The 57,671-nt window shown below is 71.8% G+C and carries 42 protein-coding genes, 1 tRNA gene and 1 pseudogene (2 of these 44 only partly in view); 31 read left to right on the forward strand and 13 right to left on the reverse strand.

What is annotated here, in order from left to right; all coding sequences use genetic code 11:
• On the forward strand, nt 1–181 hold the end of the coding sequence (locus tag V9U70_RS27990; protein ID WP_336679734.1) for a MalY/PatB family protein. 980 nt of this gene lie to the left of the window's left edge; the window shows 181 of its 1,161 coding nt (coding positions 981–1,161); the start codon falls outside the window, past its left edge; its stop codon occupies nt 179–181.
• 112 nt (nt 182–293) lie between these two features.
• Here V9U70_RS27990 and V9U70_RS27995 read toward each other — a convergent pair whose 3' ends face one another.
• From V9U70_RS27995 to V9U70_RS28015, 5 genes are all read right to left on the reverse strand, one after another.
• Nucleotides 294–1,514 (reverse strand): C40 family peptidase, encoded by a 1,221-nt coding sequence (locus tag V9U70_RS27995; RefSeq protein ID WP_336679736.1) that lies wholly within the window; start codon nt 1,512–1,514, stop codon nt 294–296.
• A gap of 161 nt (nt 1,515–1,675) precedes the next feature.
• Nucleotides 1,676–4,306, reverse strand: coding sequence for an outer membrane protein assembly factor BamB family protein (locus V9U70_RS28000; RefSeq protein WP_336679738.1), 2,631 nt, complete (start codon nt 4,304–4,306; stop codon nt 1,676–1,678).
• A 78-nt stretch (nt 4,307–4,384) separates the two neighbouring features.
• Entirely contained in the window at nt 4,385–4,660 is a 276-nt protein-coding gene (locus V9U70_RS28005; RefSeq protein ID WP_336679739.1) for a hypothetical protein, read from the reverse strand.
• Nucleotides 4,661–4,664: 4 nt separating this feature from the next.
• Nucleotides 4,665–5,441, reverse strand: coding sequence for a TetR/AcrR family transcriptional regulator (locus V9U70_RS28010; RefSeq protein WP_336679741.1), 777 nt, complete (start codon nt 5,439–5,441; stop codon nt 4,665–4,667).
• A gap of 59 nt (nt 5,442–5,500) precedes the next feature.
• The gene (locus V9U70_RS28015; protein WP_336679742.1) at nt 5,501–6,436 is read right to left on the reverse strand and encodes an AurF N-oxygenase family protein; all 936 of its coding nucleotides are present in this window, start codon (nt 6,434–6,436) and stop codon (nt 5,501–5,503) included.
• 218 nt (nt 6,437–6,654) lie between these two features.
• Here V9U70_RS28015 and V9U70_RS28020 point away from each other — a divergent pair, with 218 nt between their 5' ends.
• A complete protein-coding gene (locus tag V9U70_RS28020) occupies nt 6,655–7,773 on the forward strand; it encodes a ferritin-like domain-containing protein (RefSeq protein ID WP_336679744.1) in 1,119 nt (372 codons plus the stop codon).
• On the opposite strand, the gene V9U70_RS28025 is transcribed toward V9U70_RS28020, so the two are convergent.
• The 7 genes from V9U70_RS28025 to ligD all read right to left on the reverse strand — a co-directional run bounded on the left by V9U70_RS28025 (nt 7,686) and on the right by ligD (nt 16,576).
• Nucleotides 7,686–8,810 carry an amidase family protein gene (locus V9U70_RS28025; protein ID WP_336679746.1) on the reverse strand — a complete coding sequence of 375 codons (1,125 nt, stop codon included), beginning with the start codon at nt 8,808–8,810 and terminating at the stop codon, nt 7,686–7,688. The two genes, V9U70_RS28020 and V9U70_RS28025, sit on opposite strands and share 88 nt — an antisense overlap.
• A gap of 79 nt (nt 8,811–8,889) precedes the next feature.
• Nucleotides 8,890–10,347, reverse strand: a complete 1,458-nt coding sequence (locus tag V9U70_RS28030) for a peptidoglycan D,D-transpeptidase FtsI family protein (protein ID WP_336679748.1) — start codon at nt 10,345–10,347, stop codon at nt 8,890–8,892.
• Complete coding sequence (locus tag V9U70_RS28035) at nt 10,344–11,726, reverse strand: FtsW/RodA/SpoVE family cell cycle protein (RefSeq protein ID WP_336679750.1); 1,383 nt, start codon at nt 11,724–11,726, stop codon at nt 10,344–10,346. Before V9U70_RS28035 ends, V9U70_RS28030 begins: the two co-directional genes overlap by 4 nt.
• 158 nt (nt 11,727–11,884) lie before the next feature.
• The gene (locus V9U70_RS28040) at nt 11,885–12,361 is read right to left on the reverse strand and encodes an SH3 domain-containing protein (protein WP_336679751.1); all 477 of its coding nucleotides are present in this window, start codon (nt 12,359–12,361) and stop codon (nt 11,885–11,887) included.
• 537 nt (nt 12,362–12,898) lie between these two features.
• Complete coding sequence (locus V9U70_RS28045; RefSeq protein ID WP_336679752.1) at nt 12,899–13,207, reverse strand: zinc ribbon domain-containing protein; 309 nt, start codon at nt 13,205–13,207, stop codon at nt 12,899–12,901.
• The gene (locus tag V9U70_RS28050) at nt 13,204–15,456 is read right to left on the reverse strand and encodes a HEAT repeat domain-containing protein (protein WP_336679754.1); all 2,253 of its coding nucleotides are present in this window, start codon (nt 15,454–15,456) and stop codon (nt 13,204–13,206) included. Before V9U70_RS28050 ends, V9U70_RS28045 begins: the two co-directional genes overlap by 4 nt.
• Nucleotides 15,457–15,685: 229 nt before the next feature.
• The gene (gene ligD, locus V9U70_RS28055) at nt 15,686–16,576 is read right to left on the reverse strand and encodes a non-homologous end-joining DNA ligase (RefSeq protein WP_336679756.1); all 891 of its coding nucleotides are present in this window, start codon (nt 16,574–16,576) and stop codon (nt 15,686–15,688) included.
• Between the two features lie 59 nt (nt 16,577–16,635).
• Between ligD and ku the strand changes: the two genes are divergently transcribed.
• From ku to V9U70_RS28085, 6 genes are all read left to right on the forward strand, one after another.
• Nucleotides 16,636–17,856: a non-homologous end joining protein Ku gene (gene ku / locus V9U70_RS28060; RefSeq protein ID WP_336679758.1), complete on the forward strand. Its 1,221-nt coding sequence runs from the start codon at nt 16,636–16,638 to the stop codon at nt 17,854–17,856.
• A gap of 78 nt (nt 17,857–17,934) precedes the next feature.
• On the forward strand, nt 17,935–19,779 hold the full coding sequence (locus V9U70_RS28065; protein ID WP_336679760.1) for a serine/threonine-protein kinase: 1,845 nt from the start codon (nt 17,935–17,937) through the stop codon (nt 19,777–19,779).
• Nucleotides 19,780–20,023: 244 nt separating this feature from the next.
• On the forward strand, nt 20,024–20,614 hold the full coding sequence (locus V9U70_RS28070; RefSeq protein ID WP_336679761.1) for a type 1 periplasmic-binding domain-containing protein: 591 nt from the start codon (nt 20,024–20,026) through the stop codon (nt 20,612–20,614).
• A 208-nt stretch (nt 20,615–20,822) separates the two neighbouring features.
• On the forward strand, nt 20,823–31,520 hold the full coding sequence (locus tag V9U70_RS28075; RefSeq protein ID WP_336679764.1) for a LamG-like jellyroll fold domain-containing protein: 10,698 nt from the start codon (nt 20,823–20,825) through the stop codon (nt 31,518–31,520).
• A 24-nt stretch (nt 31,521–31,544) separates the two neighbouring features.
• Nucleotides 31,545–32,276, forward strand: a complete 732-nt coding sequence (locus V9U70_RS28080; RefSeq protein ID WP_336679766.1) for a hypothetical protein — start codon at nt 31,545–31,547, stop codon at nt 32,274–32,276.
• Nucleotides 32,277–32,643: 367 nt separating this feature from the next.
• Nucleotides 32,644–32,937 carry a hypothetical protein gene (locus tag V9U70_RS28085; protein WP_336679768.1) on the forward strand — a complete coding sequence of 98 codons (294 nt, stop codon included), beginning with the start codon at nt 32,644–32,646 and terminating at the stop codon, nt 32,935–32,937.
• Nucleotides 32,938–33,332: 395 nt separating this feature from the next.
• On the opposite strand, the gene V9U70_RS28090 is transcribed toward V9U70_RS28085, so the two are convergent.
• Nucleotides 33,333–33,404: transfer RNA gene (locus tag V9U70_RS28090), tRNA-Arg, on the reverse strand.
• A gap of 245 nt (nt 33,405–33,649) precedes the next feature.
• On the opposite strand from V9U70_RS28090, the gene V9U70_RS28095 reads away from it, so the two are divergent.
• The 23 genes and pseudogenes from V9U70_RS28095 to atpD form a co-directional block, all read left to right on the forward strand.
• Nucleotides 33,650–34,063: a response regulator gene (locus tag V9U70_RS28095; protein WP_336679770.1), complete on the forward strand. Its 414-nt coding sequence runs from the start codon at nt 33,650–33,652 to the stop codon at nt 34,061–34,063.
• 55 nt (nt 34,064–34,118) lie between these two features.
• A complete protein-coding gene (nrtL, locus tag V9U70_RS28100) occupies nt 34,119–35,258 on the forward strand; it encodes an ArgS-related anticodon-binding protein NrtL (protein WP_336679771.1) in 1,140 nt (379 codons plus the stop codon).
• A gap of 31 nt (nt 35,259–35,289) precedes the next feature.
• Nucleotides 35,290–36,681, forward strand: a complete 1,392-nt coding sequence (lysA, locus tag V9U70_RS28105; RefSeq protein ID WP_336679772.1) for a diaminopimelate decarboxylase — start codon at nt 35,290–35,292, stop codon at nt 36,679–36,681.
• 99 nt (nt 36,682–36,780) lie between these two features.
• On the forward strand, nt 36,781–38,070 hold the full coding sequence (locus V9U70_RS28110) for a homoserine dehydrogenase (RefSeq protein ID WP_336680123.1): 1,290 nt from the start codon (nt 36,781–36,783) through the stop codon (nt 38,068–38,070).
• Between the two features lie 6 nt (nt 38,071–38,076).
• The gene (gene thrC / locus V9U70_RS28115; protein WP_336679774.1) at nt 38,077–39,147 is read left to right on the forward strand and encodes a threonine synthase; all 1,071 of its coding nucleotides are present in this window, start codon (nt 38,077–38,079) and stop codon (nt 39,145–39,147) included.
• A gap of 375 nt (nt 39,148–39,522) precedes the next feature.
• Nucleotides 39,523–40,440, forward strand: coding sequence for a homoserine kinase (gene thrB / locus V9U70_RS28120; RefSeq protein WP_336679776.1), 918 nt, complete (start codon nt 39,523–39,525; stop codon nt 40,438–40,440).
• A gap of 389 nt (nt 40,441–40,829) precedes the next feature.
• Entirely contained in the window at nt 40,830–42,848 is a 2,019-nt protein-coding gene (gene rho / locus V9U70_RS28125) for a transcription termination factor Rho (protein ID WP_336679778.1), read from the forward strand.
• Between the two features lie 304 nt (nt 42,849–43,152).
• Nucleotides 43,153–43,470 (forward strand): annotated as a pseudogene (locus V9U70_RS28130) (LCP family protein); the annotation flags it as partial.
• Nucleotides 43,471–43,665: 195 nt separating this feature from the next.
• Nucleotides 43,666–43,890, forward strand: a complete 225-nt coding sequence (gene rpmE, locus V9U70_RS28135) for a 50S ribosomal protein L31 (RefSeq protein WP_336680124.1) — start codon at nt 43,666–43,668, stop codon at nt 43,888–43,890.
• Between the two features lie 155 nt (nt 43,891–44,045).
• Nucleotides 44,046–45,122, forward strand: coding sequence for a peptide chain release factor 1 (prfA, locus tag V9U70_RS28140; protein WP_336679780.1), 1,077 nt, complete (start codon nt 44,046–44,048; stop codon nt 45,120–45,122).
• Between the two features lie 46 nt (nt 45,123–45,168).
• Nucleotides 45,169–46,014 carry a peptide chain release factor N(5)-glutamine methyltransferase gene (gene prmC, locus V9U70_RS28145; protein WP_336679781.1) on the forward strand — a complete coding sequence of 282 codons (846 nt, stop codon included), beginning with the start codon at nt 45,169–45,171 and terminating at the stop codon, nt 46,012–46,014.
• A gap of 52 nt (nt 46,015–46,066) precedes the next feature.
• Complete coding sequence (locus V9U70_RS28150; RefSeq protein ID WP_336679782.1) at nt 46,067–46,714, forward strand: L-threonylcarbamoyladenylate synthase; 648 nt, start codon at nt 46,067–46,069, stop codon at nt 46,712–46,714.
• Nucleotides 46,711–47,349 (forward strand): arsenate reductase/protein-tyrosine-phosphatase family protein, encoded by a 639-nt coding sequence (locus tag V9U70_RS28155; RefSeq protein WP_336679784.1) that lies wholly within the window; start codon nt 46,711–46,713, stop codon nt 47,347–47,349. The genes V9U70_RS28150 and V9U70_RS28155 overlap by 4 nt, the downstream gene beginning before the upstream one ends.
• 196 nt (nt 47,350–47,545) lie before the next feature.
• The gene (locus tag V9U70_RS28160) at nt 47,546–48,832 is read left to right on the forward strand and encodes a serine hydroxymethyltransferase (RefSeq protein WP_336679785.1); all 1,287 of its coding nucleotides are present in this window, start codon (nt 47,546–47,548) and stop codon (nt 48,830–48,832) included.
• 83 nt (nt 48,833–48,915) lie between these two features.
• The gene (locus tag V9U70_RS28165; protein WP_336679786.1) at nt 48,916–50,310 is read left to right on the forward strand and encodes an MraY family glycosyltransferase; all 1,395 of its coding nucleotides are present in this window, start codon (nt 48,916–48,918) and stop codon (nt 50,308–50,310) included.
• A gap of 265 nt (nt 50,311–50,575) precedes the next feature.
• Nucleotides 50,576–51,016 (forward strand): Cg1360 family ATP-synthase-associated protein, encoded by a 441-nt coding sequence (locus V9U70_RS28170; protein WP_336679787.1) that lies wholly within the window; start codon nt 50,576–50,578, stop codon nt 51,014–51,016.
• Between the two features lie 200 nt (nt 51,017–51,216).
• Complete coding sequence (gene atpB / locus V9U70_RS28175) at nt 51,217–52,050, forward strand: F0F1 ATP synthase subunit A (RefSeq protein WP_336679788.1); 834 nt, start codon at nt 51,217–51,219, stop codon at nt 52,048–52,050.
• An 86-nt stretch (nt 52,051–52,136) separates the two neighbouring features.
• Nucleotides 52,137–52,367: an ATP synthase F0 subunit C gene (gene atpE / locus V9U70_RS28180; RefSeq protein WP_007447723.1), complete on the forward strand. Its 231-nt coding sequence runs from the start codon at nt 52,137–52,139 to the stop codon at nt 52,365–52,367.
• A 41-nt stretch (nt 52,368–52,408) separates the two neighbouring features.
• Nucleotides 52,409–52,945: a F0F1 ATP synthase subunit B gene (locus tag V9U70_RS28185; protein ID WP_336679790.1), complete on the forward strand. Its 537-nt coding sequence runs from the start codon at nt 52,409–52,411 to the stop codon at nt 52,943–52,945.
• Entirely contained in the window at nt 52,942–53,757 is an 816-nt protein-coding gene (locus V9U70_RS28190; protein WP_336679791.1) for a F0F1 ATP synthase subunit delta, read from the forward strand. Before V9U70_RS28185 ends, V9U70_RS28190 begins: the two co-directional genes overlap by 4 nt.
• A 152-nt stretch (nt 53,758–53,909) precedes the next feature.
• Nucleotides 53,910–55,481 (forward strand): F0F1 ATP synthase subunit alpha, encoded by a 1,572-nt coding sequence (gene atpA, locus V9U70_RS28195; protein ID WP_336679793.1) that lies wholly within the window; start codon nt 53,910–53,912, stop codon nt 55,479–55,481.
• 3 nt (nt 55,482–55,484) lie between these two features.
• A complete protein-coding gene (locus tag V9U70_RS28200; protein ID WP_336679795.1) occupies nt 55,485–56,402 on the forward strand; it encodes a F0F1 ATP synthase subunit gamma in 918 nt (305 codons plus the stop codon).
• Nucleotides 56,403–57,671: the 5' portion of a F0F1 ATP synthase subunit beta gene (gene atpD / locus V9U70_RS28205; RefSeq protein ID WP_336679797.1), read on the forward strand. 183 nt of this gene lie beyond the right edge of the window; only the first 1,269 of its 1,452 coding nucleotides appear in the window; it begins with the start codon at nt 56,403–56,405; its stop codon lies off the right edge, out of view.

The raw sequence follows: 57,671 nt of genomic DNA on the forward strand, positions 1-57,671 counted from the left end.
GTGGATCGACTTCCGGGCCCTCGGCTGGGGCGACGACCCCGCCGCCCACATCCTCGGCGCGGCCAAGGTCGCCCTGAACTCCGGTCACCGTTACGGCTTTCCCGGCTTCGCACGGCTCAACTTCGGCTGCGCGCCGGAGACCCTCACGGAGGCGGTCGTCCGTATCGCCGAGTCCTGCTGACACCCGCTCGCGCGTGACGGGTTCCCTCGCCGGCGCGGGGCCGGGCCCATCTCCCCATGCGGGCGTGCCGGTGACCGGCGGTTCCTACGATGTGCGATCGGGCGGCCAGAAGCTAGGAGGCGCCGGGAGCGGCGTCGAAGCCGTAGCCGGTGTCGGACCCGGCTCTCGCGCCCGCCGGCAGCTCCGGGGGCGTGTACCTCTTCAGCGGTACGCCCTCGGGATCGGGGCGCACGGCCCCCAGCAGCGGGTTCGACGCCACGGGTGACACCTTTACCTTCGTCCCGGGGCGGGGCGCCTGCACGACCAGGCCGTCGCCGATGTACAGCGCCACGTGGGTAGCCTTGGGGAAGTAGATCACCAGGTCGCCGGGGCGCAGCGAGGAGACCGGCACCTTCGGGAGCCGGCGCCACTGCTCCTGCGAGGTGCGCGGGATCGCCCGCCCCGCCGCCGCCCAGGCCTGTGACGTCAGCCCGGAGCAGTCGAAGGACCCCGGGCCCTCGGCCCCCCAGACGTAGGGTTTGCCGATCTGCCGGATCGCGTAGGCGACGGCGTCGCCGCCCTGCCGCGTCGGCGGCCGGGTCGAGCTGAGCGCCCCGGAGGCGAGCAGTTCGCGCTGGGCCTCGTCCACGCCCCGCTGCTCCAGAGCCGCCAGCTCGGCCAGTTGCTCCTCGGAGAGCGTGCTCAGCAGGCCCTCGACCTCCCTCAGCTTGCCGCGCACGGTGTCGCGCTGCTTCTTCTGTCGGGCGGCCAGCTTCTTCTGCCGTTCCAGCGCCTCACGGGACGCGACGGCCAGCGCGTCGGCGCGCCGGGCGGCGTCCGTCAGCCGGTCCACCGTCGCCGCCCGTCCCGCGGCCGCGCGTTCGATGACATGGGCCTGGTCCAGGGCGCGCAGGGGGTCGCGGGCGAGCATCAGCCGGACGTACGCGGAGAACTCGGTGCGCCCCTGGTACTGGTCCCGGGCCAGCCGGCCGGCGTCCCCGCGGCTGCGCTCCAGCGCGGCCCGCGCCTTCACCAGGTCGGCGCCGACCTTCTTCGTCCGCGCGGTCTGCTCCTTCAGTTTCTCCGCGGTGGCGTTGTAGGTCTCGCTCGCCTCTTCGGCTTCCTGGTAGAGCCGCTGCAACTCGCGCAGCAGGGCGGCGACGCTCCTGGGCGCCTCGGGCGCGCCGAAAGCGGTGTCGGCGTCGACCTCCGCCGCGTCCGGCCGGTCGCCGGGCGAAGGGGAGTCCCCGGACGGTACGGGGACCGGATCGGCCGGCACGGCGACGGCGGGGGAGATTGTGAGCGTCGCCGCGAGGGCGGTGGCGCAGACCGCGCGCAGGAGTACGCCTGACACGACATCACCTCCATGACGGAGACGGAGCCCGGCAACAGGCTCGTCCATAAGTGGGCGAATCTGATTAATCCGGCCACTTGGTGTCAGGTGATGCAAGCACCGTGAGGCGTGCCGCCCGAGTGCCCCCCGGACGGCGGTGCGCGCAGGGAGGCCCCGGAGGCTCAGTCCACCGGGAAGGCGTAGAAGGACCTGCCCCGCCGGACGACGAGGGTCCCGCCGACGGCGAGCGTCCGGTACGGCGTGGCCGCGGTGCCGCCCTGCGGGTCGGCCGAGCCGATGTCCTGGAACTTCCACAGCCGCCGCCCGTCGGCCGCCGCGAACGCGGTGACCTGGAAGGCGTCGGCGGCGACGAGGGTCTTCCCGCTGCCGCTCAGCGTGATGGAGGGGGCGTTGCCGATGCCGGGCACGTCCGTGGAGCGCCGCCACACGAGACGGCCGCTCTCCCGCTCCACCGCGCCGACCTGCCGGGTGCGTTCGGTGGTGTGGATCAGCGACCCGGCGATGACCGGGGTGCCGAAGACCGAACCCTTGTGGCCCGCGACCCGCCAGAGGGGCTTCGCCGTGTCCGTCTCGAAGGCCTGGAGATCCGTGCCGACCGCCGCGAACAGCGACCCGTCCTCGTCGCCCGCGATCCCCGCGACGGGGGAGGCCGTGCCGTACTGCTCGGTCCAGAGCAGCTTGCCGGTCCTGCGGTCGAACGAACGGACGGAGCCCTTGCCCTTCGCCGCCTTGACCTCGGCCGCGGTCAGGGTGCCCGACTCCTGCCGTACGAGGATGTCGGCGGCACGCTCCCCGATCACCCGGTAGGCGGGCGTGCCGGGGGAGCGGCCCGCGGGCACGGAGGTGCGCCACAGCTCCGTGCGCCGCAGGATGTCGTACGCGAAGAAGTAGGCCTGGACGGTCTTCTCGTCCGCGGCCGGCTTCTCCCCCTTCTCCGGCTTCGGCGCCTTCACGGTGACCGTGTGCGAGCCGGTGAACCAGATGACGGGCCCGGACTGCCCGGCCAGCCGCCCGACCTTCAGGCCGGGCAGGCCGGAGAACCCGTCCGTGCAGCGCAGCCGGTGCACGACCGTGCCGTCCTTCGGCGACAGCCACAGGAACTCCGTGGGGCTCGCCACGAAGCACAGGTCGTCGCCCGCCTCCAACGCGGCCTGGCCTTTCGCGGCGTCGGCGCGCTGCCACCGCCGCTTGCCGGTCCGTAGGTCCACGGCGTCGGCCCGGCTCCCGCTGGTCACCACGAGCAGCTCGTCCCGCCACAGCGCGGTGGTGATCGGGGCCGAATCGGAGGCCGGGTGGGTGTAGCTCCAGAGCGGCTCGGGGGCCTGCCCGGGGAGAGTGCGCCGGGGCTTCGCCGCGGGCTCGGCGTCGGTGGCCACCGCGGGGTCCCCGGAGCCGAGGGCGGCGACCGCGCCGCCGCCCACGACGAGGCCGCCGACCGCGGCGGCGGCGATGGTCAGCAGCGTCCGGCGGCTCGCGGCGGGGTCGGGCGCGGAGGCGGGCGGCAGCGGCAGCGCCACCATCGGGCCCCCGCCGGGGCCGCCCGGACCCGCGAGCCCGGGCAGCGCCCCGGCCGGGTACGGCGCGGGAGCGCCGTGGGCCCGGTCCGGCCGCGGCGGGGCGGTTGGCGCGGGGCCGGTCGCGGCCGGCGGTGCGGGAGACGCGGGCGGCGTGGCCGCGAGGGGGATGCGGGGGTCGCTCGGGCGCGCGGTCGGTTCGTGCGGAGCGCCGAGCCGGGCCGTCGGGTGGTCGGTCCCGGAGGCGCGCGGCCCGGCGCCGAGGAGGCGCGTGGCCCCCCGGTCCTCCCGGACGCCGCCGCCGGCCGTGTCGGACCCGGTCTCCCCGCCGTCCGGGGCCGTCCCGGCGGCCTCCACCGGCGGCTCCAGCGCCCGGACCCGCGCCTCCTGGTCCGCGACCGCCGCCCTGAGCCGCTCGGGGAGCCAGCCGCCCCGGGCGAGGACCGCCGCGCCCTCGGCGGCCAGTGCGGTGGCGACCTCGGCTGCGTCGGGCCGCTCGGCCGGGTCCTTCGCCAGGCAGCCCGCGATCAGCGCGCGCAAGGCGTCCGGCACGGCGTCGAGATCGGGTTCGTCCTGGGCGATCCGGCGGGCGGCTTCCTCGGCGGGGCCCTCGGTGAACGGAGTCGTCCCGGTCGCCGCATAGGCCAGCAGCAGCCCGAGGACGAACAGGTCGGAGGCGGCGGAGACCTCCCTGCCCTCGATCTGCTCGGGCGTCAGATAGGCCAGCCGCACCGAGAGCCGGCCGCCCGGCCCCGCCTCCGCGGAGGCCGCCGCGCCCAGCGGGCCGAACGCGGTGAGCCGGGGGCCGTCCTCGGCGAGCAGCACCGTGCCCGGGGCGAGGCCCTGGAGCACGGCCGGGCCCGCGTGGACCCGGGAGAGCACCTCGGCGATGCCCGCGCCCAGGACCCGCAGGGACCTCTCGGGCAGCGGACCGGCGAGCCGGACGGCGTCGGCCAGCGCGAGCGCCGGGACGTAACCCGCGGCGGTCCACAGGGGGGCCGGCTCACCCGCCGGAGTGGCGGTCCCGCCCTCGACGGCGTCCAGGAGAGGGGCCACCCAGTCGCCCGCGAGGCGTTCGGCGGTGCGCGCCTCCGCCTGGAAGCGGTGCCGGAAGGCCGGTACGGCGGCGAGCGCGGGGTGCGCGGCGGTGACCACGGCGACCTCGCCGGAGGCGGTGTCCCGGGCTGCGTACCGCACGACGCCGGCCCCCTCGTGGAGGCGGGCCAGCACGGTGAAGCGGCCGAAGCGGCGTGGATCGTCCTGATGCGGCGCCTCCATGGCGCACCCCCCCTTGTGACCGTCCCTCGGCTTGACCGTCGATCTTAGGGCCTCGGCCGTCCCGTCCCGCCCGGCCGCTCAGCGGCCGCGCGCGGCCTTCGACCAGGGCCACGTGGGCGAGCGGCGCTCGCGCCCCCCGGGGGCGAACTCGTAGATCCAGCCACGCTGCAGGCCGAGCCGCTTGGTGTAGCCGGCCGGCACGCGCCGGTAGGCGTACACGGTGGCGGGGCCGCCGTCGGGGGAGGGCACCGGCACCTCGTACCACTTCGGTGGATGGCCGGTCGGGCCCACCAGGACCGGCAGGACCCGGCCGTCCAGGGGGCCGCCCCTGAAGGGGGTGTTCTCGCTCTTCATCCGCTCAGTGTGACCCAGGGGCCGGGGGCAGCAGGTGCGCCGCATCGGCGACGACCGGGATCACCCGCTCCGCGAGCCGGCCCGCGGGCCCCTCCGCGGCCTCCAGCGCCAGCAGGTCCCGCACCACCGTCGCCGTCTCCGGGTCGGTGGCGGCGGTCGCCGTGAGGAGGGCGATGAGGTGGTCGACCAGCCAGCCGCGCAGTTCGGCCGCGGAGGGCTGCTTCCGCTCGTCCAGCCAGATCAGCGACGCCGCTTCGACGGAGGCGATCCAACTGCGCACCATCATCCGCAGCCGGGGCCCGGGGGGCGGGGCGCCGTCGCCCCCGACCCGCCCGAGGTGGTGCAGGATCTCCTCCGCGGCCGCCCGCCGCACGCCGTCCACGATCGTCGTCGTCCGGGAGGTCTCCGCGACGCTGCCGCCGCGCAGCAGGGCGCTGAACCCGGCGTCGTGCTCATCCACGAAGCGCAGATAGCGGTCCAGGACCCGGGCGACCCGTTCGGTGGGCGGGCCCACCTGCGGCTCCGTGAAGCACAGCTTCAGCTCGTCGGCCGCCGAGCCGAGCGCGGCCTCGTACAACTGCTGCCGTCCGCCCGGGAAGTAGCGGTAGACCAGCGGCCGGGACACTCCGGCCGCCGCCGCCACCTCGTCCAGCGAGACCTCGTCGGGGGCCCGGTGGGCGAAGAGCCCGAGTGCGGCGAGGAGGAGCTGGGCGCGCCGCTTCTCGACACTGAGCCTGCGGTACGTCGCACGGGGCGGCGGGGCTGCGGCGGTGGAGGTCATGGTCCCGAGCCTAAGGGCTGTCCGCGGCCCCGCGGGGGCGGGCGACGTCCCGCACGGCCTCAGGCCAGCAGGCCGGAGCGGCGCCACAGTCTGCGGCCGACGCCGTTCAGCAGGCCGATGTCGTCGAAGAAGTCGGTCAGCCGCCTCGCGCCGGACTGCATGACCTCGGCGCGGTGGCCGCTCGCCCGCACCTGGGCGACGGCCTCCCGGCGGTCCAGGCCGACGTTCTCGTACACCTGCGGGCTGACGAAGCAGGTGGAGAAGACACGGGCCGCCTCTCCGCAGCTCACGCGGGTCAGCTCCCGCTCCCAGCGCGGGGCGGTCACCATCTGGCGGCGCAACTCCTCCCGGGCGTACCGCACGTGCCGGGCCTCCTCGATGACGTGGATGCGGGTGACCCCGCGCACCAGGGGCTGGACCCGGTCGTCGGGGAAGGTCAGGCGCTGCATCCAGTCGAGGATCTCCTCGCCGAGCAGGGTCGCGGCGAACGAACCGGGCGTGGTGGAGACGGACTTCAGAATCCGCGCCAGGTTGTGGTAGACGCGGGGCACCGGATACGTCGGGGCGCCGCTCCAGTCGATCATGCGGCCGAACATCAGGGAGTGCCGGCACTCGTCGGCTATCTCGGTGAGCGCGTAGCGGACGTGGTTGCTGGTCAGCGGCTTGTCGTAGACGTGGCGGACCAGCAGCTGCATCAGGATGATCTCGAACCAGATGCCCAGCGACGCCAGTGCGGCCGCCTCGTGCCGGGACAGGTCCAGGCGCTGCTCCTGGGACATGCGGTGCCACAGGGGCGTGTCGTAGAGCGAGAGCAGCTCGGGCGGCCAGAACCACCGGCCCTCCTCGACCGCCGCTTCCCAGTCGAGTTCGGTGTCGGGGTCGAAGGAGTGCTTGGCCGAGGCTTCGAGCAGCCGTACGGCGATCTGCTCGCGGTCGCGGAGCGGCCCGAGTGCGTCACGGAGCACGGTCACATCGCGATCGGTCACGGTGGTCATGGCGGGAGCACCTCACACAGGGGGACCGGAGAACAGGGGTTACCGGCGGTTGCCTCTTATGAGACTGCCTGTCAGCAAGACCGTCAATCCCTTGCGCACGACTTGTTGACCCGCTGTCTACCAACGTGTGAACCTGCCGGTGGGGGCGATGGGTCCATCGCCCAACTGCACCCGGTGTCACGGAACTTATCGAGCCAGTCGAGGCGAAGGAGACGTCCGTGTCCACACACGACCTCTACACCACCCCACCGCCCGAACCGCTCTGGGAGGTCCCCGCGACCGGAGCGGCCCGGTTCAGCTGGGACTACGACGACGGCCGCGCCCGTCTGCTCGCCCTCTACCGGAAGGGCAAGGACAAGCAGTGGGACGGCGACAAGCGCATCGACTGGTCGCTGGAGGTCGACCCCACCGACCCGCTCGGCACGCCCGACGAGGCCCTGCCGCTGCACGGCACCGCGCACTGGGCGAAGATGACGGAGAAGGACCGGGGCGAGCTGCGCAAGCACTACACGTCCTGGCAGTTCAGCCAGTTCCTCCACGGCGAGCAGGGGGCGATGGTCTGCGCGGCGAGGATCGTGGAGTCCGTCCCCGACCTGGACGCCAAGTTCTACTCCGCGACCCAGACCATGGACGAGGCCCGGCACGCGGAGATCTACGGGCGCTTCCTGCACGAGAAGATCGGCATGCTCTACCCGGTCAACGGCAGTCTCCAGGGGCTGCTCGGCGACACCCTGCGCGACTCCCGCTGGGACATGCCCTACCTCGGGATGCAGGTGCTGATAGAGGGGCTCGCGCTGGCCGCCTTCGGGATGATCCGCGACACCACGACCAAGCCGCTGCCCAAGCAGGTCCTCGCCTACATCATGCAGGACGAGGCCCGGCACGTGGCCTTCGGCCGGATGGCGCTGCGCGACTACTACCAGCAGCTCAGCGACGGTGAACGGCGCGAGCGCGAGGAGTTCGTCATCGAGGGCTGCTATCTGATGCGCGACCGGCTCAGCGGCGTCGAGGTCCTGGAGAACTTCGGCATCCCCCCGCAGGAGGCGGCGGAGCTCACCGAGCACTCGGAGTACCTCCAGCTCTTCCGCAGACTGCTGTTCAGCCGGATCGTCCCGTGCGTCAAGGACATCGGCCTGTGGGGCGAGAGGCTCCAGCGGGCCTACGTCGACCTGGGCGTCCTCGAACTCGGCGACTCCAACCTCGACCTGCTCATGTCCCAGGACGAGGAGGTGGCCGAGGAGCTGGACCGTCAGCGCTTCGCCGCGGAGGAGCAGGCCCGGGTGGCGGAGGTGGCCGACGCGATCGAGGCGGGCCGGACGGGGAGCGAGGCCGCGTGACGCGCGTGATCCGCCTGCCTCCTGCCGCCAGGCGTGGCTGATCCGCCTCCACCGGCCGGGCAGCCGTCCCCGGTGAATCCGGCGGGCAGGCTCGCCGCCGGGTGCCCGCTCACGTTGAACGGCCAGGTCAGTGCCGTGGAGTAGAGGGCGCCCGGGCCCTCATGCCCGTGCGGCGGGTTGGGCGTGGCCGGGGTCAGCAGCAGGGCCGCCCCGGCGAAGAGCGCGTCGAGCCGCTCGTCGTTCGTCCGCCGGACCCGGACCGCCTCCGGGTCCTTGGGCGCCCCTGAGCGTATCGCCGTCCACGCCCGCACCGGGTCGAGCAGCGCACACCCCGCGTCCACCAGGCGTATGGTCCCGGCCGCGACGAGCCGGGCCACCGCCGCCCGGACGACGTCCGCGACCTGGGGGTCCACCTCCGCGTAGCCCAGGTCCTCGCTGTACACGGCGGGCAGCGGCAGCGTGGGGGGCGCGGGCGGCGCCCAGACGTCGAGCACATGGCGCAGATACCGCTGCGCGCCCGCCGCCGACCCGGCGAGCACCCCGGCCGCCGCCAGCCCGGACCGGTCGGGCGAGGGGAGCAGCCCGTTCGTCGTCTTCAGCCCGAACACCCCGCACCAGGCGGCCGGGACGCGGACCGAGCCGGCCCCGTCGCTCCCCGTCGCCAGCTCCACCATCCCGGCGGCCACCGCGACCGCCGAGCCCGCCGAAGAGCCGCCCGGCGTCCGGTCCGCCCGCCACGGGTTGACCGTGCGCCCGTGCGCGCCCAGGCCCCAGGTCTGCCAGTACGTGCCGGGGCCGGGCACCGAGGTGGCGCCGACCGGGACGCCGCCCGCCGCGATCAGCCGCCGGGCCGCGAAGGACCGGATGCCCGAGGGGCCCTTCACCGCGAACGGCAGGGCGCGCAGGGGGAGTCGGCGGGCCTCGGGCTCCCGGGCGAGCGCCTCCTCCGGCCACACCTCGATGAACGCGTGCAACGCCGGGTCCAGCCGCTCGATCCGCTCCAGGGCCCGCGCGACGGCGGACGGCGTCCAGGTCATGACCCCAGTCTGCCCGCCCGGCTGCCGCGACCGCCCCCAAGCCGCCTTCGCACCGCGTGCCCTCGCCCCTGCGGCCGGGTCAGCCGTCGAGGGCCGCCTCCATCACGGCCCGCGCGATCGGGGCCGCGCTGCCGCCGCCGCTGATGTCGGCCCGGTCGGCGGAGGCGTCCTCCACGACGACGGCGAGCGCGACGGCCGGGCGGCCGGTGTCCGGGGCCTGCGCCCAGGAGATGAACCAGGCGTAGGGCGTACCGGAGTTGTCGACGCCGTGCTGCGCGGTCCCGGTCTTGCCGCCGACCCGCACCCCGTCGATCGCGGCGTTCGATCCGGTGCCGTTCTCCACCACGTCGACCATCATCCGCTGGAGCCGCAGGGCCGTCGACGGGCTCATCGCCCGCTCGTACGGTCCGGCGTCTCCCTGCCGGACGGTGTCCCCGTCGTGCGTGGTCACCCGGTCCACCAGATGGGGGCGGCGCAGATCGCCGTCGTTGGCCACCGCGGAGGCGACCATCGCCATCTGGAGCGGGGTCGCGGTCGTGTCGAACTGCCCGATCGAGGACAGCGCCAGCTGGTCATCGCTCATCCGGGTGTCGAAGTTGCTCTTCGCCACTCCGGACGGGATGCGCAGAGCGGTGTCGTTGAAGCCGAACCTCTCGGCCGCCTCCACCATGCCCCCAAGCCCGACCTCCACCCCCAGACGGGCCATCACCGTGTTGCAGGAGACCCGGATCGCCTGGGCCAGCGACGCCTCTGCGCAGCCGCTCGCCTCGTCGGGCAGCGTGGTCGTGGTGCCCGGCAGGACATACGGCGACGGGGTGTCGGTCGGCGCGTCGGCGTCGGTCACCACCCGGGCGTCCAGGGCCGCAGCCGCCGTCACGATCTTGAAGGTGGAGCCCGGCGGGTAGGTCTGCCGGATGGCCCGGTTGAGCATCGGCAGGCTCGTGGACGCGTTCAGCCGGCCCCAGGCCTCGGCTGCCGCGGGCCCGGTCCCCGACAGCCGTCCTGGGTCGTACGACGGGGTCGAGACGAGCGCCAGGATGCGGCCGGTCGACGGCTCCAGGGCGGCGACCGCGCCCCGCCGTCCGCGCAGCCCGTCGTACGCGGCGCGCTGCACCGACGCCTTGACGGTGGTGACGACATCGCCCCCGGGCTGCCGGCTTCGGGTCAGCTCGTTCCAGAGGGGGAGCGGGGCCAGCAGCGGGCTGGCGCCGGACAGGACGGAGTCCTCCGCGTGCTCGAGGAGTGTGGTGCCGTACGTCTGCGAGGCGTATCCGGTCACCGGGGCGTAGAGCGGGCCGTGCCGGTAGGTGCGCTCGAAGTCGAGCTGTTCACCGGTCTCCCGGCTGCCGGTCACCGCCTGGTCCCCGACCAGGATGTCACCGCGCGGCTGCGCGTAACGGGCGATGGCGTCCCGGCGGTTGGCCGGGTTGTCGTCCAGTTCGCGGGCCTCGAAGAGCTGGACGCGGGCGGCGTTGAGGAGCAGGGCCACGAGCAGCAGCAGGCAGAAGGCGGCTGCCCGCCGGATGCAGCGGGTCATCGGTCCTCCTCCGCGGCGGCCGTCGCGACGGCCCCGCTCTCCACCTCGTCCGGACGCGGTCTGCGTGAGACGTCGCTGACCCGGATCAACAACGCCACGATGATCCAGTTGGTGACGACCGAAGAACCGCCCTGCGCGAGGAAGGGCATCGCCATCCCGGTCAGCGGGATCAGCCCCATCACCCCGCCGGCGATCACGAACACCTGGAGCGCCAGGATCGAGGCCAGGCCGATGGCGAGCAGCCGCCCGAACGGGTCGCGCAGCACGAGCCCGGCCCGGAAGCCGCGCGCCACGAGCAGCGCGTACAGCAGGAAGACGGCGGTCAGCCCGCACAGCCCCAGCTCCTCGCCCGCCGTCGCCAGGATGAAGTCGGACTTGGCGGCGAAGCCGATCAGGACGGAGTGGCCCGCGCCGAGCCCGGTCCCGAGCATGCCGCCCGCCGCGAAGGCGAACAGCGACTGGGCGAGCTGGCCCGGGCCCCGCCCCGCGTCGATCGACGCGAACGGGTCCAGCCAGTCCTGCACCCGGCTGTGGACGTGCGGTTCGAAGGAGCCGACGACGAAGGCCCCCACCCCGGCCAGGAGCAGTCCGACCGCGATCCAGCCGGTCCGGCCGGTCGCCACGTACAGCATGATGACGAAGAGCCCGAAGAAGAGCAGCGAGGTCCCCAGATCGCGCTCCAGCACCAGCACGCCGACGCTCAGCAGCCAGATGGCCACGATCGGCCCCAGCACCCGGCCGGCGGGCAGCCGCAGCCTCCCTACGGTGCGGCCGGTGTACGTGAGCGCGGTGCGGTTGGCGGCCAGGTAGGCGGCGAAGAACACCGCGAGCAGGATCTTCGCGAACTCGCCGGGCTGGAAGGAGAGCCCGCCGACCCGAATCCAGATCTTCGCCCCGTTCACCGCCGGGAAGAAGATCGGCACGATGAGCAGGAGGAGCGCCGTGGTCACCGAGAGGTACGCGTACCGCTGGAGCACCCGGTGGTCCCGCAGCAGCACGACCACAGCGGTGAACAGCGCGACGCCGAGCGTGGACCAGACGAGCTGGGTGGGCGCGGCCTGGTCGCGCGGCGTCTCCAGGTCGAGCCGGTAGATGAGCACCAGGCCCAGCCCGTTGAGCAGGACGGCGATCGGCAGCAGCAGCGGATCGGCGTACGGGGCGCGGAAGCGCACCGCGACATGGGCGAGCAGGGCGAGCGCCCCGAGCCCGGCGCCGTACCCGGCGACGTCGGGGGGAACGGCCCCGTTGCGGGTGAGGCCCACCGCCGCGTAGCCGTAGACGGAGATGAGGACGGCCCCGACGAGGAGGACGAGCTCCATCCCGCGCCGCTGGGGCAGGCGTAGCTCGGGCGGGGGAGCGTCCGCCGTCGGTGCGGTCATGCCCCGCAACGTAGCAAGAGGCGCGCCTTATTTCCCTTATGTCATAGCTTTCCGTCGGCATCCGGCCGCCACCGCTCTTCCACGCACCGCGCCCGCCCGCGGAGCTCCCGGCACGGGGCCGGGCTCCACGGGCGGACGGACACGCCGATGGGGGGCGATCAGCACCACTGCGGCGCGGCGCCGATGTTCTCGATGTAGCGGGCCGAACCCCATGCCCACGTGCCGTCGCTCAGCAGGTACCAGCGGTTGTTGCCGTCGACGTTGTCACCCGTCGTCTTGCAGAAGATGCTGACGATCGAGCCGTACTCGACCGAGCCGACGATCCGGCTGCTCCGGGTCGGCTTGTCACGCAGCAGCAGGTACGGCCGGGCGATGACCCTCCCCTTGTACGTCTGCCTGGCCGCCTGGGGGCGGGCCTGGGACTGCGTCTCCTGGCGGGCCTCGTGCTCCTGCTGGAGGGCCGAGGCGGACAACTCGTCGGACATCGGGTCCGGGGCGACGGCCTCGGCGCGCTGTCCGGCGGGCTGGGGGTCCGCGGCCAGGGCGGGGGCGGCGGCCGTGAGCGCCGCGAGGGCGCCGGTGGCGACGCACAGGCCGAGACGGCGGAGCCGCGAGGGGCGGGACAGGGGGGACATGCTGCCTCCATGCGAAGGGGGAGAGGTGTGGGGGACGCGAGCTGGGCTCGCCCTGGCCACGCTAGGTTCGCCACGGTCGGTCCGCAACGCGTCACAGGGGGTGAGGGCCCCTCGGGGTGAGCCGTCCGGGCGATCCTGTGCACCGGGCTCCGGCCCCGGGACCGCGCCCCGTCGGCCTCCCGCCGGGCCCGTCCTCGGGCCGGGCCGCCCGTGCCGGCGCGCCGCCCGTCCGGCGGACCGCCCCACTGCGGCCGTACGCCGATGCCCCGGCCGGCCCGCGGCGGTCGGGCCCCCGCCCGCGCCGGGGCGGCGTCCCGGGGACCGGGGCGGTGCCGGGAGCCCGCGCCCGGCTCGTTCCGCCGACGGAGGGAGAACGCGCACGGCGGTGCCGGTCTGCTCCGTACGGGCGTCGAGCCGGGAGGGCTCCGGCAGGCCCTCGGCCGGCGACCGCACCGGCCGGGCCCCACCCCCTCGTCGCCGGGCCGTGCGCCGCGTCCACCCCTGCCCCGGGTGCGGCTCCGAGCCCGCCCGGTGGGGTCAGCGCTGGTACGGGTTCCCGCTCCGGCCGGACTGCGGGGAACCGGGCTGCTGCGGGGCGCCGTCCGGCCCCGCGGCGTGCTGCGCGAGCAGCCGGTCGGCCTGCTCCTGGGATATCTGCTGCTCCCCGCCGCAGAACGTGCACTGCGTGGCGTACTTCGTCGAGAACGGGAACAGCGGGACGAAGAACAACGTGAACTTCGTGACCCGCTTGCGCAGGGTGTGCGCCGCCGGATTGCCGCACCAGCCGCACACCAGCGTCAGGATGGCCAGCTGGTGGAGATAGCCCTTGGTGCCGAAAATGATCATGTCGTGGTCCCTTTCCCCGTCCCTCGAAGCGCCCGTCGGCACAACGCCAGGAGCTTCTCGTCCTCATGGATGTCATGACTCCCGTACCCGCCGTCCATCGCGTTGTGACGGCGCACGGAGGCGAGTTCGGTGTGCAGGACGTGGGCCGTCGCAGACCCGTCCGGGGCCGGCCCCAGCCGCGCCAGGCATTCTGCCACCCGGACGCGTACATGGCGGCTGCGTTCCCAGGCGGCGAGCAGCACCTCCAGGGACTCCTGCGGCCGACCGGACACCTCCGTGAGGGCGATCGCCGCGTCCACCCGCAGCCACAGCTCGTCGTGGGCCAGCAACCCCCGCAGCCGGGGCGCGACCACCGCCGCCCGCGGCCCGAGTGCGCCGAGCGCCACCGCCGCCGCCCGCCGGTCGTGCACCTGGTCCGAATGGAGACCCTCGATCAGCACCGGCAGCACCGCGTCGGTGTCCCCGGAGATCGCCCACAGCGCCTCGGCGGCCTCCGTGGCCGAGGCCGTCCCCGGGTGGCGGATCATCGCCCTCAGCTCGGGGACGGCCGCCCGCGCCGCGGGGCCGAACGACCCCAGAGCCCGCAGGGCCGCCGTGCGCAGCCACTCGCCCCGGTACGCCGGCGCCCCGCGCAGCACCCGCAGCACCTCGGGGGCCGCCTCGCCCGCGCGCAGCTCCGTCAGCCCGGCCAGCAGCGGGCTCGCCCGGTCGTAGGCCCCCTCGTCCAGCGCCACCCCCGCCAGCCTGCGCCGCATCGCCCCGGCGAGCGGCCGGGCCGCCTCCCCGAGCCGGCCGACCGCGGACCCGACGTCGTGCGGCACGCGCGGCAGCTCCAGCGCCGCCGCGAGCGCGGGCAGCGCACGGGGGTCGCCGAGGCGGGCCAGCGCCTTCACGGTGGGGCCGAGCCCGGGGGGGCCGCCGGCCCAGGTCTTCACCCAGTCGCCGGGGTCGGCGGTCAGCCGGGCGGCCAGCGCGTCCGCGGCGGGGGCGGCGAGGCAGAACAACTCCTCCAGCACATGGGACGCGGCCTCCGCCAGCCGCGGCTCCGGGTCCGACAGCTGGTCGCCGACGAGCGCCACCAGCTCCTCGTACGCGCCGCGCCAGGCCCGTATCAGCCCGCCGCTCATCCGCACGGCGTCGATGCGCTGCCAGCGGTCGGGGCTGCGCAACTGGTCGGCGAGGAGCGCAGTGCGGTCGCCCACCCGGTCGTCCAGGCCGACGTGCAGGGTGCGCAGCAGGTCGGCGGCCCAGGGAGTGTTGCGCCCCGCGCTCTCCTGGGCGGAAAGCGCCCGCAGCTGGCCCACGAGGGTCGGTGACGCGGCCTGCTCGCCCCGGCAGGCCTCCGCCGCGGCCGCCGGCTCGCCCTCCGGGTCCGCGTCCGGGGTCTGACCCGCGCCGGGGGCGGGGGCCTGCCCCGGGGCGGGCTCCTGCTCCGGCGCCGTTTCCCGCTCGTGCGCGCACAGCTGCCCGGCGACCGCCCCCCTCGCCCTGTCGCCGTCCCGGGCGGCGCCCGGCGAGGGGGCCGAACGCATCTCGTGCAGCAGCCCCGCCACCACCGGAACCACGTCGTCCGGCAGGACCTCGGGTGAGCAGCGCGCCAGCTGGGCCAGCGCCGCCAGCCGCAGGCCCGGCGCGTGGGCCCGGGACGCCAGCCCGTTCAGCCACTCCGCCACCTGGCCGGCCAGCGGCCGGTGCCGCAGCGCCACCCGCCCGGCCGCCTCGACGAGGGCGAGCCGCACCTCCTCGTCGCACTCCACCGGCAGCCGCTCCCGCAGCAGCGCCAGGACCCGCACGGGGTGCCGGTGCAGCGTGGCCAGCGCCAGCGGAGCCGCGAGCCGCACCCCGCGGTCCTCGTCGGCGATCAGCTCGCAGAACACCCCCGCGCCCGCGGTGACCGCTGCCGCCGCCATCGCGTAGTTCGCGGCGCCCTCGACCTCGTCGTCGTCGATCTCGGCCTCGTCGTCCTCGTCCAGGTCGAAGCCGCCGATGCTGGTGAGCAGCTCGACGACGCTGCCGCGGTCCTGCACCCCCGGATCGGCGGCCAGCTCGAACAGGAACGGGATGCAGGCGAGCGTGCAGGCGTACACATCGCCCTGGTGGTGCACGGCGCCGTACATGCCGTCCAGCGCCGCCTCCCGCTCCGTCGGGTCGTCGGAGGCGAGATTCCTCAGGAGGTCCGGTACGTCGTCGGCAGGCCCGTAGGCATGCTCCATCGAGGCCCAGTCGACCTCATCGATCCCCGAGAACACGCCATCCCCTCCCCACGATCACGACAGCGCCCGGACCGGCGCGCCCTCGGGCGTGCCGGTCCACCACACCCCTTCGGCGCGCCCCGTAGAAAGCGCCTGCGCAGAGTGTGCACCACCACTCCGACAATCCACCCTCCACTTGTGGCCTTTCCTCGGGCCGTGACCAGGTCATGACCCGCTCAGGACGAACCCGCCGCGCGCCCCGGCCGGCTCCGCGGCCGCATGCGGGTCATCCGGGGAGCGGGCGCGCCCGGCCGGGATCGGTCAGCGGCGCGAGCAGCTCGCCGTACCGGTCCAGCCGGCCGGCCATGTCGCGGGCGTGGAACACCAGGGCCCCGGCCTCCCGGCAGCCCTCGATCTCGTCCCAGGTGACCGGGGCGGAGACCGTGGGCCCGGACCGGGCCCGCAGGGTGTAGGGCGTCGCCGTCGTCTTCGCCGCGGCGTTCTGGCTGAAGTCGACGAAGACCTTCCCCGGCCGCAGGGCGCGCCTCATCCGGTGCAGGGCCAGCCCCGGCAGTGCCTGCTCCGCCTCGACGGCGAGCCGCTTCGCGTAGGCGGACACCTCGCCGGAGGGGGCCGGCTCCAGCGGGACCAGCAGGTGCAGGCCCTTGGACCCGGACGTCTTGCCGTAGGCGGGCAGTCCGTCGGCCGCGAGCCGCCTCCGCAGCCAGAGCGCCACCGTGCAGCACTCCACGACGGTCGCGGGGGCGCCGGGGTCCAGGTCGAACACCAACCGGTCGGCGACGGCCGGGGCCTCGGCCCGCCACTGCGGCGTGTGGAACTCCACCACCAGGTTGGCCGCCCACATCAGCGAGGCCAGATCCTGGACGACCACCTGCCGCGCGCCCGGGTCCTCGCTCCGCGGGACGGCGGTGGTGGCCACCCAGGCGGGCGTACCGGGCGGCGGGTTCTTGGTGAAGAAGAGCTGCCCCCCGGGGCCGTCCGGATAGCGCAGGAAGGACACCGGACGGTCGCGCAGATGGGGCAGGACCGCGTCCGCGACGGTGGCCGCGTAGTAGTGCAGCACCTCGCCCTTGGTCGTTCCGGTGGCCGGATACAGCACCTTGTCGAGATTGCTGAGCGACACCCGTCGCCCCTCCACCTCGGTGATCGGCGTCATACGATAAGAATCACACGAAAACCTAACCAAAGGCCCTCAACGGTCAAAAGGGGTGAAGGGTGAGGTCGATATGGAACGGCGCGATCTCCTTCGGGCTGGTCAGCATCCCGATCAAGGTGGTCAACGCCACGGAGAACCACGCGATCCACTTCCGCCAGATCCACCTCGCCGACGGGGGCCGGGTCCGGTACCGCAAGGTCTGCGAACTGGACGAGGAGGAGGTGCCCGGAGCGGAGATCGGCAAGGCCTTCGAGGACGCCGACGGCACCATGATCCCGATCACCGACGAGGACCTCGCCCAGCTCCCGCTGCCCACGGCGAAGACGATCGAGATCGTCGCCTTCGTGCCCAGGGACCGGATCGACCCGCTCCAGATGGACACGGCGTACTACCTCTCCGCCAACGGCGTCCCGGCCGCCAAGCCGTACACGCTGCTGCGCGAGGCGCTCAAGCGCAGCGACAAGGTCGCCGTCGCCAAATTCGCCCTGCGCGGCCGGGAACGGCTCGGCATGCTCCGGGTGGTCGACGACGTGATCGCGATGCACGGCCTGCTGTGGCCCGACGAGATCCGTGCTCCGGAGGGTGTCGCCCCGGAGGGCGACGTCACCGTCCGCGATGCCGAACTCGACTTGGCGGACGCCCTGATGGACACCCTCGGCGAGGTCGACATGGACAGTCTCCACGACGACTACCGGGAGGCCGTGGAGGAGCTCATCGCCGCGAAGGCCTCCGGGGAGCCGGTCGAGCCCGCGGCCTCCGGGGAGAGCGGTGGCGGCAAGGTCCTCGATCTGATCGCGGCCCTGGAGAACAGCGTCCGCGCCGCCAAGGAGTCCCGGGGCGAGGACGAGGGCGCGGCGGAGGGCGACGGTGACATGGCCGACGTCCATCCCCTCAAGAAGGCGTCCCGGAAGGCCCCTTCGGGAAAGGCCGCGTCCCGGGGGGCCGGGTCCGGGAAGGGCGCCTCCGAGAAGGCGCCTCCCGGCGAAACCTCCTCGACAGAAGCCTCCGGACCGTCCTCGGGGAAGAGGGCGAAGAAGGCGGCTCCCCGCACCCCGACCGGCAAGACGGTCACCCGCTCCGCGGACTCCCCGTCCGCCAAGAAGTCCGCCCCCAAGTCCGCCGGGGGGAAGAAGTCCACGTCCACGGCCGAGAAGACGGGCGGGAGCGGGACGGCCGCGAAGAAGACGGCCGCGAAGAAGACGGCCGCGAAGAAGACGGCGTCGTCGAGCGCCGGCACGGAGAAGAAGGCGTCCTCCGCCCGCAAGCGCGCCTCGGCCTGACGGCGACGCCCTGCCCGCGCCCGCGGCCCGCCGGAGCCCCGCGCCCCGGTGTCGGAGGCCACCCGTACGCTACCGCCCATGAGCGCACAGGCCCCTTCCGGACGGGTGATCGACGGCCGCTTCACGCTGGTGGAGCGACTCGGCAGCGGCGGCATGGGCACGGTCTGGCGGGCCCATGACATGGCCCTGCACCGCGACGTGGCGCTCAAGGAGGTGCGGCCGCCGGACCCGGTGCTCGCCGAGTACGACCCCGAAGGGGCCCGCACGCTCCGGGCCCGGGTGCTGCGCGAGGCCCGTGCGCTGGCCCGGATCGACCATCCGTGCGTGGTCACCGTCCACCACATCGTCGATCCGGGGGAGGAGGGTTACCCGTGGATCGTGATGGAACTGGTGGCCGGCTCCTCGCTGCACGACCGGCTCGCCGCCGGGCCGATGGACCCGGCGGAGGCCGCGGAAATGGGACGCGGCGTCCTCTCCGCCCTCCGCGCCGCCCACGCCTGCGGCATTCACCACCGCGACGTCAAGCCCGCCAACGTGCTCCTGCGCGCCGACGGACGCCCCGTGCTCACCGACTTCGGCATCGCCGCGATCCGGGAGTCCACCAGCCTCACCGCCACCGGCGCCCTCATCGGTTCGCCCGACTACATAGCCCCCGAGCGCATCCGGGGCACCGAGGGCGACCCGTCCTCCGACCTCTGGTCGCTCGGCATGATGCTGTACGTCGCGGTGGAGGGCGGCCACCCGCTGCGCCGGGCCACCACGCTCGCCACCCTGGCCGCGGTCCTCGACGAGGAGATCCCGCCTCCCGTCCGGGCCGGCGCGCTCGCCCCGGTCCTGAGCGCCCTCCTGACCCGCGACATACCGGCCCGCCCGGACGCCAGGGTCCTGGACCGCATGCTGGCCGAGGCCGCGCGGACCGGCGGCGGCCCGGCGCCGACGCCCACCGAGCGGGTAAGGGAACGCCCCGCGCCGCCCGGCGCCGTGCCGGCCCCCGCCGCGCCCGTGCACTCCGCGCCCACCCAGCCGGCCTCCGCGCCCCCGGGGACGCCGCCCCCTCGGGCGGCAGACGGAGCCGCCGCGTCCGCCCGGCCCGCGGCGCCGGGGGGCCGCGCCCCCACCGGCTACGGGTTCCCGCCCCCGTCCGGGTCGGCGTCCCACCTCCCCGTCCCGGCCTCCCGGCAGCCCGGCGCCCCCGCGCCCCTCGGTGAGCGGCGCGGCCCCGGCGTCCGCCGCCGGCCCCGGGCCCTGGCCGTCGCCTCGTCCGCCGTGGCGGTCGCGGTGCTGGCCGGGATCATCGTCTGGGCGTTCGACACGCTGCCCTTCGGCCGTTCCGGCAGCGACGACCGGCCCCGCGACTCGGCGAGCGCCCCCGTCGACGGGGAGAAGGCGACGCCTCCTGCCCTCCTTGACCCGACGCCCGAGCAGGCCGCCGACGAGGACGGCGGGTCATCGGAGGATGCCGGGGCAGCCGAGCGTCTGCTGAGCCCCGACGGGGCCCGAGCCGTGATCACGGCGCTGAAACCGCTCATGGGCGGCACGGAGGTCACCGACTTCACCCTCTTCGACGAGCACGCCTCCGCCGAGGCGCCGCTGAAGTTCAACTCCCGTCTCTACGACCGGTTCAGCTACCGGGACCGGCAGGCGCGGAACGACGGGACAGGCGGCACGCTGATGGCCGGGGACACCACGGTCGACCTGGACTCCGTCGCCTGGGACGCGCTGCCGGCCCTGCTGCGCACGGCGCAGGAGACGCTCAACATCCCGGAGCCGGAGAGCCGCTACGTGATCGTGGACCCCGCGTCGCCCTTCCACGGCGACCGCCCGGTCCTGCGCGTCTACGTCTCCGACACGCACGGCGGCGCCTACCTCACCGCGGACCTGGACGGCCGGGTCATCGACAGGAGCCCGCGCCCCCAGGGCTGACGGCACTTTCGGGCGGGCCCGGGGGAGGCCGGCGGCGGCAGCCGATACCGTACGCGTCCTCACCGCCGTCGGAGCCGTGGTGCACTGTCTGTTCGCCTGGCCCGCACGGGCCGTCCCGTTCGAGAGAGACACCAGAGTGAAGACCTCACGTACCCCCGGCGCCTCGCGCACGTCGAAACCGCCGCGTACCCGACGCACATGGAGAAACGGTTCGGCTAAGAAGGGGCCCGGCACGGCCCGCAGGGTGTCCCTGATCGTGCGCCCCGCGCTCACCGCCGTGTGGAGCGCGGTGCGCTCACGCCGGGGCCGCTGGGCGACGGGCGGCGCGCTGGTGGCGCTGGCCGCCGTCGCCGTCACCGCGATCCTGCTGCTGGGCGAGGAGTCCGGTCCGCCGGACCCGCGTGCTCGCCAGTACCGGGACGTCGACTCCTGCCTGCTGACCGGGGAGCAGGGCGTCGCCGTCGGCACGCCCGGAGCCCAGGTGTGGGCGGGGATGCGGAAGGCGTCACTGGAGACCCGCACCCGCGTGAACTACCTCCCCGTCATGGGTGAGCAGTCGGCAAAGAACGCCCTGCCGCACCTGAATTCGCTGCTCCAGCGCCAGTGCGACGTCGTTCTGGCGGTGGGCGACAGCCAGGTGGAGGCAGTGCGCGCGGAGGCGGGCGGCCACCGGGCGCTTCGCTTCGTCGTGGTGGCGGGGTCCGAGGCCGCGGACGGCGACGGGAAGGCGGGGCAGGACGTTCCGGGGAACGTGACGGTCGTCGCGGAAGCCGGCGAGGGGCTGGAAGACCGTATTGCCCGGATCATTCAGGAAACCGTCCCTGCTCAGGGGTAGCCGGAATGCGACATTCCATCAGAAAGTGACCGAGATCACCTTACTGACGCCAAAAAAGATGACTCGGCCGTTCGAACCTCGTGCACTCTTATAAAAATCTTGTAAGCAGAGCATAAAGAGGGCAGCGCTGATGCGTTCTCGTTGGGTTCGAACGGCCCGAATATTTCCGTCCGGCCCACGGGGGCGCGCACGGCTCAGACGGATAGCCTTGTCCGTCCTCATCGTTTTCTCCTTCACCCTCACCACGGAGACGGCCGCGGCCACCGGGGCCACGCTGCCCCGGCTCTCCATGCCCCAGCTGTCCCTGGCCGGGCTCTGGAAGTGGTCGCAGACCTCCCCGCTGGACGTGCCCGTCCAGCAAGGGGGGACCGCCCGCGGGAAGAGCCACACCACCTCCTCCGCCGCCACCTCGGCCGAGGGCGACGCGGGTCGCAAGCCCGGCAAGGGCCGCGGTGAACTCGCTCCGTACGAGCGGCCGACGCCCGACGCCGGCAAGGCGACGACCGAACCGGTCGCCGGCACCGCCGAGAGCTTCGACGAGAAGACCAGCGAGCGCGACGCGAAGAAGTCCACCGAGACCACGGACCACTACGTCAACGCCGACGGCTCCACCACGGTCCGCCACTACCCGGGCCGCACCAACTTCCGTGCGAAGGACGGTTCCTGGGAGCCGATCGACACGAAGCTCACCGAGGCCGAGGACGGCCGGCTGGAGCAGACGGCCAACTCCCTGGAGGTCGGGTTCGCCCCGGACGCCGCCGACCAGGCGCTCGCCTCGGTCGACTTCGGCGACGACCGCTCCCTCGCCTACGCGTTGCAGGGCGCCCGCGCGGCAGCCCCGGTCGTCAACGACGACGGCACGGTCACCTACCCGGACGTCCTGCCCGGCACCGACCTGCTGCTCGCCCCGCTCGCGGAGGGCTTCAAGGAACACCTCGTCCTGCACTCCGCGGACACCGCCAACTCCTGGGTTTTCCCCCTCGATCTCCAGGGGCTGACCCCGCGGATCACCGCCGACGGCGACGTGGAGTTCACGGACGCCGACGGCGAGGTCACCGCGACCATGCCGCACGCCTTCATGACCGACTCCAAGATCGACGAGCGATCCGGCGACCCGACCCTCTCGCAGGCCGTCGACTACGAGCTCACCACCGTCGACGACAAGCCCGCCCTGCGGATGACCGCTGACCGCGCGTGGCTCGACGACCCCGCCCGCGTCTACCCCGTCATGGTCGACCCGACCATCGCCGCCAGCAACTCCACGTACGCCCAGAACACCATCCCGGGCAACCACTCGACCGAGAGCCAGATCAAGGTCGGGTCCTACGACGCGGGAACCAACCGGGCCCTCTCCTTCCTCCAGTTCTCCTCCCTGGGCACCACCCTCAAGGGCAAGCGGGTCACCGCCGCCACCCTCAACCTGCACGCCCTGTGGTCCTCGACCTGCGCCGCCAGGCCCTTCTCCGTGCACCCGATCGCCAAGTCCTGGACGCCGGCCGGGATCACCGCCTACCCCGGCCCGGCCATCAGCCCGGCCATCGGCGGTGCCACCGTCAACCCCGGCGCCTCCTGCTCCAACACCAGCGGCGGCGCCGGCGTCGGTGTGAAGATGGCGGCCAAGCTCTCCACCGCCTGGTTCGACGCGGTCGCCACCGGCAGCCCCAACTACGGGCTCGCGGTCACCGCCCCGGTCAACGACGCGCTGCACTGGAAGAAGTTCCACTCCGACAACGCGACCAACAGCGCCTTCCGCCCGGCGCTCGACCTCACCTACACGGCCAACAAGAAGCCGCAGATCAACGCCCAGTACCCGCCCGCCAACCACCAGGCGCCCACCCTGCGCCCCGAGCTGTTCGTCTACGCCAGCGACGCCGACAAGTGGCCGATGGCCAAGCTGAACTACGCCTTCGAGGTGTACGACGCCGACAGCACCAGCACCACCCCCGTCGCCACGTCCGGCGTGATCACCAAGGGCAGCTGGAAGGTGCCCGCGGGCAAGCTCAAGTGGAGCAAGGACTACACCTGGTTCGTCAGCGTCTCCGACGGCTACGACTCGGTGATGTACTCGGCCAGCAGCTTCTCCACCGCCGTCCCCCAGCCGCCGGTCACCTCCGGCCTCGCCCAGAACACCGACGGCCACGAGTTCGACCCCAGCGACGGCAACTACACCACCAGCGACACGGACGCCGAGATCGAGGTCGTCGGCCCCTCGCTGTCCGTCGAGCGCTCGTACAACAGCCGCGACCCCCGGCGTGACGGCGCCTTCGGCGCCGGCTGGTCCACCGCCCTGGACATGAAGGCCGTCGAGGTCAAGGACGGCGCCGGCGCACTCTCCAGCGTCATCATCACCTACCCCGGCGGCGAGCAGGTGGCCTTCGGCCGCAACAGCGACGGCGCCTTCGTCCCGCCGATGGGCCGCTACGCCCGGCTCGCCGCGGCCACCAGCGGCGGTGGCTACACGCTGACCGACAAGGACTTCACCACCTACTCCTTCCAGCAGGCCACCGGCCGGCCGGGTTCCTTCGCGATCTCCGGCATCAAGGACTACGCGGGCCGCACGGAGACCTTCGCCTACACCTCCGGCCGGCTGTCCAAGGCCACCAACGTGACGTCCAGCCGGTCCCTGACCTTCGCCTGGAGCACACCCGCCGGGGCCACCGCCCCCCACGTCTCCACCGTGACCACCGACCCGGCCACCCCCGGCGACGCGGACACCGCCCAGACCTGGACCTACGGCTACGACGGCGACCAGCTCACCGAGGTCTGCCCGCCCGCGGACGCCACCAAGTGCACCACGTACGGCTACACCACGGGCAACCACTACCGCACCACCGTCCTCGACGCCTCCCCGTACGCCTACTGGCGGCTCGGCGAAGGGGCAGGGGAGACCGGGGCCAAGGACTCCGTCGACATCAACCTGGGCAAGTACAACGGTCTGTTCCGCAACGTGACCCCGGGCGCCACCGGCCCGCTGGCGGGCTCCACCCAGAAGGCAGCCGCCTTCAACGGCACCACCTCCTACGTCGAGATGCCCAGCGCCCCCGGCGCCACCCCCTCGTACGCGTCCGTCTCGCTGTGGTTCAAGACCAACAAGGCGGGCGGTGTCCTCTTCTACTACGGTGACAAGCCGCTCAGCGGCAGCGACCCGGTCGGCACCACCACCAAGAACACCCCCGCGGTCTACGTCGGCATGGACGGCAAGCTGCGCGGCTGCCTGGCCATGTCCCCGGGCTGCATGAGCACCATCACCTCCGGCGCCACCGTCACCGACGGCAAATGGCACCAGGCGGTCCTCACCGGCGCTGCCAACACCCAGACCCTGTACCTCGACGGCGTCGACCAGGGCAGCCTGTCGGGCACCATCAACGACTGGGAGCAGCCCTACATCTCGCTCGGCGCCGGTGTGAACACCGACGGCTGGCCCAGCATGAACCCGAACGACAAGCTCGGGCACTTCACCGGCCACCTCGCCGAGGTCGCCATCTACTCCGACGCGCTCCAGCCGTCGGTCATCACCGCCCAGTACCAGGCCGCCACCCGGCCCGCGGGGCTCCTCAACAAGATCACCTCGCCGGGCGGCAAGATCCAGTCGTCGGTGACCTACGGGACCACCGACGACCTGGTCCTCGACGCCACCGACAGCGACGGCGGCACCTGGAAGCTCAACCCCGCCACCGTCACCGGCTCCTCCCAGGTCTACCGCTCGGCCGTGATGGGTTCAGCGCCCACCGGCTACTGGCGCCTGGGCGACACCCAGGGCGCCCCCGAGGCCGCCAACGAGATCCACACCGGCTTCGGCGCCTACAGCGACGTCACCCAGGGCGTCACCGGACCCTTCGGCGCGGGCGACTCCACAGCGGTCACCTTCAACGGCACGTCCTCCTACGCGGAGATCCCCTACGGCCCGTGGCACGGCAAGCAGGACCGCGCGGTCGAGCTCTGGTTCAAGACCGCCAAGCCCGGTGTCCTGATGGCCGACCAGCAGCGCGCCCCCGACGACCCGGCCGGCGTCGGCGGCAGCTGGACCCCGACCCTGTACGTCGGCAGCGACGGAAAGCTGCGCGGCCACTGGTGGAGCGTCTCCGGCTCCGGCAACGTCGACTTCGGCTCGAAGGCCGCGGTCACCGACGGCAAGTGGCACCACGTGGTGCTCTCCGCCAGCGGCAACCAGCAGACCCTCTACGTCGACGGCGTCAAGCAGGCCGACTACGCCGGCGCGGCCAAGGACCAGTCCAACACCCGCACCTTCCTCGGCGCGGGCTTCGCCAAGACCTGGTTCAGCTCGCCCGGCGACGTCAGCTACTTCACCGGCGCGATGGCCGACGTCGCGGTCTACTCCGCGCCCCTGAGCGCCGACGACGTCGAGCGTCACTGGTCGGCGTACAAGGCGTCCTCCGGCATCGCACCGGTCCGCACGGTCAAGCTGACCGACCCCACCGACAAGACGCTCACCTACGTGTACGACGCGGAGATGGGCAACCGCCTGCTCGCCGCCGTCGACACCCGCGGCAAGCGCACGACCTACGGCTACGACACCGGCGGCTTCCTGCGCACGGTCACCGACGCCAACGGCAACCGCAGCATCACCGGCCACGACGTGCGCGGCAACGCGGTCTCCACGACCACCTGCCAGGACACGGCCGCCGACAAGTGCGCCACCGAGTACTACACCTACTACCCGGACGCGACCACGGCCTTCCCGCCGATGGACCCGCGCAACGACCTGCTCCTCACCGAGCGCGACGGCCGCTCCTCCGGGCCCGGCGACAACACCTACCTCACCACCTACGCCTATGACGCCGGCGGCAACCTCACCTCGGTGACCACCCCGCCGGTGCCGGGCCACCCGCAGGGCCGCACCGCCACCACCGCCTACACCACCGCCGCCACCCCCGCGGCGGACGGCGGCACCGCCCCCGCCGGGCTGGTCTCCCACGTGGTGACCCCGGGCGCCAAGAGGACCTCGTACACCTACAACAAGAACGGCGATCTCGCCGAGACCACGGACGCCAACGGGGCCAGGCTGAAGCAGGTCTACGACGCCCTCGGCCGCCAGACGGCGAGCACGGAGACATCCGACGCCCACCCGGCCGGACTGACCACCCGCTACACCTACGACAAGAACGACCAGGTCGTCACCGAGACCAGCCCCCCCGTCACCAACCGGGTCACCGGCGCGGTCCACACCGCGCGGACCACCACGGTCTACGACGCCGACGGCAACGTGACGGAGCAGACCGTCGCCGACCTCACCGGCGGTGACGCGGCGCGCACCACCAAGGTGACCTACGACGCGTACAACCGGATGGAGAGCCGCACCGATCCGGGCGGCGCCACCACTGCCTTCGCCTACGACGTCTACGGCAACAAGATCCGCGAGACCGACGCCGAAGGCAACGTCAACACCTACACCTTCGACGCCGAGGGCCGCCCCCTCACCACGAGCCTGCTCGACTACCGGGGCGACCCGGCCGACCCGACCGCGCCCACCACCCTCGTCCAGGAGTCCCGCGCCTACGACCCGGCGGGCCGACTGGCCTCCCTCACCGACGCGATGGGCTGGGTGACCGCGTACACCTACACCGACGACGGGCTGTCGGCCACCGTGGTCCGCAAGGACCCGCAGACCGGCGCCTCGTTCACGGAGCAGGCCAACACCTACGACGCGGTCGGCAACCTGATCAAGCAGGTCACCAACGACGGCCGGACCACCAGCACGTTCACCGTGGACGCGGCGGACCGGGTCACCTCCAGCGTGCTGGACCCCGGCGGCCTGGCCCGATCCACCACCGTCACCTACGGCCCCGACGACCATGTCGTCAGCGAAAGCGACTTCGACCCGGCGACCGGCCGGACCAGCACCTCCGACACCACCTACGACAACCTCGGCAACATCACCAGCAACACCCTGCACGACGGCACCACCGCCCCGGTCGGCCGCTGGAAGCTGGACGAGACCGGGGGCACGACCGCCGAGGACTCCTCCGGCGGCACCCGTGACGCGGTCCTCGGCAGCGCGGTCACCCGCTCCACCGAGCGCGGCGGCTCGACCGTCTTCGACGGCGCCGCCAACGCCTACGGCACGACCGACGCACCGGTGGTCAACACCACCGGCAGCCTCACCGTCTCCGCCTGGGTCAAGCTGGACTCCACGGCCGCCAACCGGACCTTCGTCGCCCAGAACGGCACGAAGGCGAGCGGCTTCCAGCTCTCCTACTCCACGGCCCACGGCTGGACCTTCGGCCGCGCCGCCACCGACACCGGCAACCCGGCGCTCGTTCGCGCCACGTCCGGCACCGCTGCCGTCAGCACCGGCGTCTGGACCCACCTCGCCGGTGTCTACGACAAGAAGGCCGGACAGCTGCGGCTGTACGTCAACGGAACCGCCGCCGGCGCCCCGGCCGCCTTCAACGCCCCCTGGGACGCCAACGGGCCGCTCCAGATCGGGCGCCTGTGGCACAACGGCGGCTACCAGGAGAACCACCAGGGCGCGCTGTCCGACGTCCAGGTCTACAGCGAGGCACTGACCGCCTCCCAGGTCTCCGCCGTCCACGGCGGCGCCCTGCCGGCAGAGGGCAGCGAGGTGCGCACGGTCACCTGGAAGCTCGACCAGCGCGGACTGCCGGTGTCCTCCACCGACCCGAACGGCGACACCACCGACTACGGCTACGACGAGGCCGGCCAGCAGACCACGGTCACCGAGCCGGCCGTCCGGTCCGAGCGGAACGGCGGCGCCGCGGTCACCGTCCGGCCCGTGTCGATGACCGGCTACAACACCTACGGCGAGCCGACGGAGTCCTCCGACCCGCTGGGCGACGTCCTGGTGACGGCCTACGACGCCGAGGGCCAGGAGTCCTCGACGACGCTGCCGAACTACACCCCGCCCGGCGGCGGCGCCCCCCTCACGGCCACCGCCTGGAACGAGTACAACAAGCTCGGCCAGGTCACGGCGGAGGTGGACCCGCTGGGCAACCGCACCACCTACACCTACACCCAGCTGGGCGACCTCGCCTCGGTCACGGAGCCGGGCGGCGACACCACCCGCTTCGCGTACACACCCAACGGCGACCAGCTGTCGGCGACACGGCCGGGCGGTGCTCGTGAGGAGAGCACCTGGGACTATCTCGGGCGTCCGCTGACCAGCACCGACATCGTGCGCCAGCCCACCCAGCGGGCCGTCACGGCGATCAACGAGTACAACGCTCCGGGCGGCGAGCTGTCCCGGACCGTGAGCCCCACCGGGGTCAGCGAGTCGTACACGTACGACGCACTGGGGGACACCACCTCGGTCACCGACAGCGCCGGCAACGTCTCCACCTTCACCTACGACATGGACGGCCGGCCGCTGACGTCGACCGGCCCGGACGGCACCAGCACCCGCAACACCTACGACGGCTTCGGCCAGCTGACCGCCACCAGCGACCTGGCGGCGGACGGCGCGGTGATCCGCACCAGCCGCGCGGCCTACGACCGGGCGGGCAACCCCCGCACGGTCACCGACTACCGCGGCAACACCGTCACCCTCACGACCGACGCGACCGGCCAGATCACCAAGGCCGTCCAGCCGGTCTCCGAGACCGAGTCGATCACCACGACCTTCGGCTACGACGCGGCGGGCAACCGGACGCGCTTCACCGACGGACGCGGCAACCCCTTCGTCACCACCTACAACGCCTGGGGCCTGCCCGAGTCGGAGATCGAGCCCGCCACCCCGGCCCACCCGGACCCGGCGGACCGCACCTTCACGATGGTCTACGACGGCAACGGGCGGCCCAGCCAGTCCCGCGCGCCCGGAAACGTGGTCATCGACAACACCTACGACAGCAAGGGACGGCTCACCAAGCAGACCGGCAGCGGCGCGGAGGCGGAGACCGTCGACCACAGCTACACCTACGACTCCGACGACCGGATCACCTCCGTCGCCGGCCACGAGGAGGACCGCAACACCTTCACGTACGACGACCGCGGGCTGCTGCTGAGCGCCAAGGGGCCGTCGGGCGACTCCTCCTTCAGCTACGACGCCGACGGAGCGATCACCTCGCGCACCGACGCCTCCGGCACCTCCACCTACGGTTACGACGCCGCCGGCCGTCTCAAGACGGCCAAGGACGCCTCGACCGGCACGTCCATGACCTACGGGTACGACGTCAACAGCAACGTGACGTCGGTGGACTACGGGCAGGACAAGTCCCGGCGGGTCTTCTCCTACGACGCCCTGGAACGCCTCACCTCCGACCGGCTGACCTCGCCGACCGGAAAGCTGCTGGCGTCGGTCGCCTACGGCTACGACGTCAACGGCAACGAGATCTCCAAGACCACCACGGGCGTGGCGGGAGCGTCGTCGAACACCTACACCTACGACCGGGCGAACCGGATCACGTCCTGGAACAACGGCTCCACCACCGAGCAGTACGGCTACGACGCGTCGGGCAACCGCACACGGGTCGCCGGTGACACCTACACCTACGACGCCCGCAACCGACTCACCTCGGACGGGCACAACACCTACGGGTACACGGCCCGGGGCACCCTGAGCGTGCTCACCGACGAGGCGGGGCAGCAGACGGCGATCAAGGCGGACGCCTTCAACCGGATCATCCGGGAAGGCGACCGGACGTACACGTACGACGGACTCGACCGGGTGCTCACGGCGCGGGACGAGGACGGCGGACAGACCCCCTTCGCCTACAGCGGCGCGGGCAACGACGTCGCCTCCGACGGGTACACCGCCTACAGCCGCAACGCCGACGGCTCGGTCATGGGCATGAAGTCGACGCTGTCGGCGGTGCTGGTCCTGACCGACCTGCACAACGACGTGGTGGGGCAGTTCACGGAGTCCGGCGAGGCGCTGACCGGCTCGACGACCTACTCGCCGTTCGGCAAGGTCATGGAGTCGCAGACCATGGTCGGCCAGCTCGGCTACCAGTCGGGCTGGACGGACCCGGAGACCGCCAAGGTCAACATGGCCGCGCGCTGGTACTCGCCGGAGACGGGCCAGTTCAACAGCCGGGACACGGTCTCGCTGAACCCGCTGCCGAACTCGGTGAGCGCCAACCGGTACGCGTACGCGAACCAGAACCCGCTGACCGCGACCGACCCGACCGGCCACTGGCCGAGCTTCGTCGACAAGGCTGTCAAGAAGGTCACCAAGAAGGTCAAGAAGGTCGCGAAGTCGGCCTGGAAGAAGACCAAGAAGGCCGTCAAGAAGGTCGCGAGGGTCGTCAAGAAGGCCGCGAAGAAGGTCAAGAAGTACGTCAAGAGGGTCGTCAAGAAGGCGAAGCGGGTGGTCCGCAAGGCCGTTCACTACGTCGCTGACAAGGTGTACAAGGCCAAGAGGTACGTCAAACGGACGTACAAGGCCGTCAAGAAGGTCGCCCACAAGGTCACCAAGACCGTCAAGCGGAAGGTGAAGGCGGCGGCCAAGGTCGTCAAACACGCGGCCAAGAAGGTGGTGAAGCAGGCCAAGAAGGTCGGCAGAGCCGTCAAGAAGGCGGCGAAGGCGACCTCCAACTTCGTCAAGCAGCACGCGGGGACCATCGTGTCGGTCGCCGTGGGGGTGGCGGTCTTCGCGGGCTGCACCGCCGCCACCGGCGGTGTGGGCGTGATCGGCTGCGGGATGCTCGCGGGCGCCGCGGCGAACGCGGTCGGCTACGCGATGAGCGACGGCCCGAAGTCACTGGGCGGATTCGCCGCCGCGGTCGGTGTGGGCGCCCTGACCGGCGCTCTGGGCGGCGCGGCCGGCGGCGCGGCGGTCGGCGCGGTCAGCCGCCTCCTGGCGGGCGCCGGAGGCCGCACGGCCACGGGCGCGGCGATGGGCGCCGCCGGCGGCGCGGCCGAGGGTGTCGTCGGGTACGGCATCTCGTGCGCGGCGCAGCGCAACTGCACGGCGAGCGGCGCTGCCACCTCGATGGCGGTGGGCGCGGCCACGGGCGGCGTGGGCGGTGCGGCGGCGAGCCGTTTCGGCCCGAAGGGCGACCCGCAGCCCCAGGCGAACTCCCAGCCGGCCTCCCCCCGCCCCGGCGGCTGCCGGCGCTCGGGGACCCCGCACAGCTTCACGGGCCTGACCGGCGTCCTGATGGCCGACGGCACGGTGAAGCCCATCTCCGAGGTGAAGGCCGGGGACCAGGTCCTGACGGCGGAGCCGGGCAAGAAGGAGAAGGAGAAGCACAGGGTCAAGGAAGTCATCGTCACCAAGACCGACCGGAACTACGTCGACGTCGTCGTGGAGACGGACGCCGGCCCCCGGACGATCGAGACGACCAAGCACCACCAGTTCTACGAGATCATCCGCAACTCCTGGACCCGGGCGGGCGACCTCGAACCCGGCCAGGAACTCCAGAACGGCGACGGCGAGCCGGCCCGCATCCTCGACGCCGTCGAGTACACGGCCGAGCGGACGACGTACGACCTGAGCGTCGAGGGACTGCACACGTACCATGTGCTGGCGGGGGTTACTCCCGTCCTGGTGCACAACTGCGGTGGCAGCGTTGCCGGGCATTCCGGCACATGCGCGTGCGCGAGCGGTGCGCAGCCACGGTTGACCAACGGGACCATGGGGTCCAACCCGAATGCGACGGTCAATAGGCTCGATCGCAGTAACCAGTACCCAAGTGGATACCGGGCCTCCACGCACCAAGAAATGTCCAACCGTTGGACCGATTCCGCCGGAAACTGGTTCGATGAGCAGGGTAGCGCCATCCCGAGGAACGAGTTGACTTACGACCATGTGCCTCCTGTGGTCGATCATTGGAATTCTTCTGGGTACAACACCAGTCGAGCGGACAGGAATGACTACTACAACGACCCGGACAACTTGGTGCCTATGCGCAGAGGTCCCAACTCCAGTGCAGGCGGCAGGATGACAGCCAGATACCGTCAAGACACAGGCCCCAGTTATTCCCCCTAGAGGATCGACGAAGCAAGAGGTCTCATGAACTTTGAGGAATCTGTGGCAGGGGTTGAAGGCGTGGAGCCCCTCCTTGGGATGCGAGACGCATGGCGGTGGTCGCCCATGCCGAGATTCGTCTTCTCCCTGGCGCTGGACATTGCGCACGACAGTGCCTATCAGATGAATACCATCGATCAATTCGACCATGGGCTCGTCACCGCTGTTCTCGAATTTGCAAGGAAAAACCATCTGGTGGGGAAGGTGAAATACGCCACGCCCTTCACAGTCGCTCCTGGGTTCACGGTCGAGTCCCACGGATTCGATGTTGTTGTGGCCGTTCCGCCTGCGGTGCACCAGTACCACTTTGGCCGGGGCAATACCCTGGGAGAGAGGGTCACCGGAGTGTTCCCGGCGTACAGCTGTGAATTCTCCGGGCGCGAGACACTTGAGGAGGCGATTCACCGTTTCAAGCGGATGATCCGTCCTACAGTGGTCGGGCGGCCGCCGGTGCCGTATCTCCGGATGCGGTACGAGAACACCAGAACCGGCAGTGGTAGCGTCGGAGCGTTCCGAGGCTTCACCACCAGTGATGTGCTGCTCAGGGAGCTTGCGTTGCTGAAGGGGGCTGTGGATAGTTTTGTCGAGTGGGAGAACTTCCGTGGCGAACTGTGGCACGTCACCTGGGACGGCTCCTGGCATGTCAACGGGGCTACCCGAAACGAACCACTGTCCGAAAGTGCTGTGCTGAGCACCTTGGGGTGCCCGGCAGCTTAGGACCGGTGACGCGAAAGTCGAGTTAGTACCGCCAGGGGGCGTGGAATTCATCGATGAATTCCACGCCCCCTGACGGCATCTCCGGTCGTAGTTCCGCTTCCTGAATGATGGGAATCTCGTCCAGGACGTAGCGGACGTGTGGGCCGCCGAGGTAGTCGTGGATGGGGTGCGGCTGGCGTCGGCTGGAGAGGCGGCGGCTCTCGGCGGTGAGCCAGTCCGGGACCTTCCGCTCTCGGTGAAGACCCTGAAGCGCATCCGGCCCTTGGTGCTGCTCGCCGGCACCCCGGTCACCGGCAATCTGAGCCCGTTCGCACTTCGGGCAGCTGCCGGCCAGCAGAGTGCCGTGGGCGTCTGATAGACCCTGGCTGTGACGTTCGTGGTGGTGGTCGAGGGCGAGGCGGGCGGATGGCACGTCGATCGGGGCGCCCTGACCGAGGTCGTCCGTGCTCGGTGGACGGAAGTCGAGATCGATGCGTCGGTCCGTAGTGCAGCGCGCAGTCTCACCTGGAGTCTCGGTTCAGCGAACGGCCCGGGCGAGCTCTATCTGCACGAGGACGGAACCTGCCTGTACATGGACGTGGGGGAGGGGGGCGCGATCTGGTCGGCAATCGCCTTCCGCAGGCTTGACGCCCGCCCACCTCGACCTCGTGTTCTGCGATGAGAGCTACACCTTCGACGTGCGCGTGTCAGCCGGCGCCACCGAGGCCGAAGTGATGGCCCTGGTGAGTGCCGCAGACTGAGCTCAGCCCGCAGTGGCGAGGCGGAGGGCCAAGGACGGTCTTTACGGAGTCGGTGATATGGGCGGTGCCGCACCGGAGCTTCCGCGCCACGAGTTTCCCAGCGGGGCGCACGCGTATACGCGGCCGGGGCCCGTCGCCTATGGCCTGCGCCCGCGTATGTGCTCCGGTCGCAGTGCCGGTGCCGGTGCCGGTGCCGGTGCCGGTGGCAGTGCTCGTGCCGGTGCTGCGCTGACTGACACCCGCCGACCCATGGCAAAAGGCCCCCCGATCTGGCTTCATGCCTGATCAGAGGGCCTTCATGGCACCTGAACTACGGTGCCCCCGGCAGGATTCGAACCTGCGCACCCGGCTCCGGAGGCCGATGCTCTATCCCCTGAGCTACGGGGGCGTATCGCGGTGCTGCTCTGCGACGGGTGAAACACTACCAGCTCCCGCAGGGTGCCCGTGAACAGGTATTCCGTCGCGCCGCCCGTCGGGCCCCGTCCGTCGGAGCGGTCGGCGAGGACCGCCGGCCACCCCTCCGGGTCGGCCGGCGAGCGTGATCGCCACCCGTCCGGGGCGGAAGTGGACGAAAGCCGGACGCGGGTGCCGAGGCCGTCCTACTCTCGAAGAGTGCCAGGGGCGTTTGGCCGCGTGCTTGTTGTCGACGACAACAAGGTCATCCGGCAGTTGATCAGGGTCAATCTCGAGCTGGAGGGCTTCGAGGTCGTGACCGCGGTCGATGGCGTCGAATGCCTGGACCTCGTGCACCGGCTCCGGCCCGACGCCGTCACCCTCGACGTCGTGATGCCCCGGATGGACGGTCTGGAGACCGCCACCCGCCTCCGCTCCGACCCCCGGACGCGCCGCCTCCCCCTCGCCGTCATCAGCGCCTGCACCCCGCGGGAGGTCGACGCGGGCGTCGCCGCCGGCGTCGACGCGTTCCTGGCGAAGCCGTTCGAGCCCAGCGAGTTGGTGCGCATCGTGCGCCGACTGGTCACCGGAGAGGACCGGCCCCCGGTGGACGGGCGGCACGGCGCCGGGCGGGCGGGGAGCACGGCCGGCTGACCGGATGGCGAAACAGGGTCGCGGAGCGCCCCCCTGTCTCACCTACGCTTGTCCCGTGACCCCCGCCGAACTCTCCTCCACCGTGCTGCACGCCGTGCGCCGCGCGGTCGACGAGGACGCCCTGCGCGCGCCCGTGCCCGCGCGTGTGCGGGTGGAGAGGACACGCCCCGGGGGCCGCGGGGACTACGCCTGCGCCGTCGCGCTCCAGCTCGCCGGGCCGGCTGCGCTGCCCGCCCTGGAGGTGGCCCGCATCCTGCGGGAGCGGGTCGCGGACGAGCCCGGTGTCGGACGGGTCGAGGTCACCGGACCGGGGTTCCTGAGCTTCACCCTCGACGCCCCCGCCGCCCGCCGTCGGGCCCTCCTCGCCGCCGTACGGGAGCGGGGCCTCGCGTACGGGCACGGGGACGCGCTGCGGGACGAGACCGCGCACCTCCACCACGCCCGCGAGGTGCGCGCCGCGGTCACCGCCGACGCCGTGCGCCGACTCCTGGCGGCACAGGGCGCCCAGGTCCGTGCGAGCTGTGAGCAGGCGCCCGACCCGGACTGGGCCCGCCTCGGCGTCACCGTGGACTCCTGCGGCGCGCCGCCCGCGTCGTCCGCCCCGGTCCGCCCCGTCCCCGCGGGCGCCGCAGCCGCGGAGCTGCTGGAGCGGCTCGGGCCCGACGCGGCCCGGTGGGGGCTGCTGCGCCCGGCCGGGCACGACCGGGCGCAGCTCGGCGCCGGCCTCCTCGTCCAGGGCGAGGCCAACGCGCTCTTCCGGGTCCGGTATGCCCACGCCAGGGCCCGTGCCCTCACCCGCGGGGCCGCCGCACTCGGGTTCACCGCGGAGCAGCCCTCCCAAGCCCCCGAGCCCTCCAGCTCGCCTGAGCCGCCCCGGCCGTCCGAGCCGTCCGGGTCCTTTGAGGCGGACGCATACGAGGAGGGCCCCGCCCGTCGCCTGCTCGACCTCGTCGCCGATCACCCCGCCGTCCTGCTCGCGGCAGCACGTCACCGCGCGCCCGACCGGGTCGCCCGGCAGCTGGAAGCCGTCGCGCTCGCGTTCTTCGACTTCCACGACTCCTGCCCGCCGCTTCCCGCCGGCGACGAGAAACCCTCGGCCGCCCACCGTGCCCGGCTGGTTGTCGCCGAAGCCGCCGGGACGGTGCTGGCAGGCGGCCTGTCCCTGCTCGGCATCCGCGCGCCCGAACATCTCTGACGAGATCCGAAGAGACCCGAGAGAACACACGATGAGCCGCTCCGCACACCCCGCCGGACCCCGCCACGCCGACGTCCTGGCCGAGGGGCACTACTCCGCGCCCGCCGCCGACCTCAACGCGCTGGACGAGAAGGTCTGGGCCCGTACCGTCGCCCGCGACGCGGACGGCGCCCTCACCGTCGGCGGGATCGCCGTCACCCGGCTCGCGGAGGAGTTCGGCACCCCCGCCTACTTCCTCGACGAGAGTGACTTCCGCGCCCGGTGCCGGGCCTGGGCCGACGCCTTCGGGCCGGACGCGGACGTCTTCTACGCCGGCAAGGCCTTCCTCTCCCGCGCCGTCGTGCGCTGGCTCACGCAGGAGGGGCTCAACCTCGACGTCTGCTCCGGCGGGGAGCTGACCACGGCCCTCGACGCGGGGATGCCCGCCGAGCGCATCGCCTTCCACGGCAACAACAAGACCGTCGCCGAGATCGAGCGGGCCATCGGGGCGGGGGTCGGCCGAATCGTCCTCGACTCGTTCCAGGAGATCGCCCGCGTCGCCCACATCGCCCAGCGGCACGGCAAGCGCCAGCGCGTCCAGATCCGCGTCACCGTCGGCGTCGAGGCGCACACCCACGAGTTCATCGCCACCGCGCACGAGGACCAGAAGTTCGGGATCGCGCTGGCCGACGGGCAGGCGGCAGAGGCGGTGCGCCGCGCGCTCACCCTCGACGGGCTCGAACTCATCGGCATCCACTCCCACATCGGCTCGCAGATCTTCGACATGGCCGGCTTCGAGGTGTCCGCCCGGCGCGTGGTGCAGCTGCTCGCCGAGGTCCGCGACGAACACGGCGTCGAGCTGCCCGAGATCGACCTCGGCGGCGGCCTCGGCATCGCCTACACCTCCGAGGACGACCCCCGCGAGCCGCACGAGATCGCCAAGGCGCTCAGCGACATCGTCACCCGCGAGTGCGAGGCCGCCAAGCTGCGCACCCCCCGTATCTCCGTGGAGCCGGGCCGCGCCATCGTCGGCCCCACGGCCTTCACGCTGTACGAGGTGGGCACCGTCAAGCCGCTGGAGGGGCTGCGGACGTACGTCAGCGTCGACGGCGGCATGTCCGACAACATCCGCACCGCGCTGTACGACGCCGAGTACAGCGTGGCCCTCGTCTCGCGGACGTCGGACGCCGAACCGATGCTGGTCCGGGTGGTCGGCAAGCACTGCGAGAGCGGTGACATCGTGGTCAAGGACGCGTTCCTCCCCGCCGACCTCGCCCCCGGCGACCTCATCGCCGTCCCCGCCACCGGCGCGTACTGCCGTTCCATGGCGAGCAACTACAACCACGCCCTGCGGCCGCCGGTCGTCGCCGTCCGCGACGGGGAGGCCCGCGTCATCGTCCGGCGCGAGACGGAGGAAGATCTTCTGCGTCTCGATGTCGGCTGATGAAATAGTCATCTCAGAATCCGGACGGGTGGCAGAATCGCCCGTCCGGTGAGTGAGACTGGTCCCTACATGAGCATGGATGAGAAACGAGGTCGGATGATGCGTACGCGTCCGCTGAAGGTGGCGCTGCTGGGCTGCGGTGTGGTCGGCTCAGAGGTGGCGCGCATCATGACGACGCACGCCGACGACCTCGCGGCACGCATCGGCGCCCCCGTCGAGCTCGCCGGCGTGGCCGTGCGCCGGCCCTCCAAGGTGCGCGAGGGCATCGACCCCGCACTGATCACCACCGACGCGACCGCGCTCGTGCGGCGCGGCGACATCGACGTCGTCATCGAGGTCATCGGAGGCATCGAGCCCGCCCGCGCGCTCATCACCACCGCCTTCGAGCACGGCGCGAGCGTCGTCTCCGCCAACAAGGCACTCCTGGCCGAGGACGGCGCGGCACTGCACGCCGCCGCCGAGAAGCACGGCCGCGACCTCTACTACGAGGCCGCCGTCGCCGGGGCCATCCCGCTGGTGCGGCCCCTGCGCGAGTCGCTCGCCGGGGACAAGGTCAACCGGGTGCTCGGCATCGTCAACGGCACGACCAACTTCATCCTCGACAGGATGGACACCAGCGGCGCCGGTTACTCCGAGGCGCTCGACGAGGCCACCGCCCTGGGCTACGCGGAGGCCGACCCGACCGCCGACGTAGAGGGTTTCGACGCCGCCGCGAAGGCCGCGATCCTCGCCGGCATCGCCTTCCACACCCGGGTCAGGATCGGTGACGTGCACCGTGAGGGCATCACCGAGGTCACCGCCGCGGACATCGCCTCCGCCCGGCGCATGGGCTGCACCGTCAAGCTTCTCGCCATCTGCGAGCGTGCCGTGGACGGGCGGTCCGTCACCGCCCGGGTGCACCCCGCGATGATCCCGCTCAGCCACCCGCTGGCCTCGGTCCGCGAGGCCTACAACGCGGTCTTCATCGAGGCCGACGCCGCCGGGCAGCTCATGTTCTACGGGCCCGGCGCCGGCGGCTCGCCGACCGCCTCCGCGGTCCTCGGCGACCTCGTCGCGGTCTGCCGCAACAAACTGGGCGAGGCCACCGGACCCGGTGAGTCCGCCTACACGCGCCTGCCGGTCAGCCCCATGGGCGAGGTCGTCACGCGCTACCACATCAGCCTCGACGTGGCCGACAAGCCGGGCGTACTCGCCCAGGTGGCAACGGTCTTCGCCGAGCAGGGCGTATCCATCGATACGGTGCGCCAGCAGGGCAAGGACGGCGAGGCATCGCTCGTCGTCGTCACCCACCGCGCGCCCGACGCCGCCCTCTCCGGGACCGTCGAAGCGCTGCGCAAGCTCGACACCGTGCGCGGTGTCGCCAGCATCATGCGTGTTGAAGGGGAGTAAGGACCCATGACCAGCAAGGGCACCCACCAGTGGCGCGGCATCATCGAGGAGTACCGGGACCGCCTTCCGGTCACGAGCACGACGCCGGTCGTCACGCTTCGTGAGGGCGGTACGCCTCTCGTTCCGGCGCAGGTCCTCTCCGAGCGCACGGGCTGCGAGGTGCACCTCAAGGTCGAGGGCGCCAACCCCACCGGTTCGTTCAAGGACCGCGGCATGACCATGGCCATCACCCGGGCCAAGGAGGAGGGCGCCAAGGCCGTCATCTGCGCCTCCACCGGCAACACCTCGGCCTCCGCCGCGGCGTACGCGGTGCGCGCGGGCATGGTCTGCGCCGTCCTCGTGCCGCAGGGCAAGATCGCGCTCGGCAAGATGGGCCAGGCGCTCGTGCACGGCGCCACGATCCTGCAGGTCGACGGCAACTTCGACGACTGCCTCACCCTGGCCCGCTCGCTCTCCGACAACTACCCGGTGGCGCTGGTCAATTCGGTCAACCCGGTGCGCATCGAGGGGCAGAAGACCGCCGCGTTCGAGATCGTCGACGCGCTCGGCGACGCCCCGGACATCCACGTCCTGCCGGTCGGCAACGCGGGCAACATCACCGCGTACTGGAAGGGGTACACCGAGTACGCCGGCGACGGCGTCTCCTCGCGCGCCCCGCGCATGTGGGGCTTCCAGGCGTCCGGCTCCGCGCCCATCGTGCGCGGCGAGGTCGTCAAGGACCCCTCCACCATCGCCACCGCCATCCGTATCGGCAACCCGGCCTCCTGGAGCTACGCGCTCGCCGCGCGGGACGAGTCGGGCGGCTTCATCGACGAGGTGACGGACCGGCAGATCCTCTCGGCCTACCGGCTGTTGGCCTCCCGGGAGGGCGTCTTCGTGGAGCCCGCGTCGGCCGCGTCCGTCGCGGGTCTGCTCAAGGCCGCAGAAGAGGGCAAGGTCGACCCTGGCCAGCGCATCGTCTGCACGGTCACCGGCAACGGGCTCAAGGACCCCGACTGGGCCGTGGCGGGGGCGCCGCAGCCCGTCACCGTCCCGGTGGACGCGGCCACCGCCGCGGAGAAGCTCGGGCTCGTCTGACCGCGCCGGGTCGGCCGCGGCACGCCCCGGCCGACCCCGGCCAACCGCCACAACACGGTTCAACCGCCCCCTTTTCGGGGCGGAGAGCGCATAGGACGCGTGCGACACGCATCGTGCGCCTCCCGTGCGCCCTGTGTCGCCACAGAACCTTCCTTCGATAAGCTGTACCCCATCCGCCCGACACCCGCCCGACATCCGCCCGCCGCACCACCGCGGTCGCCGTCGCTGGCCGTCGAGCCGGACGCACACCGCCCCCCACCGTGAGGCCCCCGCCGATACCGCCCGTCCGCAGTCACCGCCCCCACGAGCAGAGCCCCGCCGCCGCAGCGCTCCTCGCCCTGCATCCCCGCTGCCTTACAAGGAGTCGTCCGACCGATGGCCGGTCCCGCGTTCCGAGCCGCCGCCGTCAGGGTGCGCGTCCCCGCAACCAGTGCCAACCTGGGACCGGGTTTCGACGCCCTGGGCCTCTCGCTGGGGCTGTACGACGACGTCGTCGTCCGGGTCGCCGACTCCGGGCTGCACATCGACATCGCGGGCGAGGGAAGTGAGACGCTGCCCCGCGACGAGAGCCATCTGCTCGTGCGCTCCCTGCGCACCGCGTTCGACCTGTTCGGCGGACAGCCCCGCGGCCTGGAGATCGTCTGCGCCAACCGCATCCCGCACGGCCGGGGCCTCGGCTCCTCCTCCGCCGCCATCTGTGCCGGAATCGTCGCCGCACGCGCCGTGACGACCGGCGGCGAGGCCCGCCTCGACGACGCGGCCCTGCTGGAGCTGGCGACCGAGATCGAGGGGCACCCCGACAACGTCGCGGCCTGCCTGCTCGGCGGCTTCACGCTCGCCTGGATGGACGGCGGCGCGGCCCGCGCGATCAGGATGGACCCCGCGGCCTCCGTCGTTCCGGTGGTCTTCGTGCCCGGCCGCCCGGTGCTGACGGAAACCGCCCGCGGGCTGCTCCCGCGCACCGTCCCGCACGTCGACGCCGCGCTGAACGCGGGCCGGGCGGCCCTGCTCGTCGAGGCCCTCACCCGCCGGCCCGAGCTGCTGCTCGCCGCCACCGAGGACCGGCTCCACCAGGAGTACCGGGGCCCCGCGATGCCGCAGAGCGTGGAGCTGGTCAACCGGCTGCGGGCGGACAGCGTGCCCGCCGTCATCTCCGGCGCGGGCCCCACCGTCCTCGCGCTGACGGAGGAGGGGACGGCCGACAAGGTCGCCCGTCTGGCGGGGGAGGGCTGGGCGGCCAACCGGCTGGCCCTCGACGCCGCAGGCGCCAGCGTGCTGCCGCTGGCAGCGTAAGCGCAGGTGATTACCGGTGAGCGAGAGGGGGAATGTTAGTTGGAGCCGGTAGTGTTAACCTCAAGTCTGCAACCGACGTCTTCGAGGCGCGTTGCTTCGTGTCCCCATTCGGGACCGCCATTCTTCCGGGAGCCTCCCCAACTGCCTGAGCAGCCTGCCTGAGCAGTTGCGAGCACGCTCCGGAACCGGCACGACACCCCTCGCTCGTCCAGGAGTGGGCCGAGCAGGGGGATCTCGCGCCGGACCCCGCACGTTCATCTCTCCGCCGTACCCGGCGGACCACCGCCCCGGCAAGGTCCGCGATCCAGCAAGATCAACAGACCGCAGTCGGACAGCACAACCGGTCGCCGAGCCAGAAGGCCGACGTCCGCTCCAGGGAAGGACCCTTCGTGAGCGACACCACCGATCTGATGGGCGTGACTGCCGACAAGAACGTCGACAGCGCCGCGCCCGCCGAAGGTGCTGCCACTGGCACCACCGCACGGCGCCGCCGCTCCGGCACCGGCCTCGAGGGCATGGTCCTGGCCGAGCTGCAGCAGGTCGCGTCCGGCCTCGGCATCAGGGGTACTGCGCGGATGCGCAAGAGCCAGCTGATCGAGGTCATCAAGGAGGCACAGGCCGGCGGCGGATCTGCCGCCCCCAAGACCTCCTCCAAGCCCGCCGAGGCCCCCGCAGAGACGGAGAGCAAGCCGAAGCGCCGCGCCACCTCCAAGGCGCGCACCGGGGACGAGGCCGCCGCCGAGAAGGCCGCGGACCAGCAGCAGATCGAGATCCCCGGCCAGCCGGCCAGCGACGACCAGCCCACGGGCGAGCGCCGTCGCCGCCGTGCCACCGCGCAGGCGGGCAGCCCCGACGCCAAGACCGAGGCGAAGACCGACGCCAAGGCCAAGGCGGAGCCGCAGACCGAGCAGAAGACCGAGGACCGGGCGGAGCCGAAGGGCGACGCCAAGGCCGAGGCCGCCACCGACAGCGCCGAGGGACGTCGCGGCGACCGCCGAGACCGCGGAGACCGGGGTGAGCGCGGCGACCGCAGCGAGCGCCGCGAGCGCCAGCGCGACCGCCGCGGCAAGGGCGACGACCAGGGCCAGCAGGGCGGCGGGCAGCGTCAGGGCCAGCGTCAGGGCCAGGGCCAGCAGAACCGCGACAACGGCCCGCAGGACGACTTCGACGACGAGGCGGGCGGCCGTCGCGGCCGTCGTGGCCGCTACCGCGACCGCCGGGGCCGCCGGGGCCGCGACGACTTCGCCGGCGACGTGCAGGTGGCCGACGACGACGTTCTGATCCCCGTCGCGGGCATCCTGGACATCCTCGACAACTACGCGTTCATCCGGACCTCCGGTTACCTGCCGGGCCCGAACGACGTCTACGTCTCGCTCGCCCAGGTCCGCAAGAACGGCCTGCGCAAGGGCGACCACGTCACCGGCGCGGTGCGCCAGCCCAAGGACGGCGAGCGCCGCGAGAAGTTCAACGCGCTGGTCCGCCTCGACTCGGTCAACGGCATGGCGCCGGAGTCCGGCCGGGGCCGCCCCGAGTTCCAGAAGCTGACCCCGCTCTACCCGCAGGACCGGCTCCGCCTGGAGACCGACTCCAACATCCTGACGACGCGGATCGTCGACCTGGTCGCCCCGATCGGCAAGGGCCAGCGCGGACTGATCGTGGCCCCGCCGAAGACCGGCAAGACCATGATCCTCCAGGCCATCGCCAACGCGATCACGGTCAACAGCCCCGAGTGCCACCTGATGGTCGTCCTGGTCGACGAGCGTCCGGAAGAGGTCACCGACATGCAGCGGTCGGTGAAGGGCGAGGTCATCTCCTCGACCTTCGACCGCCCGGCCGAGGACCACACCACCGTCGCCGAGCTGGCCATCGAGCGCGCCAAGCGCCTCGTCGAGCTGGGTCACGACGTGGTCGTCCTGCTCGACTCGATCACCCGTCTGGGCCGCGCGTACAACCTCGCGGCGCCGGCCTCCGGCCGCATCCTCTCCGGTGGTGTCGACTCGACCGCGCTGTACCCCCCGAAGCGCTTCTTCGGCGCCGCGCGCAACATCGAGGACGGCGGCTCGCTGACCATCCTCGCGACCGCGCTCGTCGAGACCGGCTCGCGCATGGACGAGGTCATCTTCGAGGAGTTCAAGGGCACCGGCAACATGGAGCTCAAGCTCGACCGGAAGCTCTCGGACAAGCGCATCTTCCCGGCGGTGGACGTCGACGCGTCCTCCACCCGCAAGGAGGAGATCCTGCTCGGCACCGACGAGCTGGCGGTCGTCTGGAAGCTCCGCCGGGTGCTGCACGCACTCGACCAGCAGCAGGCGATCGAGCTCCTCCTGGACCGGATGAAGAAGACCCAGTCCAACGCGGAGTTCCTGCTCCAGATCCAGAAGACGACGCCGGGCAGCGGCAACGACTGACGCCAGCCTGCCAGGGTCTTCAACTGCCCTGAAGAACCGCCCCGTTACTTCGGTGACGGGGCGGTTTCGTGTGCAGCACCGATCTTCCGTCCCTCTTCCCCATGTGCGCCCACTCCCGTACCCGCACGTGGACACTCGGGAGCCCGTGTGCACGCATCGGGCTATGCCCGGGCAGCACGGAGCGTCGGCTGTCTTGCGGCGTCGCCGCAGGGCCGTTGCCGCAGGGTCGGCGTCGTCGGGCTCAGGCCTGGCGGTGGGAGCTCAGGCCGCCGAGGGCGGTGAACGGTTCCTGCCGTCGAAGGGCGGCGAGCAGTACCTCGGGCTCGTCCGCCCCCCCAAGAGCGTGGGCGTCCGCATTGACCTGGGACGCATCCAGCTCCAGCAGGCCTTCGTCAAGGCGCTGGTGGAGCAGGTGAGGAGCGTCGGGGCGCTCTCCAGCCCGAGGTCGCTGTTCGGGCTCGCCGACGCCGCGGCGAAGGCGGTCACCACCGACTCGGGGCTCGGCTCCGTCAGGAAGCTCACCGGGTTCGCCGGCGGACTCAAGGGGCTGGACGCCGAGGACGTCCACATGGTGACCCTGCCGGGGGAGTACGACCCCGCCGCCCCCGACCGCGCCCTGCCGACCGGGTCGTGGAGTGGCCGCGGGCCCCGGACGGCGCACCGTCACCCTCCGTGCGCGCGCCCTCGGGGAATACCTGCGCACCGCCCCCGGTTTTGGGAGATACGGCCCGTCCTGGCAGACTGGTACGTCGGTCCCGGTTCACGGCCGCGCAATCCGCGCGGACGACCCGGCGCCCTCCCGAAACTAGGAGACACCTTGAAGCGCGACATTCACCCCGAGTACGTCGAGACGCAGGTCAGCTGCACCTGCGGTGCGTCGTTCACCACGCGGAGCACCATCGACAGCGGCGCCATCCGCGCCGAGGTCTGCTCCGAGTGCCACCCGTTCTACACGGGCAAGCAGAAGATCCTCGACACCGGCGGCCGCGTGGCCCGCTTCGAGGCCCGCTTCGGCAAGGCTGCCGGCTCCGCCAGCAAGTAGCGAGCCACTGCGCCGGTTCTCGGCGCCCTCTTCGCGGGGGGCGCCGGAACCGGCGTTTTTTCCGGTCGGGTCCCCGGGGGTACGCCCCCGCGGGACCCCACCCGGCAGTACGCCCTCCAGCAGGCCCGTAGACGTCACCAACCAGGAGCCCCCGAATGTTCGAGGCGGTCGAGGAACTGATCGGCGAACACGCCGGTCTTGAGGAGCAGCTCGCCGACCCGTCGGTCCACGCCGACCAGGCCAACGCGCGCAAGCTGAACAAGCGCTACGCGGAGCTGACCCCGATCGTCTCCACGTACCGGAAGTGGAAGCAGACCGGCGAGGACATCGAGACCGCCCGCGAGTTCGCCGCGGACGACCCGGACTTCGTCGCCGAGGTCAAGAGCCTGGAGCGGCAGCGCGAGGAGCTCACGGAGAAGCTGCGCCTCCTCCTCGTCCCGCGCGACCCCAGCGACGACAAGGACGTGCTCCTGGAGATCAAGGCGGGCGCGGGCGGCGACGAGTCCGCCCTGTTCGTCGGCGACCTGCTGCGCATGTATCTGCGCTACGCCGAGCGCGTCGGCTGGAAGGCCGAGATCATCGACTCGACCGAGTCCGAGCTGGGCGGCTACAAGGACGTCCAGGTCGCCGTGAAGACCAAGGGCGGCAACGGCGCGACCGAGCCCGGCCAGGGCGTCTGGGCCCGGATGAAGTACGAGGGCGGCGTGCACCGCGTGCAGCGCGTGCCCTCCACCGAGTCCCAGGGCCGTATCCACACCTCCGCCGCCGGCGTGCTCGTCACCCCGGAGGCGGAGGAAGTGGACGTCGAGGTCCACGCCAACGACCTGCGGATCGACGTCTACCGCTCGTCCGGCCCCGGCGGGCAGTCCGTCAACACGACCGACTCCGCCGTCCGCATCACCCACCTGCCGACGGGCGTCGTCGCCTCCTGCCAGAACGAGAAGAGCCAGCTCCAGAACAAGGAGCAGGCCATGCGCATCCTGCGCTCCCGGCTGCTGGCCGCCGCCCAGGAGGCCGCCGAGCGGGAGGCCTCCGACGTCCGCCGCAGCCAGGTCCGCACCGTCGACCGCTCCGAGAAGATCCGGACGTACAACTTCCCGGAAAACCGCATCTCGGACCACCGCGTCGGCTTCAAGGCGTACAACTTGGACCAGGTGCTCGACGGTGAGCTGCACCCGGTGATCCAGGCCTGCGTCGACGCCGACTCCGCCGCCAAGCTCGCCAACGCGTAAGCACACCGCCCGCCCCGCACACCCGTAACCCGTACGGAGAACCGCGATGAACCTGCTGCTCGCCGAGGTGGCCCAGGCCACCCAGCGGCTGGCCGACGCCGGTGTTCCCTCACCGCGATTCGACGCCGAGGAACTCGCGGCCTTCGTCCACGGGGTGAAGCGGGGCGAGCTGCACCAGGTGCCGGACACGGACTTCGACGCCCGGTACTGGGAGACGATCGCCCGCCGCGAGGCCCGCGAGCCCCTCCAGCACATCACCGGCCGCGCCTTCTTCCGCTATCTGGAGCTCCAGGTAGGCCCCGGCGTCTTCGTGCCCCGTCCGGAGACGGAGTCGGTCGTCGGCTGGGCCATAGACGCGGTCCGCGCGATGGACGTCGTCGAGCCCGTCGTCGTCGACCTGTGCACCGGATCGGGCGCCATCGCCCTCGCCATGGCGCAGGAGGTCCCGCGCTCCCGCGTGCACGCCGTGGAGCTGTCCGAGGACGCCCTCGTCTGGACCAGGAAGAACGCCGAGGGGTCCCGGGTCACCGTGCACCGCGGGGACGCCCTGAGCGCCCTTCCCGAGCTCGACGGCCAGGTCGACCTGGTGATCTCCAACCCGCCGTACATCCCGCTCACCGAGTGGGAGTACGTCGCCCCGGAGGCCCGCGACCACGACCCCGAGATGGCCCTGTTCTCCGGCGAGGACGGCCTCGACACCATCCGCGGCATCGAGCGCACCGCCCACCGGCTGCTGCGCCCCGGCGGCCTCGTCGTCATCGAGCACGCCGACACCCAGGGCGGCCAGGTCCCGTGGATCTTCACGGAGGAGCTGGGCTGGGCGGACGCCGCCGACCACCCCGACCTGAACAAGCGGCCCCGGTTCGCCACCGCTCGCAAGGCCACGCCGTGACCCGCCCCCGGCACCACCCCCCGTACCCGTACACGCTTGAGGAGGCCGGCTGATGGCACGGCGATACGACTGCAACGACGCCACCGACCGGAGCACGGGCCTGCGCGAGGCCGCCTCCGCCGTCCGCCGGGGCGAACTGGTCGTGCTGCCCACCGACACCGTGTACGGGATCGGCGCGGACGCCTTCAGCTCCGAGGCCGTCACCGACCTGCTGGACGCCAAGGGCCGCGGCCGCAACATGCCCACCCCCGTCCTCATCGGCTCCCCGAACACGCTGCACGGCCTGGTCACCGACTTCTCCGAGGAGGCCTGGGAGCTGGTCGACGCCTTCTGGCCCGGCGCGCTCACCCTCGTCGCCAAGCACCAGCCCTCGCTCCAGTGGGACCTCGGCGACACCCGGGGCACCGTCGCCATCCGGATGCCGCTGCACCCCGTCGCCATCGAGCTGTTGACCGAGGTCGGCCCGATGGCCGTCTCCAGCGCCAACCTCACCGGGCACCCCGCCCCGGAGAACTGCGACGCCGCCCAGGGCATGCTCGGGGACTCCGTCTCCGTCTACCTCGACGGCGGGCCGACGCCCGGCATCGTGCCGTCCTCGATCGTCGACGTCACCGGCGCCGCCCCCGTCCTCCTGCGCGCCGGCGCCGTCTCCGCGGAGGAGCTGCGCAAGGTGGTACCCGACCTCGAGGTGGCCAATTGACCGCCCCCGAGGGGCGTGGCATAGCGGGGCGGAGGGACACCTTCCGCATCCTCCACGTCAGCACCGGCAACGTCTGCCGCTCACCGATCACCGAGCGGCTGACCCGGCATGCCCTGGTGGACCGCCTCGGCGACCCGCTCAGCGGCGGCCTCATCGTGGAGAGCGCCGGCACCTGGGGGCACGAGGGCGCCCCCATGGAGGCCAACGCAGAGGTCGTCCTCGCCGACTTCGGCGCGGACCCCAGCGGCTTCGTCGGCCGGGAGCTGCTCGACGAGCACGTCATCCGCGCCGACCTGGTCCTCACCGCCACCCGCGACCACCGCGCCCAGGTCATCTCCATGGGCCACTCCGCGGGCCTGCGGACCTTCACCCTCAAGGAGTTCACCCGGCTGGTGCGGGCCATAGACCCGGCCACCCTGCCCGACCCCCGCGAGGGCGTCGTCGAGCGCGCCCGCGCCCTGGTGCGCGCCGCCGCCGCGCTGCGCGGCTGGCTGCTGGCCCCGACCGCGGAGGCGGACGAGGTCTACGACCCCTACGGCGCGCCCATCACCTTCTTCCGCTCCGTCGGCGACGAGATCAACCAGGCGCTCGACCCCGTCGTCACCGCGCTCACGGGGGTAGGCGCCCCGCACTGAGCGGCGCAGACGTCTCGACCGACCGGCTCGCGCGCGCCGCACGGCGACGGCCCCCCGCCTCCGCCGCACGGCGACGGTGCGCCGACCGGGGTACGGGGCCGCCCGACAACGGGCGCGCCCGCCCGTCCCGGCCTACATTGGACGGACACCGGCGCACTACCGCCGGCACGCCCTCCTCCAGGCCCGGAGCCGTCCCATGCCGGTCACCTCTCCCGCCGCGCCGACGCCCGCGGCCGTGCCTCCCGCGTCCGACGCCCGGCCCGGGGACCGGGCCGCCCTGCTCCGGCAGGACCCGGAGATCGCCGGGGTGCTGCTCGCGGAGCAGGACCGGCAGGCGACCGCCCTCCAGCTGATCGCCGCCGAGAACTTCACCTCGCCCGCGGTCCTCGCCGCCCTCGCCTCCCCGCTCGCCGACAAGTACGCCGAGGGCTATCCCGGCGCCCGCCACCACGGCGGCTGCGAGCACGCGGACGCCGCGGAGCGCATCGCGATCCGCCGGGCCACCGCCCTCTTCGGCGCCGAGCACGCCAACGTCCAGTCGCATTCCGGGTCCTCCGCCGTCCTCGCCGCCTACGCCGCGCTGCTGCTCCCCGGCGACACCGTGCTCGCGATGGGACTGCCGTACGGGGGCCACCTCACCCACGGGGCGCCCGGCAACTTCTCCGGACGCTGGTTCGACTTCGTCGGCTACGGGGTGGACCCGAAGAGCGGGCTCATCGACTACGAGCGGCTGCGCGCGCTGGCCCGTGCCCGCCGCCCCAAGGCCATCGTCTGCGGCTCGATCTCCTACCCCCGCCACCCCGACTACGCGCTGTTCCGGGAGATCGCCGACGAGGCCGGCGCGTATCTGATCGTTGACGCCGCGCACCCGATGGGGCTGATCGCCGGGGGAGCGGCCCCGAGCCCCGTCCCGTACGCCGACGTGGTCTGCGCCACCACGCACAAGGTGCTGCGCGGGCCGCGCGGCGGCATGATCCTGTGCGGCGGCGCGTTGGCGGAGCGGATCGACCGGGCGGTGTTCCCGTTCACCCAGGGCGGCGCGCAGATGAACGCGGTGGCGGCGAAGGCCGTCGCGTTCGGCGAGGCGGCGACCCCCGCGTACGCCCTCTACGCCCACCAGGTCGTGGCCCACGCCCGGGTGCTCGCGGCCGGCCTGGAGGCGGAGGGGTTCGAGGTCACCACGGGCGGCACCGACACCCACGTCATCGTCGCGGACCCGGCCCCCCTGGGCGTCGACGGCCGCACCGCCCGCGCACGCCTGGCGGCGGCCGGCATCGTCCTGGACACCTGCGCGCTGCCCCACGCGGACTCCCGCGGCATCCGCCTGGGGACCGCCGCCGTCACCACCCAGGGGATGGACGACGGGGACATGGCCACGATCGCCGCCCTGTTCGGGGCGGCCGTACGGGGGCCCGGCGATCCGGCCGCGGTCGCGGCCGAGGTCCGGGAACTGGCCCTGCGCCACCCGCCGCGCCCGGGGTAGGGGAGGACGCCGGAACCATCACCCGTACCGTGGAGTCCTTGTCATGAGACTAGGGTGTGGGGCTGAGATGGTCGGCGAACTCTGTGGGGCAGCCCGTGCGTGATTACCTGCTGACGCTCTGTGTGACGGCCGCGGTGACCTACCTGCTGACCGGACCGGTGCGTAAGTTCGCCATCGCGGTCGGGGCGATGCCCGCGATCCGCGCCCGGGACGTCCACCGGGAGCCGACTCCCCGGCTCGGCGGCATCGCCATGTTCGGCGGGCTGTGCGCGGGACTGATCGTCGCCGATCACCTCCACAACCTGAACGGCGTCTTCGAGCTCTCCAACGAGCCGAGGGCGTTGCTCTCCGGCGCCGCCCTGATCTGGCTGATCGGCGTCCTGGACGACAAGTTCGAGATCGACGCCCTGATCAAGCTCGGCGGCCAGATGATCGCCGCCGCCGTCATGGTCATCCAGGGTCTGACGATCCTGTGGCTGCCGATCCCCGGCGTCGGCACCGTCCCCCTCACCCAGTGGCAGGGCACGCTGCTCACGGTCGCCCTGGTGGTCGTCACCATCAACGCGGTCAACTTCGTGGACGGTCTGGACGGGCTGGCGGCCGGCATGGTGCTCATCGCCTCCGCCGCGCTCTTCCTGTACACCTACCGCCTCTGGTACGGCTACGGCATCGAGGCGGCCGCCCCGGCGACGCTCTTCATGGCGATCCTCATGGGCATGTGCCTGGGCTTCCTGCCGCACAACATGCACCCGGCGCGGATCTTCATGGGCGACTCCGGCTCGATGCTGATCGGGCTGGTGCTGGCCGCCGCCGCGATCTCGGTGACGGGCCAGGTGGACCCCGACGCGATGAAGCTGTTCGTGGGCAGCGAGCGGCAGGCCACCCACGCCCTGCTGCCGGTGTTCATCCCCCTGCTGCTGCCGTTGACGATCATCGCGATCCCCGCCGCCGACCTCATCCTCGCCATCGTCCGGCGCACCTGGAACGGCCAGTCGCCGTTCGCCGCGGACCGGGGCCACCTGCACCACCGGCTGCTGGAGATCGGCCACTCGCACAGCCGGGCCGTGCTGATCATGTACTTCTGGTCGGGGCTCATCGCCTTCGGCGCGGTCGGCTACTCCGTGCACTCGGCTTCCATGTGGATCGTCTTCGCGATCATCGCGGCGAGCGCGGTCGGCCTGCTGCTGCTCCTGCTGCCCCGCTTCACCCCGAGGGCCCCGCGGTGGGCCAACCGCTTCGTGCCGCCGCGCTACCGTCGCGGCACGGCCGGGGAGGAGGCGTCCCACGAGCCGGCTGAGGGGCAGGAGGGGGCGTCGGCCGCCCCTGAGGCCCAACAGGGCCCGAAGGGCGCTCAGATGGGCGAGGAGAGCCCCGAACGGCCGCCTGTGGCGGTCGGGGTGTCCGGTGTCAACGGGGCGACCGCGATCGGCGCTCGTTCGCGTCTACCCGATCGTCACTCCATCGACTCGTCCCGTTGACGATGAGGACTCCGTCGTGCATTACCAGACATTGCGCCGTATCAACGTGCACACACGCGCGAACTAACCCTCACGTGTGACAGTTGGCACACTTTCCAGGTAAAGACCTCATCAAATAGTTTGTGATACCGTTCACGAAACCCGTGGCGGAGCCGAAGGACCCGAGCGAGACGGTCCATCGGCCCGCATCTCCGCTCCGCGGACCGGGCCTACGCTCGTCCATGACGACGCCCCATTCCTCCCTCAGACCAGTGGAGCTGCCGCCATGCAGTCCGACATGCGCGAACTACTGCGCATCGCCGCCCCCACCGCCGCAGTCGGCGCCGTCGCCACTCTTGTCGGCGGCCTGCTCGCCGGTGGCGAGGGGGCCGTCGGCGCCGCAGTGGGCTGCGTGGTCGTCATCTTCTTCATGGCGCTCGGACAGCTGGCGCTCCAGTGGGTCGCCAAGGCCATGCCTCACCTGTTCCAGGGCATGGGGCTGCTGGTCTACTCCGCTCAGCTCGTGCTTCTGCTCGTCTTCATCATGAGCATCAAGAACACGTCCCTCTTCGACCTTCAGGTCTTCGCCCTCTCCCTCGTCGCCTCGGTGATCACATGGATCGCCGTGCAGGCGGTGCGGCAGGCCAGGAGCAAGACCCTGTACGTCGATCCCGAGGCGGAGACCCGGGACCGTCAGGGCGGAGCTGGAGGAAAGCGTGACGAGTAGGGCCGGGATAAAGCCGTGTTCGACGTGCTGCTATCGTCCGGTCTCGGTTGCGGTACTGCGGGCGCGGACACGAGGGCTGTCGCCTGATTCATCGCGAGGCTTCGGGCCCGGCCGCCGCCTCCTCACCGTAAGAACCAGTCCGGTGCCGACCTGCGGCTGCCAGCCGCTCCGATACAACGAGGTAGCCGTATCCATGCGCCATGCAGAAGGAGCTCCTGGTGACTGCTGACGCCCAGACGCTCGCCTTCGAGGTTGACTGCCACCTGTTCCAGGGCTCGTGCGGCTTCCCAGCCCCGAGCGCGTGGTCGTTCATCTTCGACCCGATTTTCAGTATCGGTCCGGTCGAATTCAACAAGCCGATGCTGCTGGCCATCATCGGAACGATCGCCATCCTGGGCCTGTTCTGGGCCGGCTTCTCCAAGCCCAAGGTCGTTCCGGGCAAGCTGCAGTTGGTGGCCGAAGCCCTTTACGACTTCGTGCACCGGGGAATCGCCAAGGAGATCATCGGCAAGAAGGGCGAGCCCTTCGTCCCGCTGCTGGTGTCGCTGTTCTTCTTCGTCTGGATGATGAACCTCTGGGCGATCATTCCGCTCGCGCAGTTCCCGGTGAGCTCGCTCATCGCCTACCCGGTCGGACTGGCCCTGCTCGTCTGGGTCGTCTACATGTCGGTGACCTTCCGGAACCACGGCTTCGTCGGCGGTATCCGCAACCTGTGTGTGCCCAGTGGTCTGCCGAAGCCGATCTACGTGATCCTGACGCCGATCGAGTTCGTCTCGAGCATCTTCGTGCGCCCCTTCACGCTGGCGGTCCGACTCTTCGCGAACATGTTCGCGGGGCACATCCTCATCCTGGTCTTCACGATCGCGACCTGGTACATGCTGGGCACGGTGCTGGGCACCGTGTACGCCACCGCGTCGCTCGCCGTGACGCTGGCCCTGACCGTCTTCGAGATGTTCATCCAGGCGCTCCAGGCCTACGTCTTCACCGTGCTGACCGCCACGTACTTGTCCCAGGCGCTCGAAGAAGCGCACTGAGGACATCCGGGCCACGGCCCGGACACCCCCAGACGTCCGGTGGATGCAATCTCCACCGGCCAATCAAGAGAAGGAATCACAGATCAATGTCTGAGACTCTCGCAGCCGTCACGGGCAACATCGGCACCATCGGCTACGGCCTCGCCGCGATCGGCCCCGGCGTCGGCATCGGCATCATCTTCGGTAACGGCGTGCAGGCCATCGCCCGCCAGCCCGAGGCTGCCGGCCTCATCCGCCAGAACATGCTGCTCGGCTTCGCGGTGATCGAGGCCCTGGCCCTGATCGGCTTCGTCGCCCCCTTCATCTACCCGAAGTAGTCCAGGCGACCTGACGATACGTTTTCGACGAAAGGTCCACCATGTTGCATCTGGCAGCTGAGGAGCCGCAGTCACCGCTGTTTCCGGTCTGGCCCGAGATCGTCATCGGTCTGATCTGCTTCAGCATTGTCTTCTTCGTCTTCTACAAGAAGCTCCTCCCGGCCATCAACAAGGCCCTGGACGAGCGTCGTGAGGCGATCGAAGGTGGCATCGAGAAGGCCGAAGCGGCTCAGACCGAGGCGCAGAGCGTTCTTGAGCAGTACAAGGCTCAGCTCGCCGAGGCCCGCCACGAGGCCGCTCGTCTGCGCCAGGAGGCGCAGGAGCAGGGTGCCGTCATCATCCAGGAGATGAAGGCGGAAGGTCAGCGGCAGCGCGAGGAGATCATCGCCGCCGGCCACACCCAGATCGAGGCCGACCGCAAGGCCGCGGCCGCGGCCCTGCGCCAGGACGTCGGCAAGCTCGCCACCGACCTGGCCGGCAAGCTCGTCGGGGAGTCCCTCCAGGACCACGCCCGGCAGAGCGGAACCGTCGACCGTTTCCTCGACGAGCTCGAGGCGAAGGCCGAGGCAGTCCGATGAACGGCGCGAGCCGTGAAGCACTGGCTGCCGCACGCGAGCGTCTCGACGCGCTGACCGACAACACGTCGGTCGACGCGGCGAAGCTCGCCGAGGAGCTGGCGTCGGTCACCGCGCTGCTCGACCGCGAAGTGTCCCTGCGCCGGGTCCTCACGGACCCGGCCCAGAGCGGCGAGAGCAAGGCCGAGCTGGCCGCGCGTCTGCTCGCCGGTCAGGTGGGCGGTGAGAGCATCGACCTGGTCTCCGGACTGGTCCGCTCCCGCTGGTCGCGCTCGCGTGACCTGGTGGACTCGGTCGAGGATCTGGCGAACACCGCAGACCTCACCGCGGCCCAGCGCGCCGGGGTTCTCGACGACGTCGAGGACGAGTTGTTCCGGTTCGGCCGGATCGTCGGCTCCGACCCGGAGCTGCGGTCCGCGCTCACCAGCCGTACGGCCACGGCCTCGGCCAAGGGCGGGCTGCTCCGCAGCCTGCTCGGCGGCAAGGCGCAGCCGGTCACCGAGCGGATCATCGTCCGCCTGGTGACCCAGCCCCGTGGACGTAGCCTGGAGGCGGGGCTCGACTCGCTGTCCAAGCTCGCCGCGGAGCGCCGGAACCGCATGGTCGCCGTCGTCACCTCCGCGGTGCCGCTCAGCGACCGGCAGAAGCAGCGCCTCGGCGCCGCGCTGGCGAAGCTCTACGGCCGGCAGATGCACCTGAACCTGGACGTGGACCCCGCGGTCCTCGGCGGGATCTCGGTGCGGGTCGGAGACGAGATCATCAACGGCACGGTCGCGGAGCGTCTCGACGAGGCGACCCGTCGCATGGCCGGCTGAACCGGCTCAGCGCGACAGACCGTGCGTTTCAACTGAACGAGCAAGACCAGCGGCCCGGTTGGGCCGTGCAGAAATTGCAGAAGATTCCTGGGGGTCGGCCCCCAGACCCCCTTAAGAAACTTCGGGCCCAACAAGGAGAGCAGGGAACCCAGATGGCGGAGCTCACGATCCGGCCGGAGGAGATCCGGGACGCACTGGAGAACTTTGTCCAGTCGTACAAGCCGGACGCGGCCTCGCGCGAGGAGGTCGGTACGGTCAGCGTTGCCGGCGACGGCATCGCGAAGGTGGAGGGTCTCCCCTCCGCCATGGCGAACGAGCTGCTGAAGTTCGAGGACGGCACTCTCGGTCTCGCCCTCAACCTCGAAGAGCGCGAGATCGGTGCGATCGTCCTCGGCGAGTTCAGCGGCATCGAGGAGGGCCAGCCGGTGCAGCGCACCGGTGAGGTGCTCTCCGTCGGCGTCGGCGAGGGTTACCTCGGCCGCGTCGTCGACCCGCTCGGCAACCCGATCGACGGTCTCGGCGAGATCGAGACCGACAGCCGACGCGCCCTTGAACTGCAGGCCCCTGGCGTCATGGTCCGTAAGTCGGTGCACGAGCCGATGCAGACCGGCTACAAGGCCGTCGACGCCATGGTGCCGATCGGCCGGGGCCAGCGTCAGCTGATCATCGGCGACCGCCAGACGGGTAAGACCGCGCTGGCCGTCGACACGATCATCAACCAGCGCGACAACTGGCGCTCGGGCGACGTGAACAAGCAGGTCCGCTGCATCTACGTCGCCATCGGTCAGAAGGGCTCCACCATCGCCTCCGTGCGTGGTGCGCTCGAAGAGGCCGGTGCGCTGGAGTACACGACCATCGTCGCCGCCCCGGCGTCCGACCCGGCCGGCTTCAAGTACCTGGCGCCGTACACCGGTTCGGCCATCGGCCAGCACTGGATGTACCAGGGCAAGCACGTCCTGATCATCTTCGACGACCTCTCGAAGCAGGCCGACGCCTACCGCGCCGTGTCCCTGCTGCTGCGTCGCCCGCCGGGCCGCGAGGCCTACCCGGGTGACGTCTTCTACCTGCACTCGCGTCTGCTGGAGCGCTGCGCCAAGCTCTCCGACGAGATGGGCGCCGGTTCGATGACGGGTCTCCCGATCGTCGAGACCAAGGCGAACGACGTGTCGGCGTTCATTCCGACCAACGTCATCTCCATCACCGACGGCCAGTGCTTCCTGGAGTCCGACCTGTTCAACGCGGGTCAGCGTCCGGCGCTCAACGTCGGTATCTCGGTCTCCCGAGTCGGTGGCTCCGCGCAGCACAAGGCCATGAAGCAGGTGTCCGGCCGCCTCCGTGTCGACCTCGCCCAGTACCGCGAGCTGGAGGCGTTCGCCGCCTTCGGTTCCGACCTGGACGCGGCCTCGAAGGCCTCGCTGGAGCGCGGTAAGCGCATGGTCGAGCTGCTGAAGCAGCCGCAGTACGCCCCGTTCCCGATGGAGGAGCAGGTCGTCTCCGTCTGGGCCGGCACCACCGGCAAGATGGACGACGTCCCGGTCGAGGACATCCGCCGCTTCGAGGGCGAGCTGCTGGAGTACCTGCGCCGCGAGCGCAAGGACCTCCTGACCAGCATCGCCGAGGGCGGCAAGATGTCCGACGACACGCTGCAGTCGATCGCCGACGCGATCGCCGCCTTCAAGCAGCAGTTCGAGACCTCGGACGGCAAGCTCCTGGGCGAGGGCTGATCGATGGGCGCTCAGCTTCGCGTTTACAAGCGCCGCATCCAAGCCGTCACCGCGACCAAGAAGATCACCAAGGCGATGGAGATGATCGCCGCCTCGCGCATCGTCAAGGCGCAGCGCAAGGTGGCGGCATCTATGCCGTACGCGACCGAGCTCACCCGAGCGGTGACCGCGGTGGCGACCGGCTCCAACGCCAAGCACCCGCTCACCACCGAGGTCGAGACGCCGACCCGGGCCGCGGTCCTGCTCGTCACGAGCGACCGCGGACTGGCCGGCGGCTACTCCTCCAACGCCATCAAGGCGGCGGAGCGGCTGCGGGAGCGCCTTGCCTCCGAGGGCAAGGAGGTCGACACGTACATCGTCGGCCGCAAGGGTGTCGCGTACTACGGCTTCCGTGAGCGCAAGGTCGCGGAATCCTGGACCGGCTTCACCGACAACCCGGCGTACGCCGATGCCAAGCGCATCGCCGCCCCGTTGATCGCGGCCATCCAGAAGGACACGGCCGAGGGCGGCGTCGACGAGCTGCACATCGTCTTCACGGAATTCGTGTCGATGATGACGCAGAACGCCGTCGACGACCGGATGCTGCCGCTTTCGCTCGACAAGGTGGCGCAGGAGAGCACCCGCAAGGGTGAGATCCTGCCGCTGTTCGACTTCGAGCCGTCGGCTGAGGACGTCCTCGACGCCCTTCTGCCGCGCTACGTCGAGAGCCGTATCTACAACGCACTGCTGCAGGCAGCCGCTTCCGAGCACGCTGCCCGCCGTCGCGCGATGAAGTCGGCGACCGACAACGCCGGGGACCTCATCAAGAGCCTCTCCCGGCTTGCCAACGCGGCCCGCCAGGCCGAAATCACCCAGGAAATCAGCGAGATCGTCGGCGGCGCCAGTGCTCTGGCCGACGCGACCGCGGGGAGTGACAAGTAAATGACGACGACTACTGACAGCGCTGTGACGGCCGCTGCCACGGGCCGCGTCGCCCGGGTCATCGGCCCGGTCGTCGACGTGGAGTTCCCCGTCGACGCGATGCCGGAGATCTACAACGCCCTGCACGTCGAGGTCGCCGACCCGGCCGAGGACGGCGCCCGCAAGGTGCTGACCCTCGAAGTGGCCCAGCACCTGGGCGACGGCGTGGTCCGTGCGATCTCGATGCAGCCCACCGACGGCCTGGTCCGCCAGGCCGCGGTGACCGACACGGGCGCGGGCATCACCGTCCCCGTCGGTGACATCACCAAGGGCAAGGTGTTCAACACCCTCGGCCAGATCCTGAACGAGCCGGAGGCCGAGGCGCAGATCACCGAGCGCTGGCCGATCCACCGCAAGGCCCCGGCCTTCGACCAGCTCGAGTCCAAGACCGAGATGTTCGAGACCGGCCTGAAGGTCGTCGACCTGCTGACCCCGTACGTCAAGGGCGGCAAGATCGGTCTGTTCGGTGGTGCGGGCGTCGGCAAGACGGTCCTCATCCAGGAAATGATCATGCGTGTGGCGAAGCTGCACGACGGTGTGTCGGTGTTCGCCGGTGTCGGCGAGCGCACCCGTGAGGGCAACGACCTCATCGACGAGATGACCGAGTCGGGCGTTCTGGACAAGACCGCGCTCGTCTTCGGCCAGATGGACGAGCCGCCGGGCACCCGTCTTCGGGTCGCCCTGTCCGCCCTGACCATGGCGGAGTACTTCCGCGATGTGCAGAAGCAGGACGTGCTGCTCTTCATCGACAACATCTTCCGCTTCACGCAGGCCGGCTCCGAGGTCTCCACGCTGCTCGGCCGCATGCCGTCCGCGGTGGGTTACCAGCCGACCCTGGCCGACGAGATGGGTGTGCTCCAGGAGCGCATCACCTCGACGCGTGGTCACTCGATCACCTCGATGCAGGCGATCTACGTCCCCGCGGACGACCTGACCGACCCGGCCCCGGCCACCACGTTCGCCCACCTCGACGCGACGACGGTTCTCTCCCGTCCGATCTCGGAGAAGGGCATCTACCCGGCCGTGGACCCGCTGGACTCCACGTCCCGCATCCTGGACCCCCGCTACATCACGCAGGAGCACTACGCCGCGGCCAGCCGCGTCAAGGGGATTCTGCAGAAGTACAAGGACCTCCAGGACATCATCGCGATCCTCGGCATCGACGAGCTGGGCGAGGAGGACAAGCTCGTCGTCCACCGTGCCCGTCGCGTCGAGCGCTTCCTGTCGCAG

This window comes from Streptomyces pratensis (assembly GCF_037137275.1).
In the GTDB taxonomy this organism is placed as follows: domain Bacteria; phylum Actinomycetota; class Actinomycetes; order Streptomycetales; family Streptomycetaceae; genus Streptomyces; species Streptomyces pratensis_B.

What these genes read in the sequence shown, in the direction of transcription:
- V9U70_RS28000 (WP_336679738.1), bottom strand. Translation starts at nt 4,306, where the DNA reads ATGGAGGCGCCGCATCAGGACGATCCACGCCGCTTCGGCCGCTTCACC.
- V9U70_RS28005 (WP_336679739.1), bottom strand. Translation starts at nt 4,660, where the DNA reads ATGAAGAGCGAGAACACCCCCTTCAGGGGCGGCCCCCTGGACGGCCGG.
- V9U70_RS28010 (WP_336679741.1), bottom strand. Translation starts at nt 5,441, where the DNA reads ATGACCTCCACCGCCGCAGCCCCGCCGCCCCGTGCGACGTACCGCAGG.
- V9U70_RS28015 (WP_336679742.1), bottom strand. Translation starts at nt 6,436, where the DNA reads ATGACCACCGTGACCGATCGCGATGTGACCGTGCTCCGTGACGCACTC.
- V9U70_RS28025 (WP_336679746.1), bottom strand. Translation starts at nt 8,810, where the DNA reads ATGACCTGGACGCCGTCCGCCGTCGCGCGGGCCCTGGAGCGGATCGAG.
- V9U70_RS28030 (WP_336679748.1), bottom strand. Translation starts at nt 10,347, where the DNA reads ATGACCCGCTGCATCCGGCGGGCAGCCGCCTTCTGCCTGCTGCTGCTC.
- V9U70_RS28035 (WP_336679750.1), bottom strand. Translation starts at nt 11,726, where the DNA reads ATGACCGCACCGACGGCGGACGCTCCCCCGCCCGAGCTACGCCTGCCC.
- V9U70_RS28040 (WP_336679751.1), bottom strand. Translation starts at nt 12,361, where the DNA reads ATGTCCCCCCTGTCCCGCCCCTCGCGGCTCCGCCGTCTCGGCCTGTGC.
- V9U70_RS28045 (WP_336679752.1), bottom strand. Translation starts at nt 13,207, where the DNA reads ATGATCATTTTCGGCACCAAGGGCTATCTCCACCAGCTGGCCATCCTG.
- ligD (WP_336679756.1), bottom strand. Translation starts at nt 16,576, where the DNA reads ATGACGCCGATCACCGAGGTGGAGGGGCGACGGGTGTCGCTCAGCAAT.
- V9U70_RS28065 (WP_336679760.1), top strand. Translation starts at nt 17,935, where the DNA reads ATGAGCGCACAGGCCCCTTCCGGACGGGTGATCGACGGCCGCTTCACG.
- V9U70_RS28080 (WP_336679766.1), top strand. Translation starts at nt 31,545, where the DNA reads ATGAACTTTGAGGAATCTGTGGCAGGGGTTGAAGGCGTGGAGCCCCTC.
- lysA (WP_336679772.1), top strand. Translation starts at nt 35,290, where the DNA reads ATGAGCCGCTCCGCACACCCCGCCGGACCCCGCCACGCCGACGTCCTG.
- V9U70_RS28110 (WP_336680123.1), top strand. Translation starts at nt 36,781, where the DNA reads ATGCGTACGCGTCCGCTGAAGGTGGCGCTGCTGGGCTGCGGTGTGGTC.
- thrC (WP_336679774.1), top strand. Translation starts at nt 38,077, where the DNA reads ATGACCAGCAAGGGCACCCACCAGTGGCGCGGCATCATCGAGGAGTAC.
- thrB (WP_336679776.1), top strand. Translation starts at nt 39,523, where the DNA reads ATGGCCGGTCCCGCGTTCCGAGCCGCCGCCGTCAGGGTGCGCGTCCCC.
- prfA (WP_336679780.1), top strand. Translation starts at nt 44,046, where the DNA reads ATGTTCGAGGCGGTCGAGGAACTGATCGGCGAACACGCCGGTCTTGAG.
- prmC (WP_336679781.1), top strand. Translation starts at nt 45,169, where the DNA reads ATGAACCTGCTGCTCGCCGAGGTGGCCCAGGCCACCCAGCGGCTGGCC.
- V9U70_RS28150 (WP_336679782.1), top strand. Translation starts at nt 46,067, where the DNA reads ATGGCACGGCGATACGACTGCAACGACGCCACCGACCGGAGCACGGGC.
- V9U70_RS28160 (WP_336679785.1), top strand. Translation starts at nt 47,546, where the DNA reads ATGCCGGTCACCTCTCCCGCCGCGCCGACGCCCGCGGCCGTGCCTCCC.
- V9U70_RS28170 (WP_336679787.1), top strand. Translation starts at nt 50,576, where the DNA reads ATGCAGTCCGACATGCGCGAACTACTGCGCATCGCCGCCCCCACCGCC.
- atpB (WP_336679788.1), top strand. Translation starts at nt 51,217, where the DNA reads ATGCAGAAGGAGCTCCTGGTGACTGCTGACGCCCAGACGCTCGCCTTC.
- atpE (WP_007447723.1), top strand. Translation starts at nt 52,137, where the DNA reads ATGTCTGAGACTCTCGCAGCCGTCACGGGCAACATCGGCACCATCGGC.
- V9U70_RS28185 (WP_336679790.1), top strand. Translation starts at nt 52,409, where the DNA reads ATGTTGCATCTGGCAGCTGAGGAGCCGCAGTCACCGCTGTTTCCGGTC.
- V9U70_RS28190 (WP_336679791.1), top strand. Translation starts at nt 52,942, where the DNA reads ATGAACGGCGCGAGCCGTGAAGCACTGGCTGCCGCACGCGAGCGTCTC.
- atpA (WP_336679793.1), top strand. Translation starts at nt 53,910, where the DNA reads ATGGCGGAGCTCACGATCCGGCCGGAGGAGATCCGGGACGCACTGGAG.
- V9U70_RS28200 (WP_336679795.1), top strand. Translation starts at nt 55,485, where the DNA reads ATGGGCGCTCAGCTTCGCGTTTACAAGCGCCGCATCCAAGCCGTCACC.